General features: G+C 67.6%; 59 protein-coding genes (1 of these 59 cut by a window edge). 24 read left to right on the plus strand and 35 right to left on the minus strand.

The window, feature by feature from the left end; genetic code table 11:
* Positions 1-224: 224 nt before the first annotated feature.
* Complete coding sequence (hisN, locus tag ACIHAO_RS21320; protein ID WP_396560309.1) at positions 225-1,010, minus strand: histidinol-phosphatase; 786 nt, start codon at positions 1,008-1,010, stop codon at positions 225-227.
* A 42-nt stretch (positions 1,011-1,052) separates the two neighbouring features.
* Here hisN and ACIHAO_RS21325 point away from each other — a divergent pair, with 42 nt between their 5' ends.
* From ACIHAO_RS21325 to ACIHAO_RS21335, 3 genes are all read left to right on the plus strand, one after another.
* Entirely contained in the window at positions 1,053-1,757 is a 705-nt protein-coding gene (locus tag ACIHAO_RS21325) for a response regulator transcription factor (protein ID WP_038519243.1), read from the plus strand.
* 1 nt (position 1,758) lies between these two features.
* Positions 1,759-3,042 (plus strand): ATP-binding protein, encoded by a 1,284-nt coding sequence (locus tag ACIHAO_RS21330; RefSeq protein WP_125789034.1) that lies wholly within the window; start codon positions 1,759-1,761, stop codon positions 3,040-3,042.
* A 63-nt stretch (positions 3,043-3,105) separates the two neighbouring features.
* On the plus strand, positions 3,106-3,618 hold the full coding sequence (locus tag ACIHAO_RS21335) for a hypothetical protein (protein WP_396560312.1): 513 nt from the start codon (positions 3,106-3,108) through the stop codon (positions 3,616-3,618).
* On the opposite strand, the gene ACIHAO_RS21340 is transcribed toward ACIHAO_RS21335, so the two are convergent.
* The 8 genes from ACIHAO_RS21340 to ACIHAO_RS21375 form a co-directional block, all read right to left on the minus strand.
* Positions 3,596-4,009, minus strand: coding sequence for a hypothetical protein (locus tag ACIHAO_RS21340; RefSeq protein ID WP_396560314.1), 414 nt, complete (start codon positions 4,007-4,009; stop codon positions 3,596-3,598). The two genes, ACIHAO_RS21335 and ACIHAO_RS21340, sit on opposite strands and share 23 nt — an antisense overlap.
* A 4-nt stretch (positions 4,010-4,013) precedes the next feature.
* Positions 4,014-4,646: a response regulator transcription factor gene (locus ACIHAO_RS21345; protein ID WP_125789036.1), complete on the minus strand. Its 633-nt coding sequence runs from the start codon at positions 4,644-4,646 to the stop codon at positions 4,014-4,016.
* A gap of 144 nt (positions 4,647-4,790) precedes the next feature.
* On the minus strand, positions 4,791-5,438 hold the full coding sequence (locus ACIHAO_RS21350) for a response regulator (protein WP_396560316.1): 648 nt from the start codon (positions 5,436-5,438) through the stop codon (positions 4,791-4,793).
* A 345-nt stretch (positions 5,439-5,783) separates the two neighbouring features.
* Positions 5,784-6,620, minus strand: a complete 837-nt coding sequence (locus ACIHAO_RS21355) for an NAD(P)H-binding protein (RefSeq protein ID WP_396560318.1) — start codon at positions 6,618-6,620, stop codon at positions 5,784-5,786.
* 12 nt (positions 6,621-6,632) lie between these two features.
* A complete protein-coding gene (locus ACIHAO_RS21360; RefSeq protein WP_396560320.1) occupies positions 6,633-7,991 on the minus strand; it encodes an MDR family MFS transporter in 1,359 nt (452 codons plus the stop codon).
* A 246-nt stretch (positions 7,992-8,237) separates the two neighbouring features.
* Positions 8,238-8,777 (minus strand): GtrA family protein, encoded by a 540-nt coding sequence (locus ACIHAO_RS21365; RefSeq protein ID WP_396560322.1) that lies wholly within the window; start codon positions 8,775-8,777, stop codon positions 8,238-8,240.
* A 162-nt stretch (positions 8,778-8,939) separates the two neighbouring features.
* Positions 8,940-9,440 (minus strand): GtrA family protein, encoded by a 501-nt coding sequence (locus ACIHAO_RS21370; RefSeq protein WP_396560324.1) that lies wholly within the window; start codon positions 9,438-9,440, stop codon positions 8,940-8,942.
* A gap of 10 nt (positions 9,441-9,450) precedes the next feature.
* Positions 9,451-11,688 (minus strand): sigma-70 family RNA polymerase sigma factor, encoded by a 2,238-nt coding sequence (locus ACIHAO_RS21375; protein ID WP_396560326.1) that lies wholly within the window; start codon positions 11,686-11,688, stop codon positions 9,451-9,453.
* Between the two features lie 256 nt (positions 11,689-11,944).
* Here ACIHAO_RS21375 and ACIHAO_RS21380 point away from each other — a divergent pair, with 256 nt between their 5' ends.
* The 11 genes from ACIHAO_RS21380 to ACIHAO_RS21430 all read left to right on the plus strand — a co-directional run bounded on the left by ACIHAO_RS21380 (position 11,945) and on the right by ACIHAO_RS21430 (position 20,191).
* A complete protein-coding gene (locus ACIHAO_RS21380; RefSeq protein ID WP_396560328.1) occupies positions 11,945-12,817 on the plus strand; it encodes a GGDEF domain-containing protein in 873 nt (290 codons plus the stop codon).
* Positions 12,818-12,898: 81 nt separating this feature from the next.
* Positions 12,899-14,245 carry a glycosyltransferase 87 family protein gene (locus tag ACIHAO_RS21385; RefSeq protein WP_396560330.1) on the plus strand — a complete coding sequence of 449 codons (1,347 nt, stop codon included), beginning with the start codon at positions 12,899-12,901 and terminating at the stop codon, positions 14,243-14,245.
* Entirely contained in the window at positions 14,220-15,425 is a 1,206-nt protein-coding gene (locus ACIHAO_RS21390) for a glycosyltransferase 87 family protein (RefSeq protein ID WP_396560332.1), read from the plus strand. Before ACIHAO_RS21385 ends, ACIHAO_RS21390 begins: the two co-directional genes overlap by 26 nt.
* A 44-nt stretch (positions 15,426-15,469) precedes the next feature.
* The gene (locus ACIHAO_RS21395; protein ID WP_396560334.1) at positions 15,470-16,654 is read left to right on the plus strand and encodes a 5-(carboxyamino)imidazole ribonucleotide synthase; all 1,185 of its coding nucleotides are present in this window, start codon (positions 15,470-15,472) and stop codon (positions 16,652-16,654) included.
* An 11-nt stretch (positions 16,655-16,665) separates the two neighbouring features.
* Positions 16,666-17,163, plus strand: coding sequence for a 5-(carboxyamino)imidazole ribonucleotide mutase (gene purE / locus ACIHAO_RS21400; RefSeq protein WP_125789901.1), 498 nt, complete (start codon positions 16,666-16,668; stop codon positions 17,161-17,163).
* 138 nt (positions 17,164-17,301) lie between these two features.
* A complete protein-coding gene (locus tag ACIHAO_RS21405; RefSeq protein ID WP_396560336.1) occupies positions 17,302-17,754 on the plus strand; it encodes a YbaB/EbfC family nucleoid-associated protein in 453 nt (150 codons plus the stop codon).
* Positions 17,751-18,059 carry a YbaB/EbfC family nucleoid-associated protein gene (locus ACIHAO_RS21410; RefSeq protein WP_396560338.1) on the plus strand — a complete coding sequence of 103 codons (309 nt, stop codon included), beginning with the start codon at positions 17,751-17,753 and terminating at the stop codon, positions 18,057-18,059. Before ACIHAO_RS21405 ends, ACIHAO_RS21410 begins: the two co-directional genes overlap by 4 nt.
* A complete protein-coding gene (locus ACIHAO_RS21415) occupies positions 18,056-18,412 on the plus strand; it encodes a hypothetical protein (RefSeq protein WP_396560340.1) in 357 nt (118 codons plus the stop codon). The genes ACIHAO_RS21410 and ACIHAO_RS21415 overlap by 4 nt, the downstream gene beginning before the upstream one ends.
* Positions 18,409-19,116 (plus strand): WXG100 family type VII secretion target, encoded by a 708-nt coding sequence (locus tag ACIHAO_RS21420; protein ID WP_396560342.1) that lies wholly within the window; start codon positions 18,409-18,411, stop codon positions 19,114-19,116. Before ACIHAO_RS21415 ends, ACIHAO_RS21420 begins: the two co-directional genes overlap by 4 nt.
* A gap of 16 nt (positions 19,117-19,132) precedes the next feature.
* A complete protein-coding gene (locus tag ACIHAO_RS21425; RefSeq protein ID WP_396560344.1) occupies positions 19,133-19,720 on the plus strand; it encodes a DUF3558 domain-containing protein in 588 nt (195 codons plus the stop codon).
* A 264-nt stretch (positions 19,721-19,984) separates the two neighbouring features.
* Positions 19,985-20,191, plus strand: a complete 207-nt coding sequence (locus tag ACIHAO_RS21430; RefSeq protein WP_396560346.1) for a hypothetical protein — start codon at positions 19,985-19,987, stop codon at positions 20,189-20,191.
* Between the two features lie 3 nt (positions 20,192-20,194).
* On the opposite strand, the gene ACIHAO_RS21435 is transcribed toward ACIHAO_RS21430, so the two are convergent.
* Positions 20,195-21,844, minus strand: a complete 1,650-nt coding sequence (locus ACIHAO_RS21435) for a class I adenylate-forming enzyme family protein (RefSeq protein WP_396560348.1) — start codon at positions 21,842-21,844, stop codon at positions 20,195-20,197.
* A gap of 104 nt (positions 21,845-21,948) precedes the next feature.
* On the opposite strand from ACIHAO_RS21435, the gene ACIHAO_RS21440 reads away from it, so the two are divergent.
* Positions 21,949-23,121: an acyl-CoA dehydrogenase family protein gene (locus tag ACIHAO_RS21440; RefSeq protein ID WP_396560350.1), complete on the plus strand. Its 1,173-nt coding sequence runs from the start codon at positions 21,949-21,951 to the stop codon at positions 23,119-23,121.
* A gap of 147 nt (positions 23,122-23,268) precedes the next feature.
* On the opposite strand, the gene ACIHAO_RS21445 is transcribed toward ACIHAO_RS21440, so the two are convergent.
* The 14 genes from ACIHAO_RS21445 to ACIHAO_RS21510 form a co-directional block, all read right to left on the minus strand.
* Positions 23,269-23,868 (minus strand): hypothetical protein, encoded by a 600-nt coding sequence (locus ACIHAO_RS21445; protein ID WP_396560352.1) that lies wholly within the window; start codon positions 23,866-23,868, stop codon positions 23,269-23,271.
* A gap of 90 nt (positions 23,869-23,958) precedes the next feature.
* On the minus strand, positions 23,959-25,209 hold the full coding sequence (locus ACIHAO_RS21450) for a tyrosine-type recombinase/integrase (RefSeq protein WP_396560354.1): 1,251 nt from the start codon (positions 25,207-25,209) through the stop codon (positions 23,959-23,961).
* Positions 25,209-25,400 carry an AlpA family transcriptional regulator gene (locus ACIHAO_RS21455; protein WP_125789909.1) on the minus strand — a complete coding sequence of 64 codons (192 nt, stop codon included), beginning with the start codon at positions 25,398-25,400 and terminating at the stop codon, positions 25,209-25,211. The genes ACIHAO_RS21450 and ACIHAO_RS21455 overlap by 1 nt, the downstream gene beginning before the upstream one ends.
* Before the next feature lie 11 nt (positions 25,401-25,411).
* Positions 25,412-27,031 (minus strand): replication initiator, encoded by a 1,620-nt coding sequence (locus tag ACIHAO_RS21460; RefSeq protein ID WP_396560356.1) that lies wholly within the window; start codon positions 27,029-27,031, stop codon positions 25,412-25,414.
* Positions 27,031-27,417, minus strand: a complete 387-nt coding sequence (locus tag ACIHAO_RS21465; protein ID WP_396560358.1) for a hypothetical protein — start codon at positions 27,415-27,417, stop codon at positions 27,031-27,033. Before ACIHAO_RS21465 ends, ACIHAO_RS21460 begins: the two co-directional genes overlap by 1 nt.
* Positions 27,414-28,982: an FtsK/SpoIIIE domain-containing protein gene (locus ACIHAO_RS21470; RefSeq protein WP_396560360.1), complete on the minus strand. Its 1,569-nt coding sequence runs from the start codon at positions 28,980-28,982 to the stop codon at positions 27,414-27,416. Before ACIHAO_RS21470 ends, ACIHAO_RS21465 begins: the two co-directional genes overlap by 4 nt.
* 307 nt (positions 28,983-29,289) lie before the next feature.
* Entirely contained in the window at positions 29,290-29,544 is a 255-nt protein-coding gene (locus ACIHAO_RS21475) for an AMED_5909 family protein (RefSeq protein WP_350578795.1), read from the minus strand.
* Positions 29,522-29,806, minus strand: coding sequence for a hypothetical protein (locus ACIHAO_RS21480; protein WP_396560362.1), 285 nt, complete (start codon positions 29,804-29,806; stop codon positions 29,522-29,524). The genes ACIHAO_RS21475 and ACIHAO_RS21480 overlap by 23 nt, the downstream gene beginning before the upstream one ends.
* 267 nt (positions 29,807-30,073) lie before the next feature.
* The gene (locus ACIHAO_RS21485; protein WP_396560364.1) at positions 30,074-30,535 is read right to left on the minus strand and encodes a hypothetical protein; all 462 of its coding nucleotides are present in this window, start codon (positions 30,533-30,535) and stop codon (positions 30,074-30,076) included.
* A gap of 23 nt (positions 30,536-30,558) precedes the next feature.
* Entirely contained in the window at positions 30,559-30,855 is a 297-nt protein-coding gene (locus ACIHAO_RS21490; RefSeq protein WP_396560366.1) for a hypothetical protein, read from the minus strand.
* 177 nt (positions 30,856-31,032) lie between these two features.
* Complete coding sequence (locus tag ACIHAO_RS21495) at positions 31,033-31,356, minus strand: hypothetical protein (RefSeq protein WP_396560368.1); 324 nt, start codon at positions 31,354-31,356, stop codon at positions 31,033-31,035.
* Between the two features lie 18 nt (positions 31,357-31,374).
* Positions 31,375-31,935 carry a flavoprotein gene (locus tag ACIHAO_RS21500; protein WP_396560370.1) on the minus strand — a complete coding sequence of 187 codons (561 nt, stop codon included), beginning with the start codon at positions 31,933-31,935 and terminating at the stop codon, positions 31,375-31,377.
* Between the two features lie 5 nt (positions 31,936-31,940).
* Entirely contained in the window at positions 31,941-33,179 is a 1,239-nt protein-coding gene (locus tag ACIHAO_RS21505) for a helix-turn-helix domain-containing protein (RefSeq protein WP_396560372.1), read from the minus strand.
* A gap of 84 nt (positions 33,180-33,263) precedes the next feature.
* Entirely contained in the window at positions 33,264-35,348 is a 2,085-nt protein-coding gene (locus tag ACIHAO_RS21510) for an SIR2 family protein (RefSeq protein WP_396560552.1), read from the minus strand.
* Positions 35,349-36,559: 1,211 nt separating this feature from the next.
* Here ACIHAO_RS21510 and ACIHAO_RS21515 point away from each other — a divergent pair.
* Positions 36,560-36,988, plus strand: a complete 429-nt coding sequence (locus ACIHAO_RS21515) for a hypothetical protein (protein ID WP_125789919.1) — start codon at positions 36,560-36,562, stop codon at positions 36,986-36,988.
* Here ACIHAO_RS21515 and ACIHAO_RS21520 read toward each other — a convergent pair.
* Positions 36,936-37,388, minus strand: a complete 453-nt coding sequence (locus tag ACIHAO_RS21520) for a hypothetical protein (protein WP_396560374.1) — start codon at positions 37,386-37,388, stop codon at positions 36,936-36,938. The genes ACIHAO_RS21515 and ACIHAO_RS21520 overlap by 53 nt on opposite strands.
* Before the next feature lie 184 nt (positions 37,389-37,572).
* Between ACIHAO_RS21520 and ACIHAO_RS21525 the strand changes: the two genes are divergently transcribed.
* On the plus strand, positions 37,573-37,998 hold the full coding sequence (locus tag ACIHAO_RS21525; protein WP_125789921.1) for a DoxX family protein: 426 nt from the start codon (positions 37,573-37,575) through the stop codon (positions 37,996-37,998).
* A 62-nt stretch (positions 37,999-38,060) separates the two neighbouring features.
* Here ACIHAO_RS21525 and ACIHAO_RS21530 read toward each other — a convergent pair whose 3' ends face one another.
* The 3 genes from ACIHAO_RS21530 to ACIHAO_RS21540 all read right to left on the minus strand — a co-directional run bounded on the left by ACIHAO_RS21530 (position 38,061) and on the right by ACIHAO_RS21540 (position 41,726).
* Positions 38,061-38,768: a TIGR03089 family protein gene (locus ACIHAO_RS21530; RefSeq protein ID WP_396560377.1), complete on the minus strand. Its 708-nt coding sequence runs from the start codon at positions 38,766-38,768 to the stop codon at positions 38,061-38,063.
* Positions 38,769-38,778: 10 nt separating this feature from the next.
* On the minus strand, positions 38,779-40,104 hold the full coding sequence (locus tag ACIHAO_RS21535) for an LCP family protein (protein WP_396560379.1): 1,326 nt from the start codon (positions 40,102-40,104) through the stop codon (positions 38,779-38,781).
* Positions 40,105-40,193: 89 nt separating this feature from the next.
* Complete coding sequence (locus tag ACIHAO_RS21540; protein WP_396560381.1) at positions 40,194-41,726, minus strand: LCP family protein; 1,533 nt, start codon at positions 41,724-41,726, stop codon at positions 40,194-40,196.
* A gap of 150 nt (positions 41,727-41,876) precedes the next feature.
* Between ACIHAO_RS21540 and rfbB the strand changes: the two genes are divergently transcribed.
* Together rfbB and rfbD are read left to right on the plus strand one after the other, a co-directional pair.
* Complete coding sequence (gene rfbB / locus ACIHAO_RS21545; RefSeq protein WP_125789924.1) at positions 41,877-42,860, plus strand: dTDP-glucose 4,6-dehydratase; 984 nt, start codon at positions 41,877-41,879, stop codon at positions 42,858-42,860.
* Positions 42,861-42,864: 4 nt separating this feature from the next.
* Positions 42,865-43,737, plus strand: coding sequence for a dTDP-4-dehydrorhamnose reductase (gene rfbD / locus ACIHAO_RS21550; protein ID WP_396560383.1), 873 nt, complete (start codon positions 42,865-42,867; stop codon positions 43,735-43,737).
* Positions 43,738-44,166: 429 nt separating this feature from the next.
* Here the strand turns inward: rfbD and ACIHAO_RS21555 are convergent, their stop codons facing one another.
* From ACIHAO_RS21555 to ACIHAO_RS21565, 3 genes are read right to left on the minus strand one after another with little or no spacing between them, the layout of a single operon-like run.
* A complete protein-coding gene (locus tag ACIHAO_RS21555; protein WP_396560385.1) occupies positions 44,167-45,255 on the minus strand; it encodes a glycosyltransferase family 4 protein in 1,089 nt (362 codons plus the stop codon).
* Entirely contained in the window at positions 45,248-47,761 is a 2,514-nt protein-coding gene (locus tag ACIHAO_RS21560) for a glycosyltransferase (protein ID WP_396560387.1), read from the minus strand. The genes ACIHAO_RS21555 and ACIHAO_RS21560 overlap by 8 nt, the downstream gene beginning before the upstream one ends.
* Before the next feature lie 32 nt (positions 47,762-47,793).
* On the minus strand, positions 47,794-48,720 hold the full coding sequence (locus ACIHAO_RS21565) for a glycosyltransferase family 2 protein (RefSeq protein WP_396560389.1): 927 nt from the start codon (positions 48,718-48,720) through the stop codon (positions 47,794-47,796).
* Positions 48,721-48,739: 19 nt separating this feature from the next.
* Between ACIHAO_RS21565 and ACIHAO_RS21570 the strand changes: the two genes are divergently transcribed.
* The 4 genes from ACIHAO_RS21570 (at position 48,740) to ACIHAO_RS21585 (ending at position 53,442) form a co-directional block, all read left to right on the plus strand.
* On the plus strand, positions 48,740-49,828 hold the full coding sequence (locus ACIHAO_RS21570) for a glycosyltransferase family 4 protein (RefSeq protein WP_396560554.1): 1,089 nt from the start codon (positions 48,740-48,742) through the stop codon (positions 49,826-49,828).
* Between the two features lie 37 nt (positions 49,829-49,865).
* On the plus strand, positions 49,866-51,002 hold the full coding sequence (locus ACIHAO_RS21575; protein WP_396560556.1) for a glycosyltransferase family 4 protein: 1,137 nt from the start codon (positions 49,866-49,868) through the stop codon (positions 51,000-51,002).
* A gap of 477 nt (positions 51,003-51,479) precedes the next feature.
* The gene (locus ACIHAO_RS21580) at positions 51,480-52,343 is read left to right on the plus strand and encodes a glycosyltransferase family 2 protein (protein WP_199749161.1); all 864 of its coding nucleotides are present in this window, start codon (positions 51,480-51,482) and stop codon (positions 52,341-52,343) included.
* A 58-nt stretch (positions 52,344-52,401) separates the two neighbouring features.
* The gene (locus ACIHAO_RS21585) at positions 52,402-53,442 is read left to right on the plus strand and encodes a serine hydrolase domain-containing protein (protein ID WP_396560392.1); all 1,041 of its coding nucleotides are present in this window, start codon (positions 52,402-52,404) and stop codon (positions 53,440-53,442) included.
* An 82-nt stretch (positions 53,443-53,524) separates the two neighbouring features.
* On the opposite strand, the gene ACIHAO_RS21590 is transcribed toward ACIHAO_RS21585, so the two are convergent.
* Positions 53,525-53,959, minus strand: a complete 435-nt coding sequence (locus tag ACIHAO_RS21590) for a hypothetical protein (protein WP_396560394.1) — start codon at positions 53,957-53,959, stop codon at positions 53,525-53,527.
* 201 nt (positions 53,960-54,160) lie between these two features.
* Positions 54,161-54,613 carry an adenylyltransferase/cytidyltransferase family protein gene (locus ACIHAO_RS21595; RefSeq protein ID WP_396560396.1) on the minus strand — a complete coding sequence of 151 codons (453 nt, stop codon included), beginning with the start codon at positions 54,611-54,613 and terminating at the stop codon, positions 54,161-54,163.
* 74 nt (positions 54,614-54,687) lie between these two features.
* Here ACIHAO_RS21595 and ACIHAO_RS21600 point away from each other — a divergent pair, with 74 nt between their 5' ends.
* Positions 54,688-55,584, plus strand: coding sequence for a DNA-3-methyladenine glycosylase family protein (locus ACIHAO_RS21600; RefSeq protein WP_396560398.1), 897 nt, complete (start codon positions 54,688-54,690; stop codon positions 55,582-55,584).
* A 34-nt stretch (positions 55,585-55,618) separates the two neighbouring features.
* Here the strand turns inward: ACIHAO_RS21600 and ACIHAO_RS21605 are convergent, their stop codons facing one another.
* A complete protein-coding gene (locus ACIHAO_RS21605) occupies positions 55,619-55,804 on the minus strand; it encodes a hypothetical protein (protein ID WP_396560400.1) in 186 nt (61 codons plus the stop codon).
* Between the two features lie 65 nt (positions 55,805-55,869).
* On the minus strand, positions 55,870-56,184 hold the 3' portion of the coding sequence (locus ACIHAO_RS21610) for a GntR family transcriptional regulator (protein ID WP_396560402.1). It continues 93 nt past the right edge of the window; 315 of the gene's 408 nt are visible here — the last part of the coding sequence; its start codon lies off the right edge, out of view — the gene reads right to left on this strand; it ends in the stop codon at positions 55,870-55,872.

The following is a 56,184-nucleotide window of genomic DNA, read 5'->3' on the forward strand; positions in this document are numbered from 1 at the left end:
GGGGCGTCGGCCCGGGCCCCCTGTCCCCCCCTTGGGCTGGGTTTGTCAAAAACCAATTCCCCAACCTTTGGTTTTGGCTATTGTGCTTTCCCCAACGAGGCCAGCCACTCACGCCCACTGGAGCACGCCTCACGGTCGGCCCGGTTGCCCGTGTCGCGAAAGCCACTTTCGGGACGTCCAGCGTCGCGAAAGTGGCTTTCGCGACATGCTCGGCCCACGCGCGTTCAGCGCTTCAGGATCGCCAAGGCCTCATCGTGGAGCAGGCCGTTCGTCGACAGCGCCGAGCCGTTGTCGTAGCGCGCTTCGCCGTCGAGGTCGCTGAACCGGCCACCGGCCTCGGTGACCAGCACCTGGGCGGCCGCGACGTCCCACGGGTTCACGATGCATTCCGCGGTGACGTCGAGCGCGCCCTCGGCGACCAGGCAGTGGTGCCAGAAATCGCCGAAAGCGCGGGTTTCCCAGCACGCGTCGACGAGGTCGAGGTACTTCTCGCGTGAGTGGTACTCCACCCACGAGTTCAGGTCCGTTGTGGACAGATACGCGTCTTCGAGCGACGCGACCTTCGACACCGAGATGCGGCGCTCGCCGGCGGAGTCGCTCATCCAGGCACCGTCGCCGGCGGCGGCCCACCAGCGGCGGCCGAGCAGCGGCGCGCTGATCATCCCCACCACGGGGGTGCCGTCTTCGACCAGCGCGATCAGCGTCGCCCAGACCGGGACGCCACGCAGGAAGTTCTTGGTCCCGTCGATCGGGTCGAGCACCCAGGCGCGGCCGGTCGCCGCGGTGCCGCCGCGTTCCTCGCCGAGCACCGCGTCTTCCGGCCGGTCCGTGGCGAGGATCGCGCGGATGGCGTCTTCGACGGCGGTGTCGGCGTCGGTCACCGGCGTCCGGTCGGGTTTGCGCTCCACGGCCAGGTCGAGCGCGCGGAACCGGGCGGTGGTGATGGCGTCGGCGGCGTCGGCCAGCCGGGTGGCGAGTTCCAGATCATTCTCGTAGCCAGGCACGGTCACGATGCTTTCACGCCCGGCAGTCGTAGAGTTGGCCAGGTGAGCATGGTGCTACTCGCCGAGGACGACCCGGCCATCGCCGATCCGCTTTCCCGCGCACTCCAGCGGGAGGGGTATGAAGTGCGTGTCGTCGGCGACGGTCCAGCCGCTCTCGACGCGACCGAGAGCGATCGGGTGGATCTGCTGGTCCTCGATCTGGGCCTGCCCGGAATGGACGGGCTGGAGGTGTGCCGCCGCCTGCGCGCCAGCGGCACCGAGGTGCCGGTGCTGATGCTCACCGCGCGTACCGACGAGGTCGATTTCGTGGTCGGGCTCGACGCCGGCGCGGACGACTACGTCGCCAAGCCGTTCCGGCTCGCCGAACTGCTGGCCCGCATCCGGGCGCTGCTCCGCCGCCGGGCCCCCGACGTGCTCGAAGCCGGGGGAGTGCGGATGGACCTCGGTGCCCGGATGGTCACCGTGGACCTGCACGAGGTGCAGCTGGCGAACAAGGAGTTCGAGCTGCTCCGGGTGCTGATGAGCCGCGCGGGCCAGGTGGTCAGCCGCGACGAGATCCTCGCCGAGGTGTGGAACGACCTCGAATCGAAGACCTCGAAGACGCTCGACATGCACATGTCGTGGCTCAGGCGGAAGCTCGCGATCGCGGCCGACGAAGCCGCCGGCCGAGCGGGCAAACCCGGCGGGAACGGCGACGGCGAACGGCGGATCGCCACGGTCCGCGGCGTCGGCTTCCGCTTCAACGCGGAATAGCATGCGCCGTCGCATCCTGCTGGCGATCCTGCTCGCCGTCGCGGTCACCGCGGCGGTGCTGGGCATCCCGCTGGGGATCACCGCCTGGCAGCTGGTCGAGAACCTCAACCGGGAGAACCTCGCTTCGTCGGCCCGCGGGATCGCGGCGACACTGGACAACGAAATCGCCGTCGGCCAGCCGATCAACCTCGACCTCGTCCGGGTCGCCGTCCCGCAGGGCGGTTTGCTGACCGTCCGCGCGCAGGGGCAGATCGAGAAGCGGTACGGCTCCGACCCCGGCTCGGACGTGGTGTCCGAGCGGGCGCCGATCGCGTTGCACGGCGAAGTCGAGCTGGCCGTGCCCGCCGGGCCGATGCGCACCCGCCAGACCCAGGTGACGCTGCTCGTGCTGTTGCTGGTCGTGCTGTCGGTGGGCACCGGAACGGTGGTCGCGACGGTGACCGCGCGCAGGCTCGCGAAACCGCTGAGACACGTCGCGGATCGCGCGGTCAAACTCGGCGGCGGCGACTTCCGGCCGGATCCCAAGCGCTACGGCGTCGGCGAGCTCGACATGGTCGCCGAAGCGCTCGACGCGTCCGGTTCGGCGCTCGCGCAGCTCGTCCAGCGGGAACGCCAGCTCGTCGGCGATGTCTCCCACCAGCTGCGGAGCCGGTTGACCGCGTTGCAACTGCGGCTCGAACCGCTCACCGTCTACCCCGACCAGGACGTCGTCGACGAGGCGAAGGCCGCGCAGGAACAGGCGGACCGGCTCGCCGAGGCGCTCGACGAGCTGCTGGCCGCCGCGCGGGCGGCACGGGAGGTCGGCGCGGAGCCGGTGAGCCTGCAGGAAGTGCTTCCCGAAGTCTCCGAAGAGTGGCGACAGCTGCTTCGCGCCGAAGGCAGGCATCTTCGGATCCGGGTCACCGACGGGCTGAGGGCGAGGGCGACGCCAGGCCGCCTGCGCGAGGTCGTCGGGGTCCTGCTCGACAACGCGCTCCGCCACGGCGCGGGAACGGTCACGCTCGCCGCGCGGCGTGGCGACACCGAGGGCACCGTCGTCATCGAGGTCGCCGACACCGGCTCGGGCGTGCCGGACGAGTTGGCGCCGCACATCTTCGAACGCGGCTTCTCCGGTGGCGGCTCGACCGGCGTCGGGCTCGCGCTCGCCCGTGCGCTCATCGAGGCCGACGGCGGACGGCTGGAGCTGTCGAGCAAGCAACCCGCGGTGTTCAGTCTCTTCTTGAAGGTGCCCCGGCCGGGTGATGTGGCCGAAGTGCGCTGGCCCGCCGAGCGGGTCCCGCGCTAAGGCCTCCCCAAGGATCTCCCGATCGGGCAATGCCGGGGAAGCGCGCCGACCTACCGTCGGGGGGTGCGTGCGACGGCGTTCCGGTACCGCCCACCGGTGAGTCCGGTGGCCGCGGCGACCCTGGAGATCGGCAAGGTGGCGATCTCCGTGCGGTTGTCCTTCGACGGCGCGTTGTACGCGTGCCGCAAACCGGCCGGCGTGGTGGAACGGATGGAGGCCGAAGCGCTGGACCTGCTCTCGAAGGGGCTGTTCGTGAGCGGGATCGACACCCCGGTCGCGACCGTCACCGGAGCGGCGGGACACCGGTTCATCCAGGAGAGCGAGGTGTTCCAGCCGCCGGACAGCCGGCTCTACCGGGGCCTGTGCGGGGTCGGCGCCAGCCGGAACGGGCTCACCCTGACCGGGATGATCGGCTACCGCCTCGAAGTCCGCGCGGGATGGGCCACTCGGGCGGGTGACTGCGGCCCGCCCGCAACGGCCGCCGAATGGGCCGAACTCTTCGGCGGGCAGCTGGCGTCCATCGGCGGAGTGGTCCTGCGGCGGTCCTCGCTGCTCAGTCTCGGTACTCCGCCGTGACCGTGACGACGAAGGCCGCCCTGGCGGGCAGGCCGAGGCTGACCCACAGCCCGGTCGGATCGGTCTCCCCGAGGGCCATCCGCAACGGCTGCTCGCCGACCGTGAGGAACTCGGTCCCGAGCAGCACCCGCAACGACCGGTCGAGCAGGGTGTGCTCGTCCCGGACCTTGTCCGCCCGCGCCGTGACCAAATAGGACAGTTCGCACCGCTTCGCCCGCACGGCGCCGGTTCCCGGGCCGGCACCGTGCAGGGCGAAGAGGAACAGATCGACGCTCGACACCCGCGTCTCGGTCTGCCAGGTGGGTTTCGGCGGATCCAGCCGGACCACCGTCCCCTCCGGCAGATGAGGCGCGATGAGCAGGCACAACGCCTCGTCGACCTGGGTGATCACGAGGTCAGATCAATCCCTCACGCAGTGCGTAAGCCACCGCGTGCGAGCGGTTCCGGAGCTGGAACCGGTTGGTCACGTCGTGCAGGATGCTCTTCACCGTGCGCTGCGAGTAGCACAGCTGGTCGGCGATTTCCTGCGTCGAGAACCCCGACGCGACCAGTTTGAGCACCTCGGTCTCCCGGCTGCTCATGCCACCGAACTGCAGTCCACGCGGCTGCAGGACCTGGCGTTGCAGCCGCGAGACCCGGTGCAGCAGCCTGCCGAGCAGGTCGGGCGGCAACGCGCCTTCCCCGGCCGCGGCCGCCTTGATCAGCCGGACCAGGACGTCGGCGCCCGCCTCGGAACGGCGGGCGACCGCGCAGACGCCGTGCTCGATGGCGCTGAGGATCTCGTTGTCGTCGACTTCACCCGCGACGAGCACGATGCGGGTGAACCCCTGGTGGTGCAGTGCGGACAGCAGCTGCGTCATCGCCTCGTCGAGGCGGTCGGTGACCAGGAGGGCCACCATCGTCGGGTCGGCGGTCTCCCCGTCCACCAGCCAGACATCGTCACGGGAGCGGAGCGTCATGCAGACGCCGTTGTGCAGAATCGGATCGGTGGCGCGGACGACCACGGGCGTCCGGTTCGGTTCGAACATGTGATTCCCATTCCCCTCGAACGGTGCGAGGGTCCCACCCCTCGCACTGCTCACCCTGCCGGGTGAGGTGTCCCGGGCGCATGGGACTCCGGTCCCGACATTGCCCGAAAAGCCGCCCTTATCGGGGTTTTCAAATTCCGCTTTTCAACGACCGAGCCCGGCTTCGCGGGCGCGCACGATGGCTTCGGCGCGGTCGGCGACGTGGAGTTTGCTGAAGACGTTCGAAATATGGTTCCGCACGGTCTTCGGGCTGAGACACAGCGTGCTGGCGATGACGGTGTTGCTGTGCCCGCCCGCGATGAGCGAAAGGACCTCTCGTTCGCGGACGGTCAGTTCCGGGAACACCGTGTCCGTACTCGGCTGAGTATGGTTGAAAAAGCCGAGAACCCGCGTCGCGATGTCGGGCCCGAAGATCGCTTCGCGCCTCGCGACGGCGTGAACGGCACGAATGATTTCGTCGGGTTCTGCGTCTTTAAGCAGATATCCGCGGGCTCCGGCACGCATCGCGGAGAAAACCGATTCGCTTTCGTCCGCCATCGTCAGCATCAGCACCCCGACCCCGGGCCGTTCGGCGACGATGTGCCGGGTCGCTTCGGCGCCGCTGATGTCGGGCAGATGCAGATCCATGACCACGACGCCGGGCGCGAGGGCGCTCGCCGCGCTGATCGCGTGCGCGCCGCTCGCGGCCTCGCCGACCACGTCGATCCCCGGCTCGTTGGCGAGCAACGTGCAGACCCCGAACCGGAACAACGGATGGTCGTCGACCACGAGCACGCGAAGGCGTTCGTTCATCTGGTTCCCCCTGTCTCCCCGACGCGGCACGTTAGCGAGAGGGCCGGACGGTGGACAACGCGTGGTCCGGACAGCGGACCGGCGAGAAATTAAACGCCTGACGAGTGTCGCGTATCGGCCGGGTCTGCCCAACTCATTAACCCTTTCGGCGCAGTGGTGGGTCACAAGTACGCGAAGGGAGTCGCGGGCGGGTGGTAGCAAAGGTCCCTTGCTCTCGCGCCTGCCCTCCCGCTCGCCACGCGTGGGTCGTGAGGGCCTCCTTCCCTACTCTGAGGGTAGGGAAGGAGGCCTTCACGGACTCAAGAGCCAGGCGTCAGCAAAGGTCCCTTGCTCCCTTTTCGCAGGTCAGGCGAAGGCGGCGGCGTGCTCGCGGGCCCAGTCGGCGAACGTCAGCGGCGCCCGGCCGAGCAGTTCGCGCACGGTGTCGAACACGATCTCCTCGTTCCCGGCGGACTGCCGTTTGAGCTCGAACATCCCGTCGACCGCGGAAGCGGGCCAGCCGTACCCGAGCATCCGTGCTCGAGAATCGGCTTCGGGCTCTTCGACGTACGTCAGCCGCCGCCCGAGCGCGTCGCCGAGGATTTCGACCTGCCGCCGCGTGGTGAGCGCTTCGCCGCCGGTGATCGGGTACGTCCTGCCCGCGTGCCCGTCGGTGGTCAGCACGGTCGCGGCGACTTCGGCGATGTCGCGGGCGTGCACCAGCGCGGACGACGGATCGCCCTCGGGGACGCGGATGATCCCGTCGCCGCGGACGGCGTGCAGCCACGCGAACCGGTTGTCCATGAAGGTGCCGGGGCGCAGGATCGTCCAGTCCGGCCCGGCCTCGCGCACGGCCCGTTCGGCCTCGGCGTGCACGAGGGAGATCGGGTCGGTCTGTCCGAAGTGGACTCCGGTGGTGGAAAGTTTGACGATGTGCGCGACAGCGGTGGCTGCCTTGAGCACGGTGCGTTCCTGGGCGAGCGGGTCCGAACCGTGCCCGGAGGTCAGGACGAACACGCGGTCGACACCGTCGAGCAGTGCCGGGTCGAAGGCGTCGAGATCGCCGGCGGCGACCTCGGCACGCGGATCGATCCGGGCGCGGGCGGGGTCGCGTGTGAGAGCACGCACGCGGGTGCCCTTGTCCAGCAGGGCGGGAACGAGTTCACGGCCGATCTTGCCGGTGGAACCGAGTACGAGAATCATCGAAAGACTCCTTTAGTGGTTGCGCCGCAAGGAAACGCGCGGCAGGAAAAGGGAAGCGGCGAGTCCGAGGGCCAGTGCGGGGACCATCACCCAGAACACGCCGTTGAGCGCGGAGGCGTACCCGGCTGGGCTGTCGGCGTCGAACGAACCAGTGAACACCGCGCCGAAAACGGTCAGCCCGGCCGTGGTGCCGAGTGAACGCAGGAAACCGGCGGTCGCCGAAACGGCGCCGAGATCGGTCCGGGCGACGTCCTGCTGGGCCGCCATGGAAAGCACCTGCATGTTGAGCCCGGCCGCCGCGCCGAACAGGACGAGATAGGCGACGACGAGCGGCAGCGGCGTCGTTTCGTCCATTGTGGACATGGTGAGGGCGGCGGCGAGGCCGAGGGCCATGCTGAGGATCGGCGCCCAGCGGTAGGCGCCGGTCTTGGCGATGATCCGGCCCGCGACCATCGACGACGCGGCGACCGCGAGGGTCATGGGCAGCAGCAGGAACCCGGCTTCCGAAGGTCCGGCGCCGCCCGCGGCCTGCAGGAAGAGCGCCAGGTAGTTGACCGAACCGAGGAAGACGAACCCGGCCGCGGCACCGGCCAGGACACTCAGGCCGAACATCCTGGCGCGGAACAGCCGGAGCGGGATGACCGGTTCGGCCGCCCGGCGTTCGATGACCAGGAACGCGACGAGCAGTACGGCGCCGATCGACGCCGAAAGCGGCGTCGCCAGGGTCAGGCCGACGATCGCGCCGGACAGCACGACGATGCCCGCGAAGTCGAACGGCGCTGTCTTGCGGCGTCGTTCCAGTCGCAGGAAACGCGCGACGATGCCGAACGCGACCAGCCCGATCGGCACGTTGATCCCGAAGATGGACCGCCAGCCCGCGAGGTCGGTCAGGACGCCGCCGACGACCGGGCCCGCCAGCGAGGAGCCGGCGAAACAGATCGAGAACCAGGCGAAGTAGCGGGCGCCTTCGCGACCCGGGAACAGTTCGCCGATGATCGCGGCGACCGCGACGAACAGGCCGCCGGAGCCGACGCCCTGCAGGACGCGGGCGGCGATCAGCAGCGGCATCGTCGGCGCGAGCGCGCAGGCGAGGGAACCGAGGACGAACAACGCGATCGCGACGAGCACGACGCGCTTACGGCCGAAGAGGTCGCCGAGTTTTCCGTAGACGGGCGCGCTGACGCTGCCCGCCAGCAGGTAGACGGTGGTGACCCAGGCGAACGAGGTCGCGCCGCCGAGTTCGCCGACCATGCGTGGCAGTGCGGTCGCGACGACCTGGGCGTCGAGCATCGCCAGGAATACGGCGGCGAAGAGCCCGACGAGGGCAAGGGTGTTTCGGGCGCGCGGAGGCGCGCCGAGAGCGGTACTCAAGAAAAGATCCGTTCACTGGAAGAAACGAGGGAACGCGAGGGACGCGGAGCACTGCTCGAAAGCAGCCCCGGATCCCCGCCAAGACGGGAAAAGGCTCAACCGTCATCCGAACCGGATGCGGTCCTCTTCGCGCTTGGCGATCACCTCGGATTCGTCCCGCTCGACCGTACGAACCCGGCCGGCGTCACCAGTGAAGGAACGTTGACATGGATGACCGTAGACAATCACATGTCGTTTGACAAGTACTTAGCGGAGAGGAACTACGTCGTCGTCCGGTTCGTCGCTGTCCCGGCGGCGTTTGCCCAGCTCATCCGGGAAGACCCACTTCTTGAAGCCCCAGAAGCGGAAGAACATCGCCAGCAGCATGCCGATGATCGACCCGCTCGTGAAGTCGGCGAACTCCTGGACGAACCGCGTCACATGCGGCACTTCGAGGTCGAAGATGTAGCGCGAGGTGTAGAGCGGGATCAGGTTGACCACCACGGCGATCCCGCTGATCACGAAGAAGAGCGCCGCCTCGTGATGCCGCTCGCGGCCACCGCGGGTCCGGAAGGACCACTCGCGGTTCAGGATGTACGACACGATCGTCGCGACGATGATCGCGATCGCCTTCGCCGTGGTCGGCTTCGGCTCCAGCACGGTGAGTTTCAGCAGGTACCAGACGCCGTTGTCGACGAGGAACGTCGTGCCGCCCACGATCGCGAACTTCAACAGCTCACGGTGCTTGATCAGCACGGATCGGAACGGCTCGGGCGTCCTCGAAAGGACGGATTCGACCACGGTCACCGGTTCAGTCTAATTCGCTTCGCCCGTCGAATGAGCCGGGAGGGGATGGACAGTGCGTTATAGGACGCTTTGGGTGGTTCGGGGAACGGCTGGCCCGCCTTTGTCGGCCACGCGCCCTGACCTGCGGAAAGAGAGCAAGGGACCTTTGCTGTCGCGTGCTGGTCAAGCAGCCGGTTCGTCGGGAATGCCGGAAATCTCCGGTCCGTCGCCCCGCAGCAGCCGTGGCCGCGCGCCGGCCTCCGGGAAGACCCACTTCTTGAACGACCACCAGCGGAACGCCGTGCCGAGCAGGGTCCCGATGAGCACGCCGCTGACGAAGTCGGCGATCTCCTGGGTCAGCAGCCCGACGTGCGGCTGCTCCAGGTCGAACACGTACCGCGAAACCAGTTGCGGAAGCGCGTTGAGGCCGAGCGCGATCGCGCTGATCAGGAAGAAAAGCGCCGCTTCGTGGGCTCGCTCACGCCCGCCGCGGGTGCGAAAGGACCATTCACGGTTCGCGACGTACGAAAAAACGGTCGCCACCAGCACGCCGATGATCAGCGCGGTCACCGGTTTGTCGGTCAGCACGGTGAACTTCAGGCCGTAGGTGATCGTCATCGTGATGACGAAACTCGCGCCCCCGACCAAGACGAATCGCAGCAGTTCGCGATGCTTCCCCCGCATGCGCGCGACGCTACTGGAAAATACGGTCGACCACTCCGTTGGGTCGAGTGGACGGCTTCGTCTTGCCAGGCTGCGGCGGCGCGCTCGTGGTCGGCTCAGCGGGGGCAGGCTGTTGCTTCGTAGGCTCAGAAGGCGTCGCTGACGGCGAAGGCCTCTTCGACGGAGAAGGCCACCCTGGCCGCCCCGGCTTCGTCGTCTCGGGCGCGCCCGAGGGCTTCGAAGTGACTGAAGGCAGCGAAGGCACCGTGGTCGGCGGAAGTAGCGCGTTGTCGTCACACCAGTGGTGCCAGCAGCCGAAGTAGACCGCGACCGGCTTCGCCTTGGCGACGCCGAGGGTGGCGTTCACCGTCACCGGGACGTTTTCCGCCGGGCGGCCCTTCAGCTGGACCAGCAGACCCACCTGGCGCCCCGGGGCCAGCGAACTGCTCGAAGTGCACGACGTGCCTTCGCCGGTCGGGGTGCACCGGATGCCGTACGCGCTCCAGCCGAAGAGCACGCGGTGGTCGAGAGTGATCGTGACCGGCTTCGTCGTCTTGCCCGTGTTCGTCACACGGATCCGCATCAGCGGATGGTGATTCCACGGCAGCGCCGACAGCCCGCCGCTATTGGCACTCAGGTCGACGCCGTCCGGTGGGGCGGGCACCTTGACCTTCACCGCGACCGACACCTTGATCTGCGCGCCCGCCGTCACCGAACCGGTCACCATGCTGCCGTCCACGGCCGTCGCGTCGGCGAGCAGCCGGAACGTCAGCACCGCGGACTGTCCGGGTTCGAGGCCGGTACCGGTCCGGCAGGTCACCGTGCCGGTGCCGCCGGGGCAGTTCACCGCGATCGGAGCGGGCGCCTGCTGCCGGAAACCGTTGACGCCCATCGCGCCACCGCCGGCGGCGGGAACGGCCCGCACACCCTTCGGCAGGTTCAGCGAGACCGCCACGGGCTCGGACTTCGATCCACCGTCGTTGCGCACGGTGATCGGCAGATTGGCTTCTTCACCGGGCCGGAGCTGGACACCACCGGCCGGGGTCGACGCCGTCATCACCGGAGGCGCCGGAATCACCGGCGAGGTCGCGGGCGGCTCGGCGGGCGTCGGAGCCGGCGCCGGCGCCGGGGGGGTGGCCGAAGGCGCCGGAGGCGGCACCTGCTGCGCGGGCGGCACGGGCTGCTGCGCCGGCGGGACGGCCGGAGGCACCACGGGCGGGGCCCCAGGGGTGGGGGCGGGTGCGACGGCGGCGGGCGGCGGCGCGGCCGCGGCGGCCGGGATCTCCTGCGTACCGCCACCGGCGGCGAGCGCCACCGCGACGGCGGCGACGATGGCGACGCTCGATCCGGCCACTCCGGCGAACTGGCGCGGTCCGGCCGCGGCCGCACCGGCGGCCCCGCCCGAACTCGAACCCGCGGCGGCGGCCGTCGCGGCCGCGGTGACCGCGCCCGCCTTGCCCGCGCCGGACGTCGCCAGGTAACCGAGAGCCGCGCCACCGAGCACGATCGGCGCGATGATCCCGCGCAGACCGGTGTTGACGTCGGCCAGTTCCGCGGCCAGCGCGCGGCAGTTCTCACATTCGTCCAGATGGCTCTCCACCTGGGCACGTTCGCGTTTGGACAACCCGTCGCGGGTCCACGCGCCGAGCTTGTCCGCGCTCGCGCGGCAGCGTTCGGCGGAGTTCTCGGCCAGGTGGACCTGCAGGTAAGCCTGCCGCAGACCTTCACGCGCGCGGTAGGCGAGCGCGGAGACACCGTTCGCGGTGAGCCCCAGCAGCGGCGCGACCTCGGCGGGCGTCTGCCCCTCGATCTCGGTGTGCCACAGCACCGCCTGCCACCGCTCGGGCAGCCGGGCGAACGCCTTCGCGGCGAGCGTGCGCTCGAGCCCGGCGACGGCGGTGTCGGAGAAGGGGACCGTCAGCGCTTCGCCGACGGCGCCGCCGACGTCGGACATGTCCTCGTTCAGGTCGACGCGCTTGTCCTTGCGCGTCTTGTCGTAGGCGGTGTGCCGGAGCGCGGTCAGCAGGTACGCGCGGAACGCGGCGTCGGGGCCTTTGCCGACGCGCAGCGTGTCCAGCACCTTCGCGAAGGCTTCCGAAACGAGGTCGTCGGCCTCGGAACTCGAGCGGGCGAGCTGGCGGGCGAGGTTGTGCGCCGCGCCGGAGTGTCGCTCGTACAGGGTTCCGTAGGACGCGATCTTCCCGTCACGCACCTCGGCGATCAGCTCGGCGTCACTCCTACCGGAGAGATCGGCGGGAACGGTGGACACGGGGCTCCTTCATCTGCTGGTTCGGCGGTCTACTGTCTTAAACGCCCGAACCCGCTCAGTGTGACGGACTGGGCGACGCACGTCACCTCGCGGCCCCGTCGATGACCCGGAGAGCGCAACACCTTCACCCGCACCGGGTTACCGAAGAGTTCGGAAAGATCCTTGGAAAACGCCGTCACGCGCGGCGTGGACCGGCGTCCCCACCGTGAAGCGATCGCAAGATCGAAAAGATCGGAACGGAAAGGGGCGGTGGGCAGTGGACGTACCGGCCACCGGTGCGCCGTCCGGGGGATCCGACGGGCAAACCGCCTGGAACCGGTTCGAACGAGATCGCACGCTCCGCGCACTGCGGGCCCGCTGGCGCACGGCCAGCCTGGCCGCGGGCTGGCGTTTCCCCAGTGACTGGGGCCTGCCCGAGGTCGACGCCGTCTGCGCGGCGGTGATCAAGAACGGCCGGGTCGCTCCCACCGAGGTGGCGGAAACCGCCCTCGCGGGGCTGGGCCGGGCACGGGCCGCCGCGGGTGCCGGGCTGGCCGAAACGCTCGCGGACCTCGCGGCGTTGCACGCCGTGCTCGCCGATCCGGACGCGGTCGACGGCTTCCTCGAACCGGATGTCGACTCCACACCTTCCCGGTTACTCCGGGTGACGGCGCTGGCGTGGGCGGACGTCGCGACCGACCAGCTCGTGAACACCGAGGTCACCGAACCGCTCACCGGGCTGCCCACGGCCGCGTATCTGAGGACGCGGCTGAGCGAGCTGTACCGACAAGCCCGTCGTGACGAGCGGCCGGTCGCGGAGGCGCACACGCTGCTCGTGGTGTCGATGGACTTCAGCTCGGTCGCGGGCTGGCCCCGGCTGACCGGGATGATCCTGGTCGCGGACGCCTTGAAGCAGGTGTTCGACGGCGGGGAGAGCGTCGCCTCGATCGGGCCGTCCGTCGCGGGCGTGCTCGTCCCGAAGGACGTGCGGCTCGCTTCGTCCGGCGTCGCGCTGCGAAGGGCGCTCAACGAACGGCTTTCGGTGGACGCCCAGCTTCGGGACACCGGCCGCCCGCAGATCTCGGCCGTCCGGCTCCCGGCGACCTACGATCTGGCGTGCGATCTCCTCGGTAGCCTCGCGCGCTCCTGACGCGGGGTAGCGTAAGACGTTCTCCAGGTCACGGCCGACCCTGTCGACCAGGCACGACCCGGTTCATGATTTCCTGTTTGCGTGACCCGGACTGTTCCCGCCGACGCCAACGGCGACGTTTCGGCGAGCCGCCCGCAGCATCGTCTCTCGCTGCGGAGGTCGCTCGCCCGCTTGTCCGTCCGGCCGAGATCGATCCTGATCCTGTCGGTGATCCCGCTGGTCGCGATCGGTTTCGGTATCTGGGGCTGGCAGCACGAATGGGTGCTCGGCGTGGACAGCGCGGTCTACCGCGCCGGCGCCGAGACGCTGTTGAACGGCGACCCGCTGTACGACGCGAACACCCTTCCGGTGGAACCGTGGTGGGCGTTGTTGCCGTTCACCTACCCGCCGACCGCCGCGCTGCTGTTCATCCCGCTCGCGCTGGTCCCGACGCAGGTCGCCTGGGGGCTCCTGACCGCGGTCTCGCTGCTCGCGCTGGCGCTGTGCGTCCGGATCGCCATCGGCGCGCTGCCGAAGCCCTCGACCGACGGCCCCCGCTGGTGGGCCTCGCCCGCCCGCTCGACGATCGCGTTCTTCCTGGTCTTCCTCGGCCTCGAGCCGGTGTGGCGCACGATCTTCCTCGGTCAGATCAACATCATCCTGATGGCGCTGGTCATGCTCGACATCCTCGTCATCGGGGCGAGGGGCAGCCGCTGGGGCGGCGTGCTCGTCGGCGTCGCGGCCGCGATCAAGCTCACCCCGATCGTGTTCCTGGGGCATCTCTTCATCACCGGCCGCCGGATGGACGCCATCCGCGGGCTCATCACCTTCGTCGTGATGCAGGGCCTGATGTTCCTGATCATCCCGCACGACGCGGCCCGGTACTGGACCTACACGCTGCCCGACACCGGCCGCATCGGCCCGGTGCACTGGGCGGGCAACCAGTCGCTGAACGCGCTGATGAACCGCTTCACCGAGCTCGCGCCGTGGGCGTCTAAAGCGGCGATGGGGATCGGCGCGCTGCTCGCGATCCCGGCGATCTGGCTGGTGCTGCGCTTCCACCGCAAGGGCCAGGCGCTCGCGGCGATGCTCGTGACGGCGTTCTGGATCCTGCTGATCTCGCCGATCTCCTGGACGCACCACTGGGTGTGGGTGGCGCCGCTGGTCGTCCTGCTGGTCTCGCGGCTGCCGAAGACCACGCCCGCCACCGCGTGGAAACGCTGGCTAGGCACCTTCGCGGTGTTCTTCGTCTTCATCAGCTGTGTCCTGCTGATCCTGCCGAACGGCCGGAATGTCGAGCTGCACTGGAAGGTGTGGCAGAACATCCTCGGCAGCGCGTACATCTTCATGCCGCTCGTGCTGGCGCTCGCGCTCGCCGGGCGCTGGTGGTACCTGCGGCGGAAGCGGAGCGACGACGAAAAGCATGCCGAAGTCACGGCCGGCGTCTGACCCCCGGATCGTCGGGGCGACGCTGGCGGGTGCGCTCGCACTGGCGATGCTCGCGCTGGGCGTCGTCGCCTGGCTGGGGGAATGGCACCTCGGCGCGGACAGCGCCGTCTACCGCGCCGGTGCCCTCACCCTGCTGAAGGGTGAACCGCTCTACACCCGCGAGGCGCTGACGACGCTGCCGCCGTGGGTGCTGTTGCCGTTCACCTACACCCCGGCCGCCGCGCCGCTGTTCCTGCCGCTCGCGATCGTCCCCGCCGGGCTGACCTGGGGCGTCGTGGGCGCGCTCTCCCTGGTCTGCCTGAGCGTCGTGATCTCCGTGGTCGCCCGCGCCTGCGGCGCCCCCCTCACCCGGTGGTGGGTGCTGCCGCTGGCCACGGCGGGCGCGCTGGCGCTGGAGTCGGTCTGGAAGACGATCTTCCTCGGGCAGATCAACCTCATCCTGATGGCGTTGATCGTCCTCGACGTCCTGGTGCTTTCGGCCCGCGGTTCGCGCTGGGCCGGGGTGCTGATCGGGATCTCGGCCGCGATCAAGCTGACGCCGCTGATCTTCGTGCCGCATCTGCTGTTCACCGGCCGGTGGAAGGACGCGCTGCGGGCACTCGGCACGTTCGTCGCGCTCGAAGCGGTGATGTTCGCGGTGATCCCCGGGGACGCCGTCCGGTTCTGGACGGAGTCGGCGACCGACCCCAGCCGGGTCGGCTCCGTGCACTGGATCTTCAACCAGTCACTCAACGGACTGGTGAACCGCGCCTCGGAACTCGCGCCGTGGTCGCTGACGGTGGCCATCGCGGTCGCCGCCGTCCTCGCCGTACCCGCCGTCTGGCTGGTCGTGCGCCTGCATCGCCGCGGCGATCCCGTCGGCGCGCTGCTGGTGACCGCGTTCTACGGGCTGTTGCTCTCGCCGGTGTCCTGGTCACACCACTGGGTGTGGACGGTGCCGCTGCTCGTCCTGCTCGTGATCCGCCGATCGTGGGTTCCGGCCGCGGGAGTCGCCGTGCTGTTCGCGAGCGGGGTGATCATGTTCGTGCCCAACGGCGGGGACACCGAGTTCGGCTGGGGGATGGGCTGGTCGCTGCTCGGCAACGTCTACGTCCTCACGGCTGCGATCGCCATCACAGGCCTGGCCGCACGGGAACTGCGACGCGGGTCCACCCAGGTCGTGGCCGTGGCGGCCAAGTAATCTCATCCGCGGAATCGGCTTTCGAGCGGGAGTGTGCGGCAGTAGTGGACAAGCGAACCGGTCTTCCGATCGTGGGCATGGTTGGCGGCGGACAGCTGGCCAGGATGACCCACCAGGCGGCGATCTCCCTCGGCCAGTCCCTGCGCGTGCTGGCCGCCGGGGAGAACGAATCCGCCGGCCTCGTCGCGGGTGAGGTCGTGCACGGGCACCACACCGACCTCGAAGCGCTGCGCTCGTTCGCCGCCGGGGTCGACGTGCTGACCTTCGATCATGAGCACGTCCCCGGCGAGCATCTGCTGACGCTCGCGATGGAAGGCGTCACCATCCGGCCCGACCCGGCCGCGTTGTCGATGGCGCAGAACAAACTCGTCATGCGCGAGATGATGGCCGGACTCGAGATCCCCGGCCCCGCGTTCGCCGAAGTGTCCTCTGTGGACGACGTGATCACCTTCGGCGACAAGCACTCCTGGCCGGTGGTGCTCAAGGCGGCGCAGGGCGGCTACGACGGCCGCGGCGTCTGGATGCTCGACACCGCACAGCACGCCCGCGAGACCGTCCCCGAACTGCTCGACGCCGGAACCCCGCTGCTGGTCGAGGAAAAGGTCGTCATGCGGCGCGAACTGTCCGCGCTCGTGGCCCGGTCCCCGTTCGGGCAGGGCGCGGCGTGGCCGGTGGTGGAAACGGTGCAGTCCGGCGGGATCAACACCGAGGTGCTCGCGCCGGCGCCGGGGTTGAGCGTCCAGCGCACGCAGGAGGCGCAGGACCTGGCGCTGCGGATCGCCGCGACGCTGAACGTGACCGGCCTGCTCGCCGTCGAGCTGTTCGAGACCGACGAAGGCCTGCTGGTCAACGAACTCGCCATGCGCCCGCACAACTCGGGCCACTGGACCCAGGACGGCTCGAAGACTTCGCAGTTCGAGCAGCACCTGCGTGCCGTGCTCGACTACCCGCTCGGCGTGACCGACCTGATCGCCCCGGCCTGCGTGATGGCGAACGTCCTCGGTGCCCCCGAGGCGCCCGAGATGGGACCGGACGAACGGCTGCACCACCTGTTCGCGCGATACCCGGACATCCGCGTCCACCTGTACGGCAAGGGCGAGCGTCCCGGCCGCAAACTCGGCCACGTCAACCTCGTCGGCGAACGCATGGAGGAGCTGCGCGACCGCGCACTGCTCGCCGCGCACTGGCTTTCCCACGCCGTCTGGCTCGACGGCTACGAAATTCACTAGGGAGTAATGAAATGGCGCCGCAGGTTGGCCTGATCATGGGCAGCGACTCGGACTGGCCGACGATGGAAGCGGCCGGGCAGGCACTGGCCGAGTTCGGCGTCGAATACGAGGTCGGCGTCTATTCGGCGCACCGCACCCCGCAGCGAATGCTCGACTACGCGACTTCGGCCGCTTCGCGCGGTGTGCGCGTGATCATCGCGGGCGCCGGCGGGGCCGCGCACCTGCCGGGCATGGTCGCGTCGGCGACGGTGCTCCCGGTGATCGGCGTGCCGGTGCCGCTGAAGTACCTCGACGGCATGGACTCGCTGCTCTCGATCGTCCAGATGCCCGCCGGTGTCCCGGTCGCGACGGTCTCCGTCGGCGGCGCACGCAACGCGGGGCTGCTCGCGGTGCGCATCCTCGCCGCGTCCGACGAGGGCTTGCAGGCGAAGATGGCGCGGTTCCAGGCGGACCTCGAGCAGCTGGTGCTCGACAAGGACGCCGCACTGCGCAAACGCGTCGAAGGCTGACCGCGTTCAATCCTCCCGGCTTTCTTGGAACCTGCTTGCGGGCGTAAGCCGTCACAGTAAGGTGTCAGGCGGGCACTGCTGGTCAGGACGATCCGGCGGTGGAGGAGGGAGCACGATGCTTTGCTTTGTGATGCCGTCATGACGGTGCCGCAGGATCCGCGAGCGTTTCGGGATCAGGCTCGGGCGATGGAATCCCGTCTCGATCAGGCCACACACGCCGCACGGTCCGCCGACCAAGCGGTCATTGCGACGGTGACCGGGCGAGGTCGGCTGGTCGATCTGCGGATCGCGGACAACGCACTGGACCGCGCACACCCTCAGCTGCTGGGAGCCAGCATCGTGCAGGCCGTCCAGGCCGCGCGTGGCGTCGCGCACTCGGCTGCGGCACCGGAGCTGGCGGCCCTGCTCGGCAACAAGCCGGCGTCGGCATACCTGCCTGCTGACCGGGCGATACCGGGTTCAGCCCAGCCGACGCCCGCTGGACCTCGGCGTTCTCGGAGCGTGCGGGACGAAGCGCCTTACGAAGAGAGTTTCGATCAGGTCGATTTTCTCTCCGATGACGATCCCGACGATCAGGGCGGACGCCGGTGAACACCCACGACAGGTTGTATCACCTGGCCAAGGAGATCGATGCCAGAGTGATCGCGATCGAGGAGGCCGCGGAAACAGGCCGGACGGCGATGCTGACTTGGCGTATCGCAGCGGGACTCGGAACGGTCACGGTGGACGGAAAGGGGACGTTGACCTCAGTCGACTTGGACCCCGATGCCGTCGAGACGCAGACAGAGGCAAGCCTGGCCCACCACGTCCTTCGGGCGATCAATGACGCGGAGAGTGAAGTGCGCACGAGGCGTGACTCAGTGGTCGAGGAAGCGGCAAGGGGGCGGCTTCGATGAGTGGTCCGTTCGATCCGCTCGACTCAGGAGGCTCGGGGTATGAGGTCTACCCGGAAGCCCTTCGGAGGGCGACCGAGGATGTTTTTCATGCCGCGGGTCGCCTTCGTGATTTCGCCGATGTCGATATCGACGGACTGCGGCTTGGCGTTCACGACGTCGGCCTGCTCGGTGAGCAATCAGGCATCATCGAAGCCTTCAACGGGATGATCGCCGAATTGCAGGAGAAGAGCACCCGCGGCTTTGAACGTTTGTTCAAAGTGGGCGACGCCATGGACAAGGCCGCCGACTATTACGACGCGCAGGACGAGGAGTACTACAAGCGCCTCCGTGACCTCGAGAAGGATGGGGGATGATCGTGAGTGGATTGCCGCCGTACCCGGTCGCCGCAGATCAGAAGATCCGTGATTTCGCCGGACTTCCGATTGTCGGTCGTTCTGACGTATTCTTGATGCTCGACGACATTCGGACAAGACTTCTCGGAAACGCTGTAGGTGTCCAGGAGATCGCTTCCCGGTTCGCGAGTAACACCACCATTCAGGATGCACACGACGACATCGGTGCCGCTGTCCAGTCCTTGGCCGGAACCTGGACCGGCCGGGCCGCCGATCAGTTCGTCGCGCACGCCGCCAACGTCACCAATGCGCTCAAGGCGGAGCAGGAGGCGGTGGCCAGTGTTTCCGGAGTGATGACCGATATCGCGAACAAGGTGATAGAAACCTATGCGGCGGCCATCGGATTCTTGGGTGAGTGTGCAGGGGAGCTGGCAAAAATTGATTTGAAGGCACTTGTCGCCGCACTTGCCTCAGTCATTCCAGTGGTGAATCTGATCGGCTTCGCCGATGTCATCGATTCGGTTATCGAGGCACTCGGGAATCTGGTGACGAGAATCGTCGCCTTGTTCACCGAGGCGGTCAAGGTGATCAACGGTTTCAAGGGAAGTGCCGTCGGCCTCGAGCAGATCAAAGCGAATTTCGTCGAGGTTCCGGACCTTCGTGCGGGTTCCGGAGTCGACGAGCAGAAGCAATGGAAGGTTGAGCCGGATGCGTTCCCGGAATAGCATGAGGCCGGCGTTCATGGCCTTGTTCGCGGTGGTCGTGCTGGTCGCCGGTTGCGATCTGGGCCGGCCGGACCCGCTCCTCGATGGTCCGCCCGTACCGGCTCAGGTGGGAGGTGCGATCCCGCTCACTCCCGTGAATGATCCTGTGGATCTTACGTCTTTTCGAGTGGATCCTTGTGGCTCGTTGAAGCGTGAGGATGTCGCGGCTCTGATCATTGACCCGCCGGATCAGGTCAATCCCAGTCGAGCCGATTCGGCTCCGACAGGATGTTCGTGGTACATCTGGCGTGGGCCATTGCTGAGCGTGCGCCTTCCCGCCGGGAAAGAAAAGACCCTCGTTGAACTGGCGGCGCTCAGTGAGCGAGACCCTGGCCTCTACCCCGGGTGGCAAGAATTGTCGATCGGCGGCCTGCCCGCGGCCCAGTACCGTTTATCCGGCGACATGAAGTCCTGTGATCTGGTGGTCGGTATGGCGGATGACGCCGCACTCACGTTCGGTTACCGGGTCGGCGGTGAAGACAGTTCTCAGTATTGGGGCGCCGATCGGTGTGCGGCCGTGTTCAAGGCGGCAGAGCTCGTGATCGGCAATCTGCGTGCCCGTTGACCTGCGGCGCGTGACGGGGAGGACAGCGTTTGCGATCTTTGTGCTTGGGCGGCTGCATCCTGTTGACCTTGCTGGTCGCCGGTTGTGGCAGCGGCAGAATTCTCGAGAAGATCCGTTGCCGCCCTGATCGCTGATCCGCCGGACAAAGTGGCAGTGGACCGGTATGCCACCGGGTACGACCTTGCCTGGAAGTGGGACCAGCCCAAGGCGGGCGTACTCGAAGTCCGGACTCCCATGGCCGGTTTAGGCAGTCTTGAAGATCGGATGACTCGGCGGAGAGAAGATCCGGCACAGTCCTCCCACTGGCGGGCGTTGTCGGTCGGTGGCCTTCCCGCGGCCGAGCAAGTCGGGAATCCGCCGGTCTTCGAATACTTCCAGTTCGATGAGAAGTCGCAGTACTGGGGCGATGATCGGTGCGGGGCGGCACTCAAGGCCGCGGAGTTCGTGATCGGGAACCTCCGCAGCCGCTGAGGATCACTCGGCGAGTTGCTTCCGCAGCTCTCGTTTGAGCACCTTCCCGGCGTCCGAAACCGGGATCTGGTCGACGAAGTGGATCGCGCGCAGCCGTTTGTAGGGGAGCACGCGAGCGCCGACGGCCTCCAGCAGCTGCTCGGCGGTGACGTTCTCGTCGCTGCGCACCACGAACGCGACCGGCAGCTCGCCGACCTCGGTGTCCGGTTTGCCGACGACGGCCGCCGCGGAGACGCCGGGAAGGGTGATCAGCAGCTCTTCGAGTTCGCGCGGGAAGACGTTGTATCCCTTGTACAGCAGCATGTCCTTCTTGCGGTCCACAATGGACAGGTAACCGTCCTCGTCGAGGACGCCGATGTCGCCGGTGTGCAGCCAGCCGTCGACGAGCGCGGCCGCGGTCTCCTCGGTGCGGTTGCGGTAACCGGTCATCACCTGCGGGCCGCGCAGGCACACCTCGCCGCTTTCGCCCGCGGGCAACGGGTCCTCGCCGCCCTCGGCCGAGACGATCTTGATCTCGGTGTCGGGCAGCGGAAGGCCGACCGAGCCGACCTTGCGGGTGGCGGAGCGATACGACGGCGCGATGACGGCGCCCATGGTGACCTCGGTGAGGCCGTAGCCCTCGGTGATGATCACGCCGGGGAAGCGATTACGCAGGGCGCGGATCATCTCGTGGTTCATCGGCGCCGCCCCGGAACCGATGGTCAGTACCGAAGACAGGTCGGCCGTGTGAAAATCGGGGCAGGCGAGCAAAGCGGCGAACAGCGCGGGCGCCCCGCCGATGGTGGTGACCCGCAGCAGCTCGGCATCGGCCACGTACGCGGCCGGGTCGAAGCGGTCGTGCAGGACGACGGTGCCGCCGTCGAGCAGCGGGACGTTGAGCGCGGCGATGGTGCCCATGGCGTGGAACCACGGCGTCAGATTGAGAGCGATCCCGGTGCCGATCCGGGACGGCCATTCGTCCGGGCCGCCGAGCTGGTCGACGATCACTTCTCCCGAGCCGTCGACGGCGGGGACCGCGCCCAGCCGCCAGCAGGAACTCTGGAGACTGTTGACCACGACGTTCCGGTGCGGCAGGCAGACGCCCTTCGACCGTCCGGTGGTGCCGCCGGTGTACGCCAGATGGGCGAGGTCGCGGTGGATGTCGATCTCGACGTCCGGCCGCTCGTCGGAGTGACCGGCGTAGAACCGCGTGAACTCGACTTCGTTCTCGCTCACTTCCTCGGGCGGGTGAACGACGATGCTCAGCCGGACCGCCGTCCGGTCACGGACCGCGGCGAGCACGCGTGCGACCGGGCCGACGGTGACGGCGGCGACCGCTCCGGCGTCGGCCAGCTGGAAGGCGAGGTCCTCGGGCGGCAGCAGCGGGTTCGCCGGGCTGAAGGTGGCGCCCGCGAGCAGCGTGCCGTAGTACGCGATCGGGTACGCCAGGCAGTTCGGCAGGTGAAGGGCCACGACGTCGCCCCGGCCGATACCCTCCGCGCGCAGGGCGTTCGCGAACCGGCAGGCCGCGCTGTACGTCTCGGCGAACGTGAGGCTCTGGTCTCCGTGGGCGAAGGCGGTTCGGGAGCCCCATCGAGCAGCGGCGCCGGCCAGCACCGAGCCGACCGGGACCTCGGGATATTCGAGCGACCGGGGGAACGGGGTGAGCTGCATCACTCGAACGTACGGACTTTGCGGTCAAAGACACAAGCGCTCGCGATGTCGCACGATGTGAACGAGCGCTAACATCGGTCGAACTCTCATACGCGTTAGAAGAGGTGACGAAGGTGTCTGACGGCCCGGGTCTTTACCAGCTTGCCGAGGAGCACGAAGAGCTGCGGGCCGCGGTCCGTGCCTTGGCGGAGAAGGAAATCGAGCCGTACGCGGCCGAGGTCGACGAGGACGAGCGCTACCCGATCGAGGCGTACCGCGCCCTGGTCAAGTCGGGTTTCAACGCCGTGCACATCGACGAGGCGTACGACGGCCAGGGTGCGGACGCCATCGCCGCCTGCATCGTGATCGAAGAGGTCGCGCGTGTCGACGCGTCGGCGTCGCTCATCCCGGCGGTGAACAAGCTGGGCACGGTGCCGATCATCCTTTCGGCGTCGGAAGACCTCAAGAAGCTGGTACTGCCCTCGATCGCCTCCGGCGAGGCGTCGGCGTCGTACGCGCTTTCGGAGCGCGAAGCCGGCTCGGACACCGCGTCGATGCGCACCCGCGCGAAGCTCGACGGCGACCACTGGGTGCTCAACGGCACCAAGTGCTGGATCACCAACGCGGGTGAATCGTCCTGGTACACCGTGATGGCGGTGACCGACCCCGACGCCGAGAAGAAGGCCAACGGCATCTCCGCGTTCGTCGTGCACAAGGACGACCCCGGCTTCACCGTCGGCTCGAAGGAGCGGAAGCTCGGCATCAAGGGCTCGCCGACTCGCGAGATCCACTTCGAGACCTGCACCATCCCGGCCGACCGCATCATCGGCGAGCCCGGCACCGGCCTGAAGACCGCGCTGCGCACGCTCGACCACACCCGCCCGACCATCGGCGCGCAGGCGCTGGGCATCGCGCAGGGCGCACTCGACGCGTCGATCGCGTACGTCAAAGAGCGCAAGCAGTTCGGCAAGTCGATCTCGGAGTTCCAGGGCGTCCAGTTCATGCTGGCCGACATGGGCATCAAGATCGAAGCCGCCCGGAACCTCGTCTACGCCTCCGCCGCGGCGACCGAACGCGGCGACAAGCGCGGCGGCTACATGGCCGCGGCCGCGAAGGCGTACGCGTCGGACATCGCGATGTCGGTGACGACGGACGCCGTGCAGCTCTTCGGCGGCGCGGGCTACACCCGCGACTTCCCGGTGGAGCGCATGATGCGCGACGCGAAGATCACCCAGATCTACGAAGGCACCAACCAGATCCAGCGCATGGTCATGGCGCGCGCCCTGCTCAAGGGCTGATTTGATCTTGATCCGGTAGTTCGGGCGGCTTTGGCTGCTCATGATCAGGCCGCCTCCAGGCCGTCATGGGCACCAGGCCGCCCGAACACCGCGTCGATCGCCTCACTGTTGGAAGCTGGCCGGAAAGCCGTGGTTGCCAAGTCCGATTCACTGCGTGACGTCCGTATAGGGCACCGGCTCGTCGGAACCGGTGCGAGACCAGGCTCTTCCCAAGCCATCGGTGTACGTGACGGTGGGCGTTGGCGGTTCCTCGGCGACGGACACTGTCCCATAGACATCGAGGTAGAAGACTCCGATGCTTCGTACTCCGCGACCTCCGAGATCGCGGGCCGCCTGGTACGGAAGTTCATCGCGTGATTCCTGGTCCAGCGGACTGCCGATGAACCACTTGCCAGGCGAGTAGTGTTCGCCAACGGTCAGGCTGACCAGGCGTATGTCGTTTATGTGCGCTGCATTCCGGTTCTCGACCTGTACTGCGCCGTGCAAACCAGCAGTGGGCACGTAGGAAATCTTCACTAGCCGAGCTTGATCGCGCTGGCTCTCCTGCCGCTCCTTCTCTGACAGTGACCAACTGTGAGCGGCGATCCAAAGCGCTGCACCGGCTGCGGCAATGGACCCCACACCGCCGACCCATTGCCCGGCGGTGGCCCACCAAGAACTGCCCATGTTGGCAAGCCATCCCCAGGCCGCGACAGCGACCGGGAAGGCGGCCACAACTCCGCCGATCACAAGCACCCGTTTGCGCATGACGAGTAGTCGTGCTGATGGTGCGGAATGTTTCTATAGGTGCAGCCTGGTCCGATGGCATAGCTGACGGGCTGTTCCGGCGGTTCGTGGTCATGCCGCCTCCAGGCCGTCATGGGCACCAGGCCGCCCGAACACCGCGTCGATGGCCTGCCGAGCCCGCTCGTGGCTCGACGGGACGAGGTGCGTGTACGTCCGCAGGGTGAACCCGGCATCGGAGTGCCCGAGGTACTCGGCGAGTTCCTTGATCGACACCGCGCGAGACAGCAGCGTCGAAGCGAAGAAGTGCCGCAGCGCGTGCATGCCGTCCGCCCGGCCACGGTAGGCGATCTCAGCCGCCCTGAACGCGGCCTGCCAGACCACCTTGGTGAACAGGTCTCCGGTGTAGAGCCGCCCGTCTTCTCCCGTCATCAGGAGCCGGACCGTCACAGGTTCGCCGTCTGGCTTCCGCCAGGGAAGCGTGATCGCGACGGACGGGAATCGGTCCTCGTGGTCGTCGATCTCGGCGAGCATGGCGGGGGAGAGCGGCACAGTTCGCGTCTTCCCGCCCTTGGGTGGCGCGAACATCATCACGCCCTTGACGGTCTTGATCTGCCGCTGAATGCGGACGACCATCGCGTCCCGGTCGACGTCGTCCGGCGAGAACCCAAGGATCTCTCCTTGCCGCAGACCCAGCCCAGAGCCCAGCGGGACAGCGATTCGGAACCGCTCGGCGAGCCCTTTCCGCACCTTGTGCACTCGCTCCTCTGGCCAGACGACCACCGGCGGGCTTTCGCCAACAGGTCGACGAACCGTCTTGGCATGACAGGGGTTCTCTCGAATCAGCCTGTCGTCCACCGCCGAGTCCAGCACGCCGGCCACGATGGTGAACAGGACGACCTGATAGTTCGTGGACAGCCCCCGTTCGTCCATGTCGCCCACCCAGTTACGGATGGTGGACGGCTTGATTTGGCCGAACTTCAGGTGCCCGAAGGTCGGGTAGATCTGACTCTCCAGACGGCTACGCAGAATCTCGCGGGTGGCCGGGTCGGGTGACGTGGCTTTAAGCCAGTTCTCACCCTGCTTACGAAAGACCTTCAAGGACGCCCGCGGATCGATGTACTTGTCTTCGCGCTTGTCTGCCTCCACGCCGATGAGGAAGTTCTCGGCGCGCTTCTTTTGCTTGTCTGGGAACGACTTCGAGCGCTCTTCGTTGTCGGGGTCGAGGTAGCGGACCTTGTACCGCATGCCGATGCCGTACAGTTCGGTCTTTTCGAGCACGGGCTTGCCCCGCCCGTTGAGGATGACCTTTCCGGTCTCCTCGTCACGGGCGGGGCGGTACCAGCGATCTTGAATGTGTCCCATCAGGCCGCCGCCTCGTCTGTGCTCCAGGCGCGGACCTTGGTCGGGTCATATCGGAGGTGACGCCCGATCTTGCGGACCGGTGGGCCTTCACCGAGCCACTTCCACTGGTAGAGCGTCTTGACCGGTACGCCGAGGTAGGCCGAGACGTCTTCGACCGACCAGAGCCGGTCCACATTGCTCACGTTGTCCATGTCGTCCCCCCTCAGGCTGCTAGTGGAGTTGCCGAAAGATTTGGTGGCCCCTGTGCGGCGAGCAGCGCTCTGTCGTACTCGGCTTTCCACGTGATGCGTTCGGAGATGGCGTGCATCACCAGGTGGTCTCGTGGTGGTACGGACGGGTCGCCGGAGTCGACCTTGCGCCAGACCAGTCGTGCCGGATCTGGTGCCGGTTTCTCGATCCCGACCGCCGCCAGCGCTTCGATCACGAAGGCTTTCCGATCGGCCTTGTGGTCGACGAGCGTCTTTCCTGACCACTTTCGGGAGACCAGCACGCGACGCCCCGGAAGGCCGAGAGTGGTCCGCCGATGAGCCCGTCCCTTGCAGTGCCCCGGAGTGGTCTTTCCGTTGGCTCCCTTGGGGTTGATGCCGTAGAGCAGCCACACCGCGCACCGGGGCGAGCAGGGCGTCACCGACAGTTCCGCGTGCAACCGGTCGTGGTGATCCTTCTGTCGCGCGGTGTCGGCTTCGACCACTTCACCCGTGGACTTGGTGAGGTACTTGGTCAGGTAGCCGATGTGCCGCCCGGCTTCCTCCGTTCCGCCGAGGATGCCCTTGGAGTGGACCTGACGGCCGAAGGTGACCACGTGCGCCGGGTCTTCCACGGCCTCTACCGCGTCGTCCCACTCGGTCAGCGGCTCGCGGGTGTCCGGATCAACGAACACTCGGCGGTCGCCGTCCCAGAGCGGCATCCGGTCGACGTAGACCACTTCGTCGTGGTTGGGCCACCAGACCTGGTGATAGGTCGCTTCGGTGACCTGCCGGATCACGTCGTGCGGCACCGATCCCCGGATAGCCGCGTGCAGGTGCGGAGCAGCCCGCCGTTGCGGCTCCACGGTCGCGAAATACTGCGCGTCCCAGCCGACCACGCGGCGAAGGTTCTGCCACCACCGGTCCACCAGCGCGGAGAAGTGCACCGCGTCCCGAGCGGCCCGCCGGTAGTTATAGGTCGACGGGTCGACAGGGGCACCATCGGAGCGGACCGGGCCGTAGGTGTCGCAGGTGAGCGTGACGAACATCGACGGCCGGAACCGTCCCGCGTACTCACGGCCCACAGTGCTCTTGGCGACCTTCCGGCGAGGCAGGTTCGGCGCATCCTGCCGCCGCTTCGTCGACCGCTTCACCGCCTTCTTCGTGGGCAGGTCAATCGAGGGGAGACGGCCACGCATCCCGAGTTGCCGAAGTTCTTCGTCGACTCCTTGGATCTCCTCCCGCAGCTCGTCGGCTTCGGCCTGGTTCGTCTCTTGCCGGTAGGCGGCGACGAGGTCGGCCCGGAACGCCAGTAGCTCCGTCTGAGTCTCGGACGGTTGCTCTGGGGTGAAGTCCGGTTCGGTCTCCATGTGCCAGCCCTCGCGGCACTGAACTTGCCGCAGCGCTTTCGCCTTGCGGGCACAGGGCAGGCAGACCGATTCGACCGTCGAGCCACACGGCACAGGGACGTAGCGAAGTTCGCCGGTATCGGTGTCGCCGACCTCCATCGTGAACGGCCGGACACAGACACCGTGCTTCTCAGCGGTCGCCTTCACCACGTCCGACGCCAGGGGCTCACGCATCCGAGCCGCCCGCGAGTTGGCCGGCATAGTCACCGCGGATTCCTTGGCGCTCATCAGGCGGCCACCTCTCCAGGTGTGCTCCACTGCCGCAGCACGAACACCGGCATCTCCTGCCGCATCCCCGCAGGCAGGTCCGGGAACGTGGCTTCGTCGAACCAGACGCCGCCGTAGACCAACACCGGGATGCCGCAGGGGGTCCGGCCGCTGAGTTCCAGGTGCACCGAGGCACCGCCTTCCGGACGCCACAGCGACGCCGTCACGTCCTCCAGGGAGTCAGCCCAGGCGAGCAGGCCACGCGCGACGTCCTCAAGCCGACGGGAGTCGAGCTGCACCGTGATCGGATCAGGACCCACCCCGACCCGCACGGACGCAGCCGGAGGCAGGGCGAACGAGTCCAGGTGGTCGCGGATCGCGTCGAGGAAGACCATCAGCTGGTTCATGCCGCCCTCCCCTCGGAGAGTCCAACTACGTGAGAGCCACAGTTGGTCACGTAGTTCTCCAGCGCCTTGATCTCCTCGTCGGCAACCCATCCGGCCCGGACGCGCAGGGGTTCGCGGACGCCTTCGCCCCAGACGTAGCCGACACCGGCTTCGGAATCACCGATCCGGTTAGCCCACGCGCCCCGTTCGTACGCGCCGTCGCCGAGGACCATCCCGACGTGGGTCTTAGAGGTCACCCGCAGACAGACACGGCGCGGGAACAGTTCACGAACCGGGACGGTGTCCTTTGTGGGTTCCTGGACGTAGCCGCGCACCGTGATCCCCAAGGCCCGGCCCTGCGTGGTGAGGAGCGCGACCTTCTCCACGATCGCGTCACGGGTCTTGCGGTCGGTGTACTTGGTCAGCGCGCCGATCTCGTCGAACTCCAGAACTTCAAGCGGATGCTCGACGCTGATCGGGATCATGCGCACGCGTCCGGCGAACTCGTGCTTGCGGGCTTCCATCTCCTCAAGCAGGCCGTCGAGGACTTCGAGCGCCTGCTTACCGGTCACCGCGTACCGGGCAAAGATCCCGCGCCCGTAGGCGAGTTCCATCCCCTTGGGATCGATACCGGACACCCGGACCACACCGGACCGGATCGCGGGTGCGGCCGACACGAGCGGGCACCACATGACCGAGTTCTTGCCCGATCCGGTCGCGCCAGCGGTCAGGCAGTGCGCGCCCGAGCCGACCAGCGGAACCCGCCAGTCCGAGCCGTACTCCGTGGTCCCGGACCACACATGCCGCAGGTCCACGCCGAGCCCATCGGGGGACACCAGGTCAGGAACCGGCAGGGAGGTCACGGCGGATTTGAGTAGGTCACGGCGCTGGAAGTCGATGGAGACAACGTTGGGCTCCAGTTCCCGTACCTGACACCGCTTGACCTTCCGCGCCACCGCCAGAGCCCGCGCGGCCTCGTCGAAGTCCTCGGGCTTCTGCCCCGGAACGAGCTGCACCCGCACTTCATCCCACGACGGCCCAGACCGAACCTTGAGCACCTTCGGCACCTGCACAGCGCGAGACGCCGAAGCGGCCTTGCGGGAGAGCAAACGGCGACGGCCGACCAGGTTCACCGTCACTTCCACCGGCAGCGCCTCGTCCCGGATGCTCAGCCCGCAGGCGTGCAGCCAAGCCGGAAGCTTGCGCGCGTAGACCACCCAGCGCATCCACCAGGACCGCAGGAACCGCCCGCAGTGCTGGTCAAAGGACACCACATCGATCAGCCGCCACGACACCAGCACGGTGACGACGGAGCCTGTCACGATCGCCAGGGACAGCCACCCAAGCCACTGCCACCACACCACGAGTGCCACCACGGTAAGACTGGTCCGCCAGCGCGTGACGACTTGCTTTCCCAGCCACAGCAACGCTTTCAGCAGCCACCAGAGGGCGATGAACACCAGCGCGGCCGCCGCCAGGACTTCCAAGATCGTGGCGAGCGCACGACCGATCTTGTGCAGCAGCCACACCACCACACCCAGCACTCCGCCGCCGATGAGAAGGACACCGATCCCGCTCGCGTTCATCGGCGACCACCGCCGGTCAGATCCAGCGGAAGCATTCCCCGACAGGGAGCACATTCCTTCTCGCCGGGCAGCAGCTTCGCGAACCGCTTACAGAGTGCGCAGCGCGTTCGGGTGACCCCGTCTAGCGGACGCTTGTTGCCATCGTTTAGCGTTGTCATTGTTCACTTCCAGAGGTTGTGGACAGCGCAGGAGCGGCAAGGTTGGTAGCCGGTTCCGCTTCTGCGCCTTACAGGACAAGAAAAGCGTTTGAGGACGTGTTTGTACGCCGCACGGCCTCGCGTGCGTTTTTCGCTCTGTCATTCAGTTTTCAGCTGGCTTGCGACTTCCCTTCTTGGATCTTCGCGGCCACCTCCTCCGCCTTGCGTTCCTCGTATCCCACCCAGTAGCGGAGTTCGTGGTGGTGTGCCCGGTCCACATCGGACACGGCGCGATACATGCGCGCGTTGGCCTGATGGAACTTCAGCCAGGTCGTCAGGTTCGATCCCGGCTTCGGACGATGAGCTGAGGCAACTGCGTGCGCGTCCCTCAGCGTCTGTGGCTCATTCCGGCCCGGTGTCGTCACCGTGCACCTCCTCGGCTGTCGCGTGCTTCCCGAGGAACACGGCCAGTTCGTCCGCGCTGTCGCGGATTTGGCGAAGGAGCCGGATGAACTCCGGCCACGCGGCCGGATCGGACGGCGGCAGGATCGCCAGGCTGTCCGGGTCGAGGTAGATCACCAGGGCCGGGTTCGCCGAACCAAACCCCTGCATCCCCGCGACCGCCTGCGGCCCCGGCTTCCACATCGCGTTGAACGCCACGGCCTCGTCCCTCCTCACTGTGAGCACGGATCTCCCACGACCGCGCGTTCTCCTCGAATCCCTCAGCCGCCGCTGTCACGGCCGCGAGCACCCACCACGGCAACTGGCCTTCCGCCAAGAGGTCTCGCCAGGCCGACGCCACCGCGAGGGAAGCAACGGCCAGGTCGTGTGCCGCCACGGGGTCGACCGCGTGTGTCCTCAGAGCGCTGTAGTGGTGGTAGGCCATCTCCCACGCCTGGACCAGGTGCGGAGGAACCACGGCGACACGGTGGCTCCCCGGCACCTCGCCCGGCATCACGCAGCCTTGGGCGTTGACTCGGCAGCGCCCGAGGTCCGCGACGACTTCGATGCCCCACCCGAAGCCGCAGCCTTGAAGCCGGTCGCGCGGAACGTGTAGGACTGGTATTTGAACTCGCCCTGACCGGCCACCTTCGGCTCAGCCGTCAGGCCCTCCAGTTCGATCGGCCGCATACCCGGCAGCACCTCCGATGTCGTCGGTACTGGCTGCACATCGGCCAGCAACGTGATCTCGAACGACGCGCGCTTCGCCTTGACCTCGTCCGGGTCGGTCACCGTGACCTTCCACTGACGCTTGCCCGTCACCTCGTCGACCCGCTGACGGGCCGGACGACCCGCAGCACGGTCCTCACGCGACTGGTACTCGTTGTCCGGCGATACCTCACCGACCATCACCAAGCCCTGGCCGAAAGCGTCGTCGAAATCGATGGGGAACCGGAAACCCTTGTAGATAGCCATTTTTTGCTCCTAGGTGCGTGTGATCAGTCGTTCTTGCGCGTGACGGCGTCGTCGGCATCGTCGGACCATTGGTCATGGAAGGAGGAGGAATGCGAGCGCGTGCGGTGCTGGGTTTCGCACCATTCGCTGAACTCGCTGGCAGCGGCCGCGAGACTCTGCGCGAACCGTGCGGTGTCCATCAGGCCGCCGATACGGGCGGGCACCTGGACGATGAAGGAGGTCTCTTCGCTTCCGGCGACGAGCTGGCGGACGCCAGGAGAGGGTGAAACCACCGCCGCGCCGTAGCCGACGAGGGGCTGAATCACCACGTGAATGCCCATGTGTGCTCTCCCGATGTCTCGGTCTCGGCGAGCCCGGTCGGGCGCGCTGGACACAGGAGACACCAAGTGAGGAGCCTCACCCCGGACAAACTGTCCGGGTAGGTACTAGCGGGGGAGAGTGCCCTCAGAAATGACGGCCCACCTGGCGTGACGTGGCCGGGTTCAGGAGACTCGGTACTAGTCGAGGAGGCGAAAGAACACCTTCAGAGGTTCCTCACCGTCGGCATGCGCCTCAATGGCAACCGCCCAACCAGCAGACATCGACCAGCCAAAGCGAGCCTCGATCCATTGGGCGAACGGACCGACAGCCCCCATCGCGAACGTCTCATCGAATCCGTGAACGTCCAGGGCGACGCCGTAGCCGAAGAGGATGCTCTCCAAGTCCCGCAAAGACCGCTGCCGCAGCCACATCCCCGGCCGCAGCCGGATCTGGTCGAGGATTTCTTGAACGTCCTGACACTGATCGATAGGTTTCGGCCGTTCCCCAGATGCAGCTGTCACACCGTCGATCTTACCGAGCTAGCCCGGCGACGGGACCGCTGCGTTCACCGCGGAAAGTACGGCTGACCAGGGCAGCTCTCGCCCCGGAGCGCTCCGCGGTTCATGCAGCGGCCACACGTCGTCCCCGTACACGAGACGCACGCCAGCACGCCGCAGCGCGTCGATGTGGGTTTCCCAGGACGGGTGACGAGCGTGCGCGGCGTTCACGCGCGGAAAGACGACGACCGGCAGGTTGAGCGTGCCGATAGCCTCGTTGACCTGCGTCAGGGCTTGATTGTCGGCGATGCCCATCGCGAGCTTGGCGACCATGTTCGCCGAAGCGGGCGCGACCAGGTAGCAATCCGGCGCCGGATGCGGGCTGGATTCGGCCGGCGAGCGCGGCTCAACCCGGACCGGGAACCCAGTGGCCTCCTCGATCTCGGCGCGGCCGCCGTTCTCGTCCAGCCAGCGCCCCGCCGTCGGCGTCAAGGTCACCGCGACCGTCCAGCCGTCCGCCTGCGCGGGCCGGATCACGCGCGGAAGAAGGTCCTCAACACCACCAGCACCCGAGCCCACCAGGCCCAGAACACGCGACGCCACCCGACCTACCTCACCGCGCCGCAGCGCTCAGCCAACGCCAACAACGGCGAGGACTTCTTACCAGCCGTCGCCGGGGCACGGCGATACATCGACCGCACGACCTCCCGCACCGCCGTACTGTGCCGGACGATCCCCGGCGCCTTCTGCTCAGCCGTCAGCAACGCCGACAACGCCTCATCATCCTTCGCGACCAGGCTCAACGCCCGCGCGAAGTCAATCAGGTGCGTGACCTGCCGCTCCACCGGCAAGTGGTCGACGCTGATCCTCGGAGCCGACTCGATCACCTGCGAAATGTCGCCCAGATCCAGCGCCGCCGACAGACGGTGCAGCTCGACATTGGCCGGGCCGAACCCGGTCTGCCAATGGTTGGCATCCACACCGAGCTGTTCAGCCGCACGACCCGCGTGAGACAGCAGCTCGTTCGCTGTCGACCGGTCCTGTTGCCGGGCAGCGGCGACGGCCGTCCGCAGGTAAAGCATCCCGTAGAGGCTCAGTGCCGCCGGGTCACCGTCGCGCATCCTCGGGACCAGCCACTTCGCGGCCACATCGCCCAACTCAAGCGCGTCGTCGAACCGGCCAACCGCCAGGAGCGCATGAGTGCCAGAACGAGCAGCGGAGGCTAGGACGAGCGGGTCGTCTGCCTCGTCGGCCGCTTGCATGGCGCGCTCTGCCGCGATCCACGCGAGGTCGGCTTCACCGATCTTGCTCAGCGTCGTCGCGGCCAAATGGTGGACGCGTGCCGACACCGCCGCACAGGCCCGCCGGTAGGCCGCGTCATCGGCCGAGGCGGACTCCATGCCCTGACTGGTCTTGATCAGACCCGGCAGCGCAGCGACGACACGGCCGAGGTCGCCCTTCTGATAGCTGGACCAGGCACCTTCCACCAACTGAGCCACCGGCGCCGGGTCGATGTACTCCGGCGACATAGCCGAAGAGAACAGCGTGCGGGACAACCGCCGGGGAGCCATGAGCGCGTCACGGATGGCCGGGACGTCGTCGTTCTTGTCCTCATCCTCCATCAGCACCGGTTCGCCGAGGAGATCTCCCAGCGTCACCCGCAGGCCCCGCGCAACGTCAGCCAGCACGTCCAAGCGCCGGATCTCACGTTCCCCGCGCTCGATCTTGCTCAGCCAGTCCTCAGTACGACCCACCAGATCAGCAAGGACCGCCTGCGACAGACCACGCCGCCGCCGGTAGAAGGCAATACGCTCCCCGATGCTGAGCTGATCACCCGCACCACGCATGCCTCCAGGCTAACAGCCAGCATGCCTTCAGGAGGAACTCGACAGCTATCCTTAACGCAGGAACGTCTTTTCAAGAACTGATCTCTACCAGCTACCGCTGTCTGTCAGCGCTCCTTCGTCGACGCCGTTTACGGAGACGTTGGCAACTGATACATCTGCGACATCTATGCGCAGCCTGTTAAGGCGAACCTCCCATGACCGCCGCTCGCGGTTGAAATCCGGGTCTGCCATCGCATCCTCAGCTTGTCGAAATAGGTCTATGGCGTTGACCAAAGCGCGGTCGTTACCTGACCTCCACATCAGCGCAGCTCCGATATCTGCAAGAATGCGATAATTATATCGGTCATCTACTTTGTCTTTGACGCATTGAAGCGCAATCCGCTCGGCTTCCAGGAGCATTGCCACTCGGTCTTCGTCGAGCAATCCTTCTGTATTTTCGGCTCGCTGCATGGCAGATATTGCACGATATCTATCAATAATGTTATCTTTTCCAATTTCGCGCTGAGATGCGGCGATTGCCTGGTCTGCGAGTATGAGCTCACCCCTTTGAAGAAAGAGTTTTACCAGTCTTCGTCGAGGAGTTCGTTCCGCAGGGACTACCTTGATGAGCCGACTCAGTAGAGTAACTTGCTCTTCGTGAGAGGACAGTCTTGCTATTCCCATGTCATCCGACGCCATCGCTCGCGCAGTTTCCCGTTCAAGGTAATGCGTAGGATTCAGGCCTTCTATTATTCTTGAAAGAAGTCCATAGAGTTCATTTTGATCGGCAAACTTGTAAGTCGCGATTACGTGAGCGATAACATCGTGCCTGGTTGCCCATCCGTAGATGCCCTCATGTGGCTTAATATCGTACTCGCTTACAACATCCGCCATCTGAACTAGCATTGATTCGAGTGCGCCAGCTTCTACGCTAAGTAGGCGCAATATCAGCTGACGGTGGACCTTTCCACCCATTGCTTGAATTGCAGCAACATGTCTGTATACGTCTTGGGAGGCGACATCAAGGCCGGCGTACTCTTGAAGTAGGATATTGTCCAGGCGCTCGCTGTGAAAAATATTCTTAAGGCATACAAACATATCTGCGCTGCATCTATCTCGTAGTCTTTGAATCTTCTCCTGTCGGCCGAGTTGCAGGAATCCCTCCTCGACCAAGCTGCGAATATCTGGCTGACGGTCCAGCAAGTTCACTAATTCGTCAATATCTGCTTCTGTTAGTAACTGTAGATGCTCCACGGAGCCGCGCGTGAAGAAGTAAGACGACTTGGCCCGAGTCTTCCATTGGCCGAAGTTGACGGTTAGCAGGAGTCTCAATGCCGGTGATTCAAGACGCCCGAGTGCATCGGCCAGTCGATTGACTAACGATAGATGATTGGCGCAGTCGTCAATCATCAGATAGCCGACCTTGTCTTCGGCTCGCAACTGAGCCTCAACCTCTAGCCATCCCTGCCAGTCAAGCGGGAATGAGTTCTGGTGCTCCCAGCATAGATGTCCTTCGTCGATCTTACGCAAAAGCAAAGCGCGTGCGAGGGAGGTCTTTCCTACACCCCCAGCGCCCGCTAAGATCGTAAATATACCCCGTGAGCTCTCCTGAATTTCCCGCAGCCGCACTTCGAGCCATCGGTTTATCGTGTATCCGCGACGGATATCTCCATACGACGCGGGTGCGCCGTTATAGAGACGGGTGGCGTCAGCTCCTAGGCTGAGTGCATGACTAACATCTGTCGTTGTTGCAGCCAAGCTTGGCTTTAGTCGGCTGGCTGAAGGTGTCTGAGTTGTGTATATCGACGACTCTCGCGATTCGAGTCCGGCAAGGCTGAGCTTGTGCATTAACTCGTCGAGAGTCGCATGAAAGACGAGAATTCCTCGTCTCTCAAGTAGTTGAGCGCGATCCGGGTCGTCTTCGTAAGACATCAAGTAAACCTTGCTGCTGACACCCTGCTCTCGAAGGCCAGCAACGTATTTTGCAAGGTCGCGTAGGTGTGCATCCTTAAGTGATTGACCGATGATTAGAGTGTCTGCGGCGAACATGCCTGCACGCAAACTATTGAAAAGCGACTGGCGATACTGTTCGTACTCGTCGTAGTCTGCCTCGGTCAATATCATTCGGGAATGATCTCCGAATGCAACGTCCTGGCTTATGCAGCCATGGATCTTGTAGAGTTGGGTGATCTAAGACTGCCCCCGGGAGAAGTCAAAGTTAGACCGGACAACGTCAAGGTCGCGTGCCGCCGACTTATATGAAGCCTCAACGAGTTGGTCGAAATTTGTAGTGTATATGGCCCGCCAGTTGAAGGCGGGAAGGGCAAGAATGCCGCCGGTAGGGTTCAGTGATCCCAGGATGGAACGTAAAGAAGTGACCAGTTCGCGTCGACCTTTTCGATGCTCGAAAATCCCGGCTATTTCAGAAAGGTCTTCGCCTTCAGGAACTGGCTTAAGTTTTGCTGCAAGTTGCCGGGCCAGAACTGGACCCGATGGCGCACCTGACCCCATTGACGCCCCAGCGCCTAGCAGTATGACGGTCTGCTCTGGTTTTAGCGAACTCACGACTGAGTCAAGGTCAATCATCTAAACACCGGCTATTCTTTGAGTTAGTTTGCCGAACTTGGCTCTATGGGATCAAGGGCGCGTTGCCGCCGGGCGGCGCGCCGGGCGCGTAGGTAGCCCCTCGCCTGGGCGGCCGCGCCGGTTCCCGACACGGCGGGCTGCCGCTCCGCTTCGCCCACCGGCCGGGCGACGCGGCCGCCAGTGGGTCACCTTGCGCAGCGCCACCCAGCGGCGGCGCGTATGTCCCAGTAGCCAAGTCGGCCCTCCTCAACGAGCGTCGTGACATACCGGTCGTCGATGTATCGCCACCTGTTACGCCGAGTCGGGGGTTCCCATTCACCCCGATGCCTGATCGTGACAACGGCCGGTAGCACCGCGTCAAGGCTGGAAAGCGTGCCTTGACCCGATGCCACCGGCCGCGTGCTGGCTTCGTATCGGGATGAAGGGGGAGGTGTGGGCAGGGTTTCGCCAGGCCGTCTACAGGCCGTCAGACGTCAGGTAGGGCCAAGATCCACCGAGAACTGCCGAGAGACGTTTAAGCAGCTCAGACGCCATTTTCAAGCAAGATCGCCAGGAAGGCCGAAACCGGCCGAGAGATCACCCAGATCTACGAAGGCACCAACCAGATCCAGCGCATGGTCATGGCACGCGCCCTGCTCAAGGGCTGAGTCATTCCCGCGTGAAGGCCCCCTTTCCTCGGCTCAGTCGAGGAAAGGGGGCCTTCACGCGCTTCGGGGTTCGCATTCAGGTGACGAAATGCGCAGGTGAGATCGGCCCTCGGTGAGATGCTTCACGGAAGTACGGCGATCATGGCCGCACGGTGTCACTCTCGAAGGATGTTCTGGTTCGCTCCGGTGTCGTGGACACCGCACGACGAGGCCGAGCTGATCGCCGGCTGGCGGTTGTGGCTCGAACTCGGGGATCGCACGTGGCCGTCGGCCGCGTGGGACGGGACGGCGGCCGACGTCGTCAAGCCGCTGCGTGAGCTGGTCGCGGCCTGCGACGACATCGAGACGGGGTACCGCGAGGCCGTCGACGAGCCGTCGGAGGAGTTCATCCGGATCATCCAGTTCCTCGTGTGGACCGTGAGCACGGTGATCGAGCTGTGGGCCGACGACGAGGTCCCGCTCGACGCCGAGCGGATAGCGTTGCTGCACGCCGACCTGGCCGGCTTCGCCGAACAGGCCGAGCGGGTGCTGGAGGTGCTGGCCGTCAGCGGGGGCTGGACGGGTCTGGCCGCGGAGCATCGGCGGACGGATCGCTGAGCGTTTCCGGTTTCTCGACCCACGCGAACCGCGAGCCCGCGAGGTGCTCGGTCAACGGGAGGTCCAGCGAGAGCAGGGTCACCGCGGTGCCGTACGGGTCCTCGCCGGGCACGATCTCGTAGCCGGTCTCGAACACCGACTCTTCCTTCTCGTCGGACTCGACGTCGTGCCGAGTGACATCGCTGTCGATCGACCACGTGCCCCCGAGGGTGCGATGGAACTTCAAGACCAGTTCGCCCGGCGTCGACCAAGTGAAGCGCGACACCGCGAACTCGGTGCTCCAGCTCGCCCAGTAGAGCCATCCGGAGCCGTCGCGGCGGAACATCAGGTCGACGGTTTCGACGCTGCCCGGATGCAGGATCTCGTCCGACCACAGGCCGGTCAGCCGTTCGTCCGTCACGGAGGGGATTCTGCCGTACGGGGGAGATAACGTCCGCGACCTTCCACAGAGGACATGCCGCCGACCGGGTCCGCTTCCTGTCGGGTACCTGTCGATCACGCTCCGGAGGTGCCATCGGAAGCGTCCGGTGCCCTACCGTGATCCGGGTAAGTTGAATATTCACCGACCAGAAAGCTGATACCCGATGTTCGCTCGTTTCAAGGATGTCGCCCTCCTGCTCGGCCGGATCGGTGTCGGTGTGGTCTTCCTCGCACACGGCCTGCAGAAGTGGGAAAACGGGATCGACGGCACCGCGAAGTTCTTCGAGCAGACCGGAATCCCGCTGCCGACGCTCGCGGCGATCTTCGCGATCGCGGTGGAGATCGTGGGCGCGATCTTGTTCATCGTCGGTTTCCTGACGCCGCTGGTGGGCCTCGGCTTCGTCGTGGTCTCCGTCGGCGCCCTGCTCTCGGTGCACCTCGACAACGGCCTCACCGGCCAGGGCGGTTACGAACTCGTCCTCGTCCTGGCGGTCGCCGGGCTCGCGCTCGGCTTCAACGCCGGCAAGCTGTCGCTCGACCACGTGCTCTTCGGGCGCAAGCGTGAGGCGAAGCAGCTCCAGGACGCCTGACCCATTGAAATGAAGGGGCCTTTCATTGCAAATTTTGCAATGAAAGGCCCCTTCATTTCACGTCAGGAGGGGAGATCCGCGGTAGTCCGCTCGGCTTCGCGCCGGGAAGCGAGTTTGGCCGGATCCGCGTCGGTGACCTGGACCAAATGCGCGCCGGCCGCGAGCGGCGTCAGGAACCCCGACAGAATCCCTTCCTCGCCAGCCCATTCCACAGTGGACAGAACGCGGTCCGTCGCGGACAGGCTCGCCGCCGAAGCGCGGGAACGAGCTTCGGTGAGGACCTCGTCCACAGTGGACGAACCCAGTGCGGGAGTGTCACCGGGCACGGGGAACAGCGGGCTGAACTGGTCACCCGAAAGCCTGGCTTCGGTCAGGTAGTCCAACGCCCCGTCGGGTACGGAACCGGCAGGCAGCCCGAGGCCCATCGGGTGCAGCGAGACGACGGCCGTCGCGGCCGCGTCGGAAGCGCCGCCCGGCGCGACGAACGCCACCCGCGCGCCCGCGGTCTCCGTCACCACCCTGGCGCCGCACCACCAGGCGCCCAGCAGCACGCCGGCGGTCTGCCAGTGCGACGGCAGCACGACGGCGACCTCGTCTCCCGGTTCGACGTCGAACTCGTCGACCAGCCAGTTCGCCGTTTTGGCCGCCCAGTTCACCGTGGTCGCCACGGACAGTTCGACCCGGCTGCCCTGCTTGTCGTCGTAGTGCGTGATCAGCGGTTTCGCGGGCGACCCGAGCAGGGGTCGCAGCAGCAGTTCGGTGAGGCTCACGCCCCCAACGCTAGTTCACGCAGGGAACACTCGACGCGGCGAGCAGCGGAGCCGCGCCGGGGGCCCCGCCGCCACCGCCCCGGCCCACCAGGCCGGATACGAAGGTCCGCACGGCGGCGGGGTCGATCTCGACGATGCTCTGACCGTCCGCGCTGCGGCCGTTGATGTTCACCACCGGGATGGTCGTGAACGTCAGGTCGCCGGACGCGATCCCCTTCGCCTGCTGCGCGAACTCCAGCAGGTCCAGCCCTTCGTCCAGGACGATCGACCGGCGCACGACGTCCATCAGGCCCGCCATCGTCGACGGGCTGGTCAGCGTGCCTGCCGAGAGCACCTGGTTCAGTGCCGAGGACAGGAACGTCTGCTGCCGCACGATGCGGTCGAGATCGCCGCGCGGGAGGTTCTTCCGCTGCCGCACGAACGAAAGCGCCTCGCCGCCCGACACGGTCTGTTCGCCGCGCCGGAAGTCCGCGCCGGAGTCCTTGTCCTCGGTGGAGTGGTTCAGGCAGACCTTGACGCCGCCCAGGGCCTCGGTCAGCAGGTAGAACCCGAGCAGGTTGACCTCGGCGTAGTGGTCGATGCGGATCTTCGTCAGATCCTGAACGGTCTGGACCAGTGCCTTGCGGCCTTCCTGATCGGAATCGCGTTCGAGTTTCGCCTGATCGCCTTCGCCGCGGTGCGCGTTCGCGTAGCCGGCCTTCGCGGTGCCATACGCTGAATTGATCTTGCCGAGACCGCGGCCGGGGATGTCGGTCCAGGTGTCGCGCGGGATCGAGACACCGGACGGCTTCCCGCCGTTCTTCGGGATGCGCAGGATGATGATGGTGTCGGTGTTGACGCCCGGCTTCTCCTCGGTGCGCAACTCCTTGAGCACCCTGAGCGGCAGCGGATTGCCCTGCGCGTCGGTCCGCGCGTCGCTGCCGACGAGGAGGATGTCGTTCGCGCCGTCGTCGGCGGGCGGTGCGGCGGGATCGTCGGCCTTGCTCAGGGCGTTCGTCGTGGGGACGTTGTTCTGCAACTGGTCCTTGGTGACGTACGCGTAACCCGTCGTGCCGAGGGCGAGCAGCGACACGAGGCCGAGCGCGATCCGCCGGGTGATCCGGCCGGCGCGGCGCAGCGGGCGCTCGGGTACGGCGAGCACACCCGAGACCGGTTCGTCTTCGTCTCCGGCCGGGGCGGACGGCTGGGGGAGCGGCGGATTCCGGGGGTACGGCGTCGGGACGAACCGGGGCTTCTCGTCACTCTCGGTGTCCGATTTGGTGTCCTCTTCGGACTTCGGCTCTTCGTCGTCCAACTGCTCAGAACGTTCGTTGACGCCCTTGTCCTCGTCACCCATCCCTGTTCACCTCCCCTGGCGCTGCCGTTTGTCCGATCGTAGGAGAAGGCTAGGCCACGGTGAGGTCGGCCACGCTCAGTACCCGGACATTAATTGACGCAGGGCACATTGCCCGCGACGATCGGCTTCGTGGAGGGCGCCGGAGGAGCGCTGGAGGGCGGCTGAGCCGGCTTCGAGGGAGTCGACGTCTTCGACGGGGTGGTGGTCACGGTCGCGCCCTTGAAGTCCTTGCCGAGCAGCACCCGCACCTTGCCGGGTGCGACGTCGCGGTCCGCTTCGGCCGCCACCGCGGTGCCGAAGACCTGCTTGATCAGGGCCAGCGCGGCTTCGTCGCCCGGCGCGTGCCGGATGACCGTCGAGTTGCGGGTGCTGAGCTTGGTGTCGGGAGCGAGTTTGAAACCCTTGCCCTGCAAGAGGTTCCGGGTCTCGGTGGCCGCCGTGGGGGAGCCGGATCCGTCGAAGAGTTCGACGGTCACCGCCTCCGCGCCCGGCAGGGTGGGCTGGGCCGAGGTGGGTGCCGTCTCGCCGTCGGCGGTGAGGCGGCTGATTTCGGCCTGCACCTGCGCCGGGTCCACCCGGAGCACGGCGGCGCCGCCGATGGTCGCGTCGCCCTGCGTCGGGATCGTGTGGAACTCGACGTTTCCGCTGGTCAGCCCGCGCATCTGGGCGGCGAACTCCGGCAGATCCCAGCCGGCCGACAGCACGACCGACTTCTTCACCGCTTCGATCAGGTCCGCGATCTTCGCCGGGTTGATCAGGACGTCGGACGAGAGCACCTTGTTCGCCAGGCCTGACAGGAAGGCCTGCTGCCGGGCGATCCGGTCGAGGTCGCCGTTCTGCAGGTCGTAGCGCTGGCGGACGAACGCGAGCGCTTGCACGCCTTCGACGGTCGACTTCCCGGCGGGCAGGTCCACGCCGGACTTCTTCTCCTTGACCGCGTTGTTGAGGCAGACCTCGACGCCGCCGATGGCCTTGGTGATCTCGTAGAAGCTCGACAGGTTCACCTCGGCGTACCGGTCGATCATCTTCGGTTTGCCGATGAACTGCTCCAGCGTCGCGATCAGGTTCTTGCGGCCGGCGTCCTTGGCCTTGGCGTCGACGTCCTTGAGGTTGGAGTTGCCCTGCTGCTGCAGCGTCTTCGACGTGTCGTTGTAGGCGTACACGTACGCGCTGTTGAGTTTGTGCTTGCCGAAACCGCCGGTGATCTCGACCCACGAGTCGCGGGGGAAGGAGATCGCGACCGCCTTCTTACCGTTCTGGGGGATGTGCACCAGGATCATCGTGTCGGTCTGGCGCTCGCCGTCGGAAACACCGGCGTGCAGCATGTCGAGGACCTCGCGCGGCAGCGGATTTCCCTGCGCGTCGGTGCGGCTGTCCTGGCCGACGAGCAGGATGTCGATCGCGCCGTCCAGCGGTTTCGCGGGTGGGTGACCGTTGTCCTCGAAGATGTTCGTGGTCGCGAAGCCCTTCGACGGGTCGCCGATGAACTGCCAGCCCCACCAGGTGAGCGCCAGGATCGTGATCGAGACCAGGCTGAACACGACCTTCACCCCACGGCGGGCGAACACCACGACACCGCCGCCACGGCGCGCCGGAATGGGTGGCCCGGGCCACTCGGTCACGTGCGGTCCTCCACGAATCTCCCCAGGGCACCCGCGTGCCTCGCCGACAACTCTACTGACCCCCGTGTTAGACGTCCGTAGGCTGGTGAAAGGTTGCCCCGGTCGTGACACACTCGGCCGGTCAGGAAGTCGTAAAGGGAGGATCGCGGCATGCGAGTGCTGGTCACCGGGGGTGCCGGGTTCATCGGTTCGCATTACGTCCGGCAGGTGCTGACAGGGGCGTACCCGAGCCTGGCCGACGCCGAGCTGATCGTGCTCGACAAGCTGACCTACGCGGGCAACGAAGCGAACCTGGAGCCGGTGCGCGAGAACCCGCGGTACCGGTTCGAAAAGGGTGACATCTGCGACGCCGCCCTGGTCAGCGAGCTGATGCGGGGTATCGACCTGGTCGTCCACTTCGCCGCCGAGTCCCATGTGGACCGTTCGATCGCCGGCGCGGCCGACTTCGTGCTGACCAACGTGCTCGGCACGCAGACCCTGTTGCAGGCCGCGCTCGAGGCCGAGGTCGGGAAGTTCGTCCACGTGTCCACCGACGAGGTGTACGGCTCGATCGACGAAGGATCCTGGGACGAAGACCACGCGCTGGAGCCGAATTCGCCGTACTCGGCGTCGAAGGCGTCCTCCGATCTGCTGGCCCGTTCCTTCTTCCGTACGCACGGATTGCCTGTCTGTGTCACGAGGTGCTCGAACAACTACGGTCCGTACCAATTCCCGGAGAAGGTCATCCCGCTCTTCGTGACCAACCTGCTCGACGGCAAGAAGGTCCCGCTCTACGGCGACGGGCTCAACGTCCGTGACTGGCTGCACGTGGACGATCACTGCCGCGGCATCCAGCTCGTCGCCGACGGCGGCAGGCCGGGCGAGGTCTACAACATCGGCGGTGGCACGGAACTGACGAACCGCGAGCTGACCGAGCGGCTGCTGACCGCGGTCGGCGCCGACTGGGAGAGCGTCGAGCCGGTCGAGGACCGCAAGGGACACGATCGCCGATACTCCGTCGACATCACCAAGATCTCGCGGGAGCTCGGTTACGCGCCGCGGAAGTCCTTTGAGGACGGTCTGGCCGACACGGTCGCGTGGTACAGCGGAAACCGAGCGTGGTGGGAGCCGCTGAAGAACCGTGCGGGAGAGTGACGACGTGCTGAGCATTCTCGTACCGGGCGGATCCGGCCAGCTGGGGCAGGACATCGCGGCGCTGGCGGTGGACGCTTCGACGCCGTCGTCATCTGAGTTGAACGTGTGCGACACCGGGCAGGTCGTCGCCGCGGTGACCGAACTGGCGGGCCGGGCGCGGGCGGCGGGGAAGTCGCCGGTGGTGATCAACGCGGCCGCCTACACCGCGGTGGACGCCGCGGAGACCGATGAGGCGCGGGCGTTCGCGGTGAACGCCGACGGCCCCCGGGTGCTCGCCGCGGTGTGCTCGTCGCGCGGGGTGCCGCTCATCCACGTGTCCACGGACTACGTGTTCGCCGGTGACGCGACTTCGCCGTACGAGACCGGTGATCTGCTGGGGCCGCTCAACGCCTACGGCCGGACGAAAGCGGCGGGCGAGGACGCGATTCTCGGCTCGGGGGCCCGGTCCTGGATCGTGCGGACGTCCTGGGTGTACGGCAAGACCGGGGCGAACTTCGTGAAGACCATGGCACGCCTGGAAAAAGAACGCGACGAACTGTCCGTAGTGGACGATCAGACCGGTTCGCCGACCTGGTCCCGCGATCTCGCCGCCGGACTGCTGGAGCTGGCCGGTCGCATCGCCGTCGGCGACGGGCCTTCGCAACGGGTGCTGCACTGCACGGGTGGCGGGTCGACGACGTGGTGCGGGTTCGCGCGCGCGATCTTCACGGAACTCGGCGCGGACCCGGCGCGGGTGAAGCCCTGCACGACGGCGGAATTCCCGCGTCCCGCGGCGCGTCCTGCGTACGGCGTGCTGTCGAACGCTTCGTGGCGCGAGGCCGGTCTCACGCCGCTTCGGGACTGGCCTGACGCGCTTCGGGCCTACTTCGCCTCCTGACGCCGCTTCGCGTCGTGGCGTGAGTTCCGTCTTCAAGCACGCGAGTTACGTCTCCAATCACGCGAGTTCGCCGTCTGATCACGCGAGTCGCGCGGCCAAGCACGCGAGTTCGCCCTCCCCGCATGGACGGCACGTGTGTGCGGATGCGGATCACGCGTGATCAGACGGCGATCATTCGTGATTGAGGGGCGAACACGCGTGATTGAAGACGTAACTCACGTGATTGAGGGGCGCACTCACGTGATTGGGGGCGGAACACGAGACCAGGTCGCTAGCAGCGCTAGGAAAGCTAGCGATACTAAAGGTCCCTTGCTTCGCTCTGGAGTGACGCGTGGGACTCCTGAGACCCTCGCAATTAGTCACCTACTTGCCCTGGACGTCTTCGGGCGCCGGAAGGCGTAGAGGCAAGTAGGTGACTAATTGCGGAGATCAGTGTTTCGTGCTGGCCTGGCGGTACGCGGCGACGGTGAGTTCGGCGCAGGCGCGCCAGGTGAAGTTCGCGACGTGGGCGCGGCGCGCGGCCGAAGTGGCGACGGCGTGCGGGTCGCTGACGGCGATCCGCAGTGCCTCCACGAGTCCGTCGACGTCCTCGTAGGGGACCAGGCTCGCGCAGTTCCCCGCGACCTCGCGCAGCGCCGGGATGTCCGTGCACACCACGGGCACGTCCGACGCCATCGCTTCCAGCACCGGGAGCCCGAAGCCCTCGTCGCGCGACGGCAGCACCAGCGCGCTGGCCCCGGCGACGACCCGGCGGAGGTTCACGTCGGACAGGTAGCCCACGTGTCGCGAACGCGAGCCCACGGCGAACGAGCCGGGGCCGACGAACACCAGTTCCGGCAGATCCGGCGCCGCCTCGTGCGCCTGCTGGAGCCAGTGCAGGCCCTTGCGGGGTCCGGGCGCGCCGGCGAAGAGCAGGTACTTGTCCGGGAGGCCGAGTTCCTTGCGGCGTTCCTTGTCCGGCGGGCGCGCGTTGAACCAGGCCGGGTTCACGCCGAGCGGGGTGACGATGATCTTGCCGCGGTCCACGTCGAGCCGTTCGGCCACCTGGTCGGCGACGGCGTTGGTGGGCGTGCAGATCGCGTCGGCGAGCCGGGCGCCGCGCCGGACCAGGCGCGGCAGTTCGTGGTCGCTCGGCGCGAGTTCCCCGGGAGCGTCCAAAAAGGCCAGATCGTGGATGGTCACCACGCCCGCCGCACGGAACCGGCCGGGCAGCACGAAGTTGGTGCCGTGCACGACATCCGTCGGCCCGGCGAACAGTTCCACCGGCGGCAGTTGCGAACGCAGCCACGCCTTGCGCAGCAACCGTGCCGCCACCGGCATGCCACGGGCCCGGACGCCGTGCGGGAGCACGTGCCGCAGCCGCCGCCAGCCGCGCAGCGTGAACGCGACCGCGCGAGTGTCCACTTCGGACATCGACGCGAGCTCTTCGGACAGTGCGACCGTGTACCGGCCGATACCCGTCCTGGCACCGAGAAGCGGGGTCCCGTCGAGCAGGACGCGCAAGGGGCGGTCAGCCACGGCCGAGCCTCTGCTTCGCGACCTTGACCACGCGGCCGCCGACGCGCCGCACGAGTTCCTTCGGGCCGCCGTCGGCGAGGTACTCGCGGATCAGGTCGACATCGCGGCGCAGCATTTCCTTGCCCCGCACCGGTGCGGTGACCACGAGGTCCTCCGAACCGGGCAGCCGGTCCGCGGCGGGCCGGGGGTTCCGGCAGAACTCCACCAACGGCTTCAAGGCTTCCGGCCAGGCGTAACGCTGGGCGACCGCGGCCATCCGCTCGACGCAGCCCGCGGCGAATTCTTCGTCGTACAACGCCTTTTCCAGCGCGTCGGCCAGCGCGTCCACGTCCTCGGCGGGGACGACGACGCCGAGCCGTTCTTCGCGGACGAGGTCCGCGAAAGAATCGCCGTCGGTGGTGACGATCGGCAGCCCGGCCCACAGGTAGTCCAGCACCCGGGTGCGGAAGGCGAACGTCGTCTCGACGTGCTCGTAATGCGTGGTGACGCCGCAATTCGCGTCGAGCAGCCAGTTCTGGCGCTCCTCGTACGGCACCCACTGCTGGTTGAAGAACACGTGTTTGCCGGTGAGCCCGAGCGTGTCGGAGAGCAGCATCGTGCGCGCGCCGATGTCCATCTCGGTGACCTCGGGGTTGGGATGCTTCATCCCGAGGAACACCAGGCGGACGTCGCCGCGGCGCTGCCGCAGCTGCTCGATCGCCCGGACCAGCGTGAGCGGGTCGAACCAGCTGTAGACCCCGCCCGCCCACAGTACGACGTGATCGGTCTCGCCGATTCCGTCCAAAGTGGACCGGAGGCCGGGGCCGGTGCGGACCGGCGCGTTGGGGGACAGGCCGAACGGGACGATGGAGAGCAGCGATTGGGTGGTCGGGTCCGCGTCGTACAGCCTCGGCGAGAGCCTGCCCATCGCCGCGAGATGCCCCAGCCAGAAGTGCCGCTGACGCTCCGAGGCGCAGAGGAAGAAGTCTCCGCGTTCCAGCTGCGCGTCGAGGACCTTGGTGACCCCGATGAGGTCGAGCGCGCGTTTGTCGTCGGGAACGCCCTTGCCCTGTTCGAGCAGTTCGAGGTGCATCGGGTCGTACAGATCCGCGACCACGATCTTGTGCGCGTACTGCTTCTTGAGCGACGGCGCGAGTTCCAGCACGTGACCCTGCAGGACGATGATGTCCGCCCAGGCGATCGGGGCCTCCAGATCGCGCCTGGTCGCCGCGCTGACCCGGAACGGCGCGGGCGGCGGATCGGCGAGGGGATTGACCGTCACCAGGTGGACGTCGTGTTCGGCGGCCAGGGTCGCGGAGATGTTCCACGCGCGGATCGCCGGGCCCGCCATCCGTTCGGTGATCGCGTCGCCGGTGATCACCACGATCTTGCGGCGCTGCCCGAAGAGCGCGTCGATGCCGAACGTCTCGACCAGGATGTCGTGCGCGGCGAGATAACGCGGCAGTGGATACGCGGGCTCCAACGCCTTGCGCAGCAAGGGAAGCAGATCGGCATCGGTGCGGACGCGGGCGGCCTGCTCGGCGGCACGCGACTCGGCCAGCGACGGCAGCAGTTCGACGAACTGGTCGATCGCCAGCACGCCGGCCAACGTCGTCCTCGGCACTCCGACCGGACCGGTTTCGGCCGGGCCGACGCCCTTGGCGAGATCGAACTGGGTGGCGTCGAGGTCTCCGCGAGCGGTCGCCCGGCGGACCGCCAGCGCCAGCGCCGCGGGCAGCGCGCGCGAGAGTGTCTCGTCGGAGAGATTCTTGTACAGCGCGGCCAAGGCGTTGCGTTCCAGCAGGAACGTCTCGCGGCCGGAGTCCGGAGCGTCCACTGTGGACATGGTGGCGTGGTGCTTGTGGTAGGTCAGCGAATCCGGCACGTAGCGCACGCGCCAGCCGCGCAGGTTCAGCCGCCAGCCGAGGTCGACGTCCTCGTAGAACATGAAGAACCGCTCGTCGAACCCGCCGAGTTCGGCGAACACCCCGGCGCGGACGAACATCGCCGAACCGGTCGCGAACAGGACGTCCTTGGCGATCTCGTGTTCGGCGGCGGGGACGTCGGCCAGCGGGCTGCCCGCGTGGCGTTTGTAGCCCATGCCGAACCAGGTCAGGCCCGCGTCGACGAAGTCGGTGCCGGTGCCGTCCCAGTCGAGGACCTTGCTGGCCACCGCGGCGACCGTCGGCTGCGCGCGGAGTTCGGCGACGGCCGCGCCGACCCAGCCGGGAGCCGGGCGGGCGTCGTTGTTGAGGAAGGCGAGCACGGTGCCTGTCGCGTGCTTCGCGCCGAGGTTGCAGCCGCCCGCGAAGCCGGAGTTCACCGGGGACTCGACGAGCTTGACGCCCGGGGCGGCGGCCTTGATCTCGGCGACGTCGGAGCCACCGGAGGCGTTGTCGACGCAGATGACTTCGAGGTTCGGGTAATCGTGTTCGGCGAGTGCGCGCAGGCAGGTGACGGTGTCGGCGGCTCCCCGGTAGTTCACCACGATGACCGAGACGACCGGTTGCGTTTCCCCCTGCGCCAAAGCCGTACTCCCTGCTCTCGATTGGGGCAAGCTTAATTGCCCGCCCACGCGTCCCAGACCGCGCCTCGGCCGAGTGTCGCGCGTCGCCCGATGGCCCGCCGCTCGAGCAGTGTGCGCGGCAGGCGGGCGGCGACGGCACCCAGCACCCGGCACCGCAGGCTCGGGCGGAAGTTCGGCGCCGCAGCCGTCTTGTTTTGACGGAGCCCTCGAAGGGGGAGTATCGCGGTCAGGGCGGCGAACTTCAGCAGCTGGCGGAGCGCGACCTCACGCGGAGCACACCGCAGGAGGGTCAGCAGGCGGTTGCGTTCATTCCACAGGTGGAACTGGACCGAACCCGGTCGGGTGCTCGCGCCATGCCGATGGGTGACGTCGGCTTCGGCGCCGACGACGTCCCAGCCCGCCAGCCGGAGCCGCCACGCGGTGTCGGTGTCCTCGTAGTAGCAGAAGTAGGACGCCGGGACGCCGCCGGCGGAGCGGAGCGCCTCGACGTTCAGCACGGCCGCGCCGCCGCAGAAACCGAAGATCTCGTCGGCTGGTTCCGGCAGGTCGGCGCCGTGGCCGTCGGCGGTCAGGCGGACGCCGGTGGACTGGACGGTGCCGTCGGCCAGCGTCAGCCGGGCGCTCACGGCGGCGGCGAGCGGCGCCTCGGCGAGGGTGTCTTCGCAGGTCGCGAGCCAGTCCGGGGCCGGCGCGGCGTCGTCGTTCAGCCACGCCATCAGCGGGGTGTCCACTTTGTCCAACGCGGCGGCCATGGCGCCCGCGTAACCGGTGTTGCGCCGCAGCCGGAGCACCTCGGGCTTCGACGGATGGGCGGCGAGCAGGGCGGCCGTGCCGTCGTCGGAGGCGTTGTCGACGACCAGGGTGCGATGCGGGCGGGACTGCGCGGCGAGGGCGTCGAGGCAGGCGATGATGTGCGCCGCGCCGCGCCAGGTGACCACGACGACGGTGGTGCTGGGCATGCCAGAGAGAATAGAGACCATGCCCGAACTGGTCGTGCTCGCCGAGCAGCTGCTGGCGCCGGTCCCCGGCGGGACAGGCCGCTACACCGGCGAATTGCTGCGGGCGCTCGCCGAGACCGCGCCGCCGGGCTGGACGGTGTCGAGCGTGGTCGCACGGCATGCCGACATCGAGCCCGCGGTCGTCGAGGGAGTCAAAGGACCGCGCGTGCTGCCGATCCCGCCCCGGGCGTTGATCGCCGCTTGGCAGCTAGGCGTGCCGTGGTGGCCGGGTGGCGACGCGGTCCACGCGCCGACGCCGCTCGCGCCCGCCCGCGTGCCGAAGGGGCGGACGCTGTCGGTCGCGGTGCACGACACCGTGCCGTGGACGCATCCCGAGACGCTGACCCCGCGCGGTGTCGCGTGGCACAAGGCGATGATCGCGCGGGCCGCGGCGCGGGCGACCGCGCTGACCGTGCCCACGCAAGCGATTGCGGACGAGCTCGCCGGGCTGGTGCCGGTTTCGTCTCCGCTGCACGTGATCCCGCACGGAGTGCGGCCGCCCGCCGCGTTCACCGAGGTCGCGCTGCCCGAGCGGTACGTGCTCGCGATCGGGACGATCGAGCCGCGCAAGGGCATCGACGTGCTGATCGACGCCGCCGGCCGGATCGGGGTGCCGCTGGTGCTGGCAGGCCAGCCGGGCTGGGGCGGGGTCGATCCGGTCGCGCTGGCACGCGAGCACGGCGCGGACGTCCGGCTGCTCGGGAAGGTGAGTGACGCGGAACTGGCGTTCGCGTTGCGGGGCGCGTCGGTGCTGGCGATGCCGAGCCGGGCGGAGGGTTTCGGGCTGCCGCTGATCGAGGCGATGGCGGCCGGGGTGCCGGTGGTGCATTCGGACGTCCCCGCCCTGGTCGAGGTGGCCGGGGGAGCGGGCGTCACCGTCCCCGTCGGCGACGCGCAAGCGCTTGCGGATGCCCTTCGCGACGTACTCGACCATCCGAAGCGTGCGGCAGCCCTGCGTGACAGTGGTCTCAGCCGTTCGAGTGAGTTCACCTGGCAGCGCGCCGCTTCCGCCCTTTGGGGCCTCCACCAGCGCGATCAGTTTCCCGGTTCCCCACCGCGGAGCCGGTGAGCAGCCGTACCCTCCTAGGGTGACCGATGACCCTCGCGTGCTGATCGACGCGACCGCCGTCCCCGCGGACCGGGGTGGCGTCGGACGTTACGTGGATTCGCTGGTCGCGGCGCTGGACGAGGACGGCGCGCGGATCACCGTCGTCTGCCAGCCGCGGGACGCGGTGCTGTACGACCGGCTGGCGCCCGGCGCGCGGATCGTGCCGACCTCGCCGTCGACTTCGACCAGGACGGCCAGGCTGACCTGGGAACAGGCGACCCTGCCCCGGCTGGTCCGGCGGCTCGCCGCCGACGTCGTCCACTCCCCGCACTACACGATGCCGCTCGCCAGCCCCGCCGCTTCGGTGGTGACGCTGCACGACGCGACCTTCTTCACCGACGCCGTCCTGCACTCTTCGGTGAAGGCGCGTTTCTTCCGCGCCTGGACCGCGACGGCGCTTCGCCGCGCGACGCTGTGCGTCGTGCCGAGCATCGCGACGGCGGCCGAACTCGAGCGCGTCGGCCAGGTGCGGACGGCGGAACTTGAGATCATTCACCACGGCGTCGAACCCGATCGGTTCCATCCGCCCTCACCCGCCGAGATCGAGGCCGCGCGGCAGGCCGTCGGACTGGGGAAGACGCCGTACGTCGCCTTCCTCGGCGCGCTCGAACCGCGCAAGAACGTGCCCGCGCTGATCCGCGGCTTCGCGCACGCCGTGACCGGCAGGCCGAACCCGCCGGCGCTGGTGCTCGCCGGACAACCGGGCTGGGATTCGCAGGTCGAACGCGCCCTCGACGCCGTGCCGCATCGGCTGCGCGTGATCCGGGCCGGATACCTGCCGTTCGACACACTCGCCGGCTTCCTCGGCGGCTCCGAACTGGTCGCGTACCCGAGCCTCGGCGAGGGATTCGGGCTGCCGGTGCTGGAGGCGATGGCGTGCGGCGCGGCCGTGCTCACGACCCGGCGGCTTTCGCTGCCGGAGGTCGGCGGCGACGCGGTCGCCTACTGCGGTGTCGGCGCCGGAGACGTCGCCGCGGCCATCTCGGAGCTGCTCGACGCTCCCGCGAGGCGGGCCGAACTGGCCGAAGCCGCGCTTCGGCGGGCGAAGGAGTTCTCGTGGGCGACGACCGCGGAGCGGCACCGGGAGGCCTACGCGAAGGCTTGGCACCGGCATGCGCAGCGGCGGGTGAGCTAAGCCCTCCCGCTCCGCCCCAGCCCCCGCCCCAGCTCCCGCTCCCGCCCCGCCCCAGCCCCCGCCCCAGCTCCCGCTCCCGCTCCGCCCCAGCCCCCGCCCCAGCTCCCGCTCCCGCTGCGCTCCTGCTCCCGCCCGCGCTCCAGCTCCGCTCCGCCCCAGTCCCGCCCGCGCTCCTGCTCCCGCCCGCGCTCCAGCTCCAGTTCCCGCCGCGCTCCAGCTTCGTTCCCGCTCCGCCCAGCTTCCAGGTGCGGCGCGGATGCTCCCAATGTGGCATTGGGGACACTCAGCGCCCCCAATGCCACATTGGGAGCGTGTCCGCCGGCTTCGGAGCAGCGGGGAGGCGGAGCCGCGGAGCAGCGGGGAGGCGGAGCAGCGTGGGAGCGGAGCTTTGGAGCAGCGTGGGAGCAAGGGACCTTTGCTATCGCCTCGGGGTGGGTGCGGCGCGGTCGCGTTCGGTGACGGGTGGACAATGGCCCCGTGACTGAGCACCCCAGCTACGGCGACGGGATCGCCGTCGTGACCGTGACGTACTTCCCCGGCGAAACCCTCGAGAAGTTCCTCGACACGCTCGAGAAGGCGACGGATCGGGACGTCCAGGTCGTCGTCGCCGACAACGCGTCCACGGACGGCGCCCCGGAGAAGGCCGCCCGCCGGGAGAACGTCAAGCTGCTCAGCATCGGCGAGAACGTCGGCTACGGCACGGCCGCCAACCGGGGTGTCGCGGAACTCGACGACAGCTACGGCTGGGTCGTCGTGGTGAATCCGGACCTCGAATGGGAACCCGGTTCGCTCGACGCGCTGCTGGAGGTGGCCGAGCGCTGGCCGCGCGGTGGCGCGTTCGGGCCGCTCATCCACGACCTCGACGGCACGGTCTACCCGTCGGCCCGGCTGCTGCCGTCGTTCGGTCGCGGGATCGGGCACGCGGCGTTCGGCAAGATCTGGCCGGGCAACCCGTGGACGCGGCAGTACCGGCAGGAGACCGGCACCCCGGTCGAGCGTACGGCGGGCTGGCTTTCCGGGTCCTGCCAGCTGTTGCGCCGCGAGGCCTTCGACTCGGTCGACGGATTCGACACGCGCTACTTCATGTACTTCGAGGACGTCGACCTCGGTGACCGGCTGACCCGCGCGGGCTGGCTGAACGTGTACGCCCCTTCGTCGAGTGTCATGCACATCGGCGGGCATTCGACTTCGCAGGCTTCGGAGAAGATGCTGCGTGTGCACCACGAAAGTGCGTACCGCTACCTCGCGGACCGTCACCGCGGTCTCCTGTGGAAGCCGGTCATGCTCGCGGTGAAGGCCGGTCTCGCGCTGCGTCTCAAGCTCGAAACGCGCCGGAAGTAGCCGTTCCGGCCACCGGAACTCGCGCGACTCCGCTGCCCGCCGTCGTTACCGTCGGTGCATGGACTTCGCCGAACTGGACACCTGGCTGACGGAACGCGCCGGGGAGGAACGCTTCTCCGGGGTCGTGCTGATCCGGCGCGGCGACGAGACGCTGTTCGAACGCGGATACGGCCTGGCCAGCCGCCGCTGGTCGGTGCCGAACGCGCCGGACATCCGCTATGACACCGCGTCGATCACCAAGGTCGTCACCGCGATCGCCGCGGTGCGCCTCGCCGACGAGGGACGGCTGGACCTCGACCGCCCGATCGGCGAGATCATCGACCTCGGCGGCACGGCGATCGCGCCCGGTGCGACGACGCGGCACCTGCTCACGCACACGTCCGGGATCGCCGACGACGCCGACGAGGAAGCAGGCGAGGGCTACGAGGCGCTGTGGGTCGACAAACCGGTGTACTCGGTGGTGGACACATGCGATCATTTGCCCAATTTCGCCTACAGGGCACCGAATTTCGCGCCGGGCGAGGGCTGCCGGTACTGCAATTCGGGGTACGTCCTCGCCGGGCTGGTGATCGAGGAGTGCACCGGAAGGCCGTATCGCGACCACGTCCGGGAAACCGTGCTCGACCGCGCGGGAATGACCGATTCGGGCTTCTTCGACCGGCGTGATCCGCAGCCGAGGGTCGCCGAAGGCTGGGACCCGATCCTCGACGGCGAGCAGATCACCGGCTGGAAGCAGAACATCTTCAGTTACCCGCCGATCGGATCGCCCGACGGGGGTGCGTACTGCACCGCCGGCGACCTCGTCCGGTTTCTGCGTGCGATCCGCGAAGAGCGACTCCTGTCACCGGAGCGCACGAAGGAGTTCCTCACGCCGCAGGTGTTTCACAGCAAAGGCGTCTGGTACGGCTTCGGCCTCGAATTCGTCCTGGAGCCGGACGGCTCGGTGAGGCACTACTACAAGGACGGCGGGAACATCGGCGTCTGCTCGCTCATGCGGCACTATCCGGCCGAGGGGCTGGACGTCGCCATGCTGTCCAACGCCACGTACGGCGGGGGCGCGGCGATCAAGGAGATCGATCGGGTGATCCGGGCTTCCTGAGGCCGGTGTCCACGCGTGCAATGAAAGGCCCCTTCATAGCAAAATTCGCTATGAAGGGGCCTTTCATTGCACGTATCGAGGGCTAAATGCCGTCCAGACGGCGCGAGAGGTTCGACCGTCCCGAAGGGTTCTGCTTCACCGTCGGCACCAGGCCGCCGACCTCGTTCTCGACGGTCTCCGGCTCCGGCTGCTCGATCAGCGGGCTCTGCACCGGCGCGGCGGGCGGCCGCCGGGTGAGCGGGGTGGTCGCCTGCGGCAGCGGCCTGGTCGGCTGCGTGCCGGGACGGCGAGGATAGGGCTGCGGCTGAGTCGAACCTTCGCCCCGCGCCGGCGGCAGGTCCAGCCGCGTCGTCGGCTCGGGTCCCGCGAGCGGGTGGTCGTTCTCCGCGATCAGCGAAGCGGGTAGCTGAGTGGTCGTGTCCGGGTCCGATGATCGGTCGATTTCGGCGACCACCGATCGGGGGATCTGCTGGGTGTTCGCGGAGTCCATCGGAGACGTCGCGTTGTCCGGTGTCACGACGAAGGCTCCACGCGCGCTTGCGCGTGCGAGCAAGGCGTCCGCCCGAGCACGGGGGTCCATTCCCCTAGGCCTCCCGACTGACCTGGGGCCCTCTGGGTTCAGGGCCGACTGTGTGATGTCTAGGGTAGGCCCTAGGAGTGGCCGCCGTCAGCAGACCCGCGAACGTCGTCCGACAAAAGTTGGCAGGCCGCCAGGAACTCAGGCTTCCATGTCCGAAAGGATCCGGGTGCTGGAGTCCGCCTTGTCCGTGCCGCCGATGCCGTAGAGCAACGCGATGTTGTTGCGTGCCCCGGCCTCGATCTCGTCGGCGGGCAGCTCTTCGACGCTGCGCCTGTCGCCGCCGTTGCAGAACTCGAGCTCCGTGTCGGGGTACGCCGCGCGGATCAGGTCGAACGACTCGTTGATGCCCGGCCCCTGCTCGACGGCGATGTACACGTCGTCGACGATGCGCAGCGCGCGGACGATCCGGGCCCGGATGTCCTCGGTCTGGATCACCCTGCCCTTCTTGAGGACCTGCTGGTGATCGTTGTTGACGATGACGATCAGGTAGCCGGACCGTGCCTGCGCGTCCTCGAACAAGTCGAGATGGCCCTGGTGGAGCGGGTTGAAGTACCCGCTGACGATCGAGGCCTTCGCCGGTCGCTCGGTCATCGTCGGTGTCCTCCGTAGGCTTACGGTTTCAGGTGGCCCGCTCACCCTAGCCGAGTGCCGGGTAGTTTCATCGTGTGCTGTTCCGCCCCGGCTTCGAACTGGACCTGGACACGGTCCTGGGTCCGCTGAGCCGTGGGTCACGGTCGCCCAATGTCATCCGCACCGAGGCCGGGGTCACCTGGCTGGCGGCCAACACCGCGGACGGCGCGGGCACGCTCGCGCTGCTGCGGCGCGCCGACGGCGAGATCGAGGCCGAGGCTTGGGGGCCCGGCGCGGACAGGCTGCTCGACGGCGTCCCGGCGATGCTGGGCGCGCAGGACGACGACTCCGAGTTCGTCGCGCATCACGACGTCATCGCCTCGGCGCGGCGACGGAACCCGGGACTGCGGCTCGGCTCGACCGGCCGGGTGTGGGACGCGCTGGTGCTCGCCGTGCTGGAGCAGAAGGTGACCAGCACGGAGGCGCTGCGCTCATGGGGCGAGCTGTGCCGCTGGTTCGGCGAGCAGGCGCCGGGGCCGGGGCCCGCACGGCTGCGTGTGCCGCCGACACCCGTCGCCATCCGATCCATTGTGGACTGGAAATGGCATCGCGCCGGGGTGGACCTGAAACGCCGTACGACGCTGATCGCCGCGGCGCGTGTCGCGCCCAGGCTGGAGAAGGCCGTCGAGCTGAGGGGTGTCGAGGGCCGGGCCTGGCTGCGGAAGGTGCCCGGCATCGGCGTGTGGACCGCGGCGGAGATCGCGCAACGCGCCTGGGGAGACCCGGACGCGGTGAGCTTCGGCGACTACAACATCCCGTCGATGGTCGGGCACGCGCTCGTCGGCACGAAACTCGACGACGTCGGGATGTCCGAGGTGCTGGCGCCGTATTCGCCGCAGCGCCAGCGTGCCGTGCGCTACCTGTCGACGGCCGGATTCCGCCGCCCCAGGTTCGGGCCGAAGATCGAGCTCCGCGACTACCGCGCCATGTGATCGCGCCGCCGCGATCAGTCCTCTGAACGCGGGGTCAGTTGCCCCAGCCCTGCGGCGGGTAGGGCTGCTGCTGGCTCGGGTACTGCGGCGGCTGCTGCGGGTACTGGTGATAGGGGAGGGCGGGCGGCTGTTTGGTGTTCGATTTCACGAGGAAGTACACGCCGACCCCGATCCCGGCCAGGACCAGGAAGCCGACCACCAGTACCAAGAGGAAGACCATGCCGAGAGACTAACCGGAGACCCCTGTCACCAGCCCGGTGGCGGCCGCTGCGGCGGTGCCCGGGCTCAGTGGGCGGGGCGCTCTTGCAGCCGCGGGTTCGTGCGGTAAGCCGTGACGTTCGCGGCCAGCGCGGCGTCGACGATGGCGATCGCCTCCCCCTGGCTCAAGCCCAGCTTGCGGGTGATCGCGGCGTACTCGGCGGCGGCCTTCTGGGCCAGCTTCCGGTTTTGATCCCCCGAGTCCCCGACGAAGGTGCCTGCCCGGCCACGGGTTTCGATCAGGCCCGCCTCTTCGAGTTCACGGTAGGCCTTGGCGACGGTGTTGGGGGCGATGCCGAGATCTTCGGCGAGTTTGCGCACCGTCGGAAGCTTCGTGCCGAC

It is taken from the genome of Amycolatopsis sp. NPDC052450, from assembly GCF_044547565.1.
GTDB lineage: Bacteria > Actinomycetota > Actinomycetes > Mycobacteriales > Pseudonocardiaceae > Amycolatopsis.

Bases quoted from the DNA above. Each gene is read 5' to 3' on its own strand.
- ACIHAO_RS21325 (WP_038519243.1), top strand. From the start codon at position 1,053: ATGGTGCTACTCGCCGAGGACGACCCGGCCATCGCCGATCCGCTTTCC.
- ACIHAO_RS21330 (WP_125789034.1), top strand. From the start codon at position 1,759: ATGCGCCGTCGCATCCTGCTGGCGATCCTGCTCGCCGTCGCGGTCACC.
- ACIHAO_RS21345 (WP_125789036.1), bottom strand. From the start codon at position 4,646: ATGTTCGAACCGAACCGGACGCCCGTGGTCGTCCGCGCCACCGATCCG.
- ACIHAO_RS21350 (WP_396560316.1), bottom strand. From the start codon at position 5,438: ATGAACGAACGCCTTCGCGTGCTCGTGGTCGACGACCATCCGTTGTTC.
- ACIHAO_RS21355 (WP_396560318.1), bottom strand. From the start codon at position 6,620: ATGATTCTCGTACTCGGTTCCACCGGCAAGATCGGCCGTGAACTCGTT.
- ACIHAO_RS21370 (WP_396560324.1), bottom strand. From the start codon at position 9,440: ATGCGGGGGAAGCATCGCGAACTGCTGCGATTCGTCTTGGTCGGGGGC.
- ACIHAO_RS21390 (WP_396560332.1), top strand. From the start codon at position 14,220: ATGCCGAAGTCACGGCCGGCGTCTGACCCCCGGATCGTCGGGGCGACG.
- purE (WP_125789901.1), top strand. From the start codon at position 16,666: ATGGCGCCGCAGGTTGGCCTGATCATGGGCAGCGACTCGGACTGGCCG.
- ACIHAO_RS21405 (WP_396560336.1), top strand. From the start codon at position 17,302: ATGACGGTGCCGCAGGATCCGCGAGCGTTTCGGGATCAGGCTCGGGCG.
- ACIHAO_RS21415 (WP_396560340.1), top strand. From the start codon at position 18,056: ATGAGTGGTCCGTTCGATCCGCTCGACTCAGGAGGCTCGGGGTATGAG.
- ACIHAO_RS21420 (WP_396560342.1), top strand. From the start codon at position 18,409: ATGATCGTGAGTGGATTGCCGCCGTACCCGGTCGCCGCAGATCAGAAG.
- ACIHAO_RS21425 (WP_396560344.1), top strand. From the start codon at position 19,133: ATGGCCTTGTTCGCGGTGGTCGTGCTGGTCGCCGGTTGCGATCTGGGC.
- ACIHAO_RS21430 (WP_396560346.1), top strand. From the start codon at position 19,985: ATGACTCGGCGGAGAGAAGATCCGGCACAGTCCTCCCACTGGCGGGCG.
- ACIHAO_RS21435 (WP_396560348.1), bottom strand. From the start codon at position 21,844: ATGCAGCTCACCCCGTTCCCCCGGTCGCTCGAATATCCCGAGGTCCCG.
- ACIHAO_RS21445 (WP_396560352.1), bottom strand. From the start codon at position 23,868: ATGCGCAAACGGGTGCTTGTGATCGGCGGAGTTGTGGCCGCCTTCCCG.
- ACIHAO_RS21450 (WP_396560354.1), bottom strand. From the start codon at position 25,209: ATGGGACACATTCAAGATCGCTGGTACCGCCCCGCCCGTGACGAGGAG.
- ACIHAO_RS21455 (WP_125789909.1), bottom strand. From the start codon at position 25,400: ATGGACAACGTGAGCAATGTGGACCGGCTCTGGTCGGTCGAAGACGTC.
- ACIHAO_RS21460 (WP_396560356.1), bottom strand. From the start codon at position 27,031: ATGAGCGCCAAGGAATCCGCGGTGACTATGCCGGCCAACTCGCGGGCG.
- ACIHAO_RS21465 (WP_396560358.1), bottom strand. From the start codon at position 27,417: ATGAACCAGCTGATGGTCTTCCTCGACGCGATCCGCGACCACCTGGAC.
- ACIHAO_RS21470 (WP_396560360.1), bottom strand. From the start codon at position 28,982: ATGAACGCGAGCGGGATCGGTGTCCTTCTCATCGGCGGCGGAGTGCTG.
- ACIHAO_RS21485 (WP_396560364.1), bottom strand. From the start codon at position 30,535: ATGGCTATCTACAAGGGTTTCCGGTTCCCCATCGATTTCGACGACGCT.
- ACIHAO_RS21490 (WP_396560366.1), bottom strand. From the start codon at position 30,855: ATGGGCATTCACGTGGTGATTCAGCCCCTCGTCGGCTACGGCGCGGCG.
- ACIHAO_RS21505 (WP_396560372.1), bottom strand. From the start codon at position 33,179: ATGCGTGGTGCGGGTGATCAGCTCAGCATCGGGGAGCGTATTGCCTTC.
- ACIHAO_RS21515 (WP_125789919.1), top strand. From the start codon at position 36,560: ATGTTCTGGTTCGCTCCGGTGTCGTGGACACCGCACGACGAGGCCGAG.
- ACIHAO_RS21525 (WP_125789921.1), top strand. From the start codon at position 37,573: ATGTTCGCTCGTTTCAAGGATGTCGCCCTCCTGCTCGGCCGGATCGGT.
- ACIHAO_RS21535 (WP_396560379.1), bottom strand. From the start codon at position 40,104: ATGGGTGACGAGGACAAGGGCGTCAACGAACGTTCTGAGCAGTTGGAC.
- rfbB (WP_125789924.1), top strand. From the start codon at position 41,877: ATGCGAGTGCTGGTCACCGGGGGTGCCGGGTTCATCGGTTCGCATTAC.
- ACIHAO_RS21565 (WP_396560389.1), bottom strand. From the start codon at position 48,720: ATGCCCAGCACCACCGTCGTCGTGGTCACCTGGCGCGGCGCGGCGCAC.
- ACIHAO_RS21570 (WP_396560554.1), top strand. From the start codon at position 48,740: ATGCCCGAACTGGTCGTGCTCGCCGAGCAGCTGCTGGCGCCGGTCCCC.
- ACIHAO_RS21585 (WP_396560392.1), top strand. From the start codon at position 52,402: ATGGACTTCGCCGAACTGGACACCTGGCTGACGGAACGCGCCGGGGAG.
- ACIHAO_RS21595 (WP_396560396.1), bottom strand. From the start codon at position 54,613: ATGACCGAGCGACCGGCGAAGGCCTCGATCGTCAGCGGGTACTTCAAC.
- ACIHAO_RS21605 (WP_396560400.1), bottom strand. From the start codon at position 55,804: ATGGTCTTCCTCTTGGTACTGGTGGTCGGCTTCCTGGTCCTGGCCGGG.